The 57,671-nt window shown below is 36.6% G+C and carries 35 protein-coding genes (1 of these 35 running past the window's edge); 34 read left to right on the plus strand and 1 reads right to left on the minus strand.

Features of this window, described 5'->3' with window-relative positions; all coding sequences use genetic code 11:
- The 10 genes from AC07N0_RS19660 to AC07N0_RS19705 form a co-directional block, all read left to right on the plus strand.
- Positions 1 to 487: RagB/SusD family nutrient uptake outer membrane protein (locus AC07N0_RS19660; protein WP_494590631.1), on the plus strand; the 487-nt coding region annotated here is incomplete at its 5' end.
- Positions 488 to 802: 315 nt separating this feature from the next.
- Complete coding sequence (galB, locus tag AC07N0_RS19665; RefSeq protein WP_494590632.1) at positions 803 to 3,502, plus strand: beta-galactosidase GalB; 2,700 nt, start codon at positions 803 to 805, stop codon at positions 3,500 to 3,502.
- 62 nt (positions 3,503 to 3,564) lie between these two features.
- Positions 3,565 to 6,120 (plus strand): glycosyl hydrolase 115 family protein, encoded by a 2,556-nt coding sequence (locus AC07N0_RS19670; RefSeq protein WP_494590633.1) that lies wholly within the window; start codon positions 3,565 to 3,567, stop codon positions 6,118 to 6,120.
- 67 nt (positions 6,121 to 6,187) lie between these two features.
- On the plus strand, positions 6,188 to 8,116 hold the full coding sequence (locus AC07N0_RS19675; RefSeq protein WP_494590634.1) for a sialate O-acetylesterase: 1,929 nt from the start codon (positions 6,188 to 6,190) through the stop codon (positions 8,114 to 8,116).
- Between the two features lie 25 nt (positions 8,117 to 8,141).
- On the plus strand, positions 8,142 to 9,686 hold the full coding sequence (locus AC07N0_RS19680; RefSeq protein ID WP_494590635.1) for a glucuronyl esterase domain-containing protein: 1,545 nt from the start codon (positions 8,142 to 8,144) through the stop codon (positions 9,684 to 9,686).
- 135 nt (positions 9,687 to 9,821) lie between these two features.
- A complete protein-coding gene (locus tag AC07N0_RS19685; RefSeq protein ID WP_494590636.1) occupies positions 9,822 to 11,120 on the plus strand; it encodes a glycoside hydrolase in 1,299 nt (432 codons plus the stop codon).
- Positions 11,121 to 11,849: 729 nt separating this feature from the next.
- On the plus strand, positions 11,850 to 12,725 hold the full coding sequence (locus AC07N0_RS19690) for a non-reducing end alpha-L-arabinofuranosidase family hydrolase (protein ID WP_494590637.1): 876 nt from the start codon (positions 11,850 to 11,852) through the stop codon (positions 12,723 to 12,725).
- 152 nt (positions 12,726 to 12,877) lie between these two features.
- Positions 12,878 to 13,888 (plus strand): glycoside hydrolase family 43 protein, encoded by a 1,011-nt coding sequence (locus AC07N0_RS19695; protein WP_494590638.1) that lies wholly within the window; start codon positions 12,878 to 12,880, stop codon positions 13,886 to 13,888.
- A 108-nt stretch (positions 13,889 to 13,996) separates the two neighbouring features.
- Positions 13,997 to 15,076, plus strand: a complete 1,080-nt coding sequence (locus tag AC07N0_RS19700; protein WP_492804218.1) for an endo-1,4-beta-xylanase — start codon at positions 13,997 to 13,999, stop codon at positions 15,074 to 15,076.
- Positions 15,077 to 15,391: 315 nt separating this feature from the next.
- Positions 15,392 to 17,332, plus strand: a complete 1,941-nt coding sequence (locus AC07N0_RS19705) for a family 43 glycosylhydrolase (protein ID WP_494590639.1) — start codon at positions 15,392 to 15,394, stop codon at positions 17,330 to 17,332.
- Between the two features lie 66 nt (positions 17,333 to 17,398).
- Here the strand turns inward: AC07N0_RS19705 and AC07N0_RS19710 are convergent, their stop codons facing one another.
- A complete protein-coding gene (locus AC07N0_RS19710; protein WP_494590640.1) occupies positions 17,399 to 18,715 on the minus strand; it encodes an ATP-binding protein in 1,317 nt (438 codons plus the stop codon).
- Between the two features lie 273 nt (positions 18,716 to 18,988).
- On the opposite strand from AC07N0_RS19710, the gene AC07N0_RS19715 reads away from it, so the two are divergent.
- The 24 genes from AC07N0_RS19715 to AC07N0_RS19830 form a co-directional block, all read left to right on the plus strand.
- Complete coding sequence (locus tag AC07N0_RS19715) at positions 18,989 to 19,618, plus strand: RNA polymerase sigma factor (RefSeq protein WP_492804177.1); 630 nt, start codon at positions 18,989 to 18,991, stop codon at positions 19,616 to 19,618.
- Between the two features lie 65 nt (positions 19,619 to 19,683).
- Complete coding sequence (locus AC07N0_RS19720) at positions 19,684 to 20,658, plus strand: FecR family protein (RefSeq protein ID WP_494590641.1); 975 nt, start codon at positions 19,684 to 19,686, stop codon at positions 20,656 to 20,658.
- A gap of 112 nt (positions 20,659 to 20,770) precedes the next feature.
- Complete coding sequence (locus AC07N0_RS19725) at positions 20,771 to 24,271, plus strand: SusC/RagA family TonB-linked outer membrane protein (protein ID WP_494590642.1); 3,501 nt, start codon at positions 20,771 to 20,773, stop codon at positions 24,269 to 24,271.
- Positions 24,272 to 24,282: 11 nt separating this feature from the next.
- The gene (locus AC07N0_RS19730) at positions 24,283 to 26,082 is read left to right on the plus strand and encodes a RagB/SusD family nutrient uptake outer membrane protein (protein WP_494590643.1); all 1,800 of its coding nucleotides are present in this window, start codon (positions 24,283 to 24,285) and stop codon (positions 26,080 to 26,082) included.
- A 90-nt stretch (positions 26,083 to 26,172) separates the two neighbouring features.
- Complete coding sequence (locus AC07N0_RS19735) at positions 26,173 to 29,085, plus strand: SusC/RagA family TonB-linked outer membrane protein (RefSeq protein ID WP_494590644.1); 2,913 nt, start codon at positions 26,173 to 26,175, stop codon at positions 29,083 to 29,085.
- A gap of 23 nt (positions 29,086 to 29,108) precedes the next feature.
- Complete coding sequence (locus AC07N0_RS19740; RefSeq protein WP_494590645.1) at positions 29,109 to 30,839, plus strand: RagB/SusD family nutrient uptake outer membrane protein; 1,731 nt, start codon at positions 29,109 to 29,111, stop codon at positions 30,837 to 30,839.
- A 177-nt stretch (positions 30,840 to 31,016) separates the two neighbouring features.
- On the plus strand, positions 31,017 to 32,396 hold the full coding sequence (locus AC07N0_RS19745) for a right-handed parallel beta-helix repeat-containing protein (RefSeq protein ID WP_494590646.1): 1,380 nt from the start codon (positions 31,017 to 31,019) through the stop codon (positions 32,394 to 32,396).
- Between the two features lie 183 nt (positions 32,397 to 32,579).
- A complete protein-coding gene (locus tag AC07N0_RS19750; RefSeq protein WP_494590647.1) occupies positions 32,580 to 33,809 on the plus strand; it encodes a cellulase-like family protein in 1,230 nt (409 codons plus the stop codon).
- Positions 33,810 to 33,925: 116 nt separating this feature from the next.
- Positions 33,926 to 35,245, plus strand: a complete 1,320-nt coding sequence (locus tag AC07N0_RS19755; protein ID WP_494590648.1) for a Gfo/Idh/MocA family protein — start codon at positions 33,926 to 33,928, stop codon at positions 35,243 to 35,245.
- A 350-nt stretch (positions 35,246 to 35,595) separates the two neighbouring features.
- Positions 35,596 to 37,209: an FAD-dependent oxidoreductase gene (locus tag AC07N0_RS19760; RefSeq protein ID WP_494590649.1), complete on the plus strand. Its 1,614-nt coding sequence runs from the start codon at positions 35,596 to 35,598 to the stop codon at positions 37,207 to 37,209.
- 117 nt (positions 37,210 to 37,326) lie between these two features.
- Positions 37,327 to 38,703 (plus strand): right-handed parallel beta-helix repeat-containing protein, encoded by a 1,377-nt coding sequence (locus tag AC07N0_RS19765; RefSeq protein WP_494590650.1) that lies wholly within the window; start codon positions 37,327 to 37,329, stop codon positions 38,701 to 38,703.
- 53 nt (positions 38,704 to 38,756) lie between these two features.
- Entirely contained in the window at positions 38,757 to 40,040 is a 1,284-nt protein-coding gene (locus tag AC07N0_RS19770) for a polysaccharide pyruvyl transferase family protein (protein WP_494590651.1), read from the plus strand.
- A 26-nt stretch (positions 40,041 to 40,066) separates the two neighbouring features.
- The gene (locus tag AC07N0_RS19775; RefSeq protein WP_494590652.1) at positions 40,067 to 40,990 is read left to right on the plus strand and encodes an ROK family protein; all 924 of its coding nucleotides are present in this window, start codon (positions 40,067 to 40,069) and stop codon (positions 40,988 to 40,990) included.
- On the plus strand, positions 40,987 to 41,904 hold the full coding sequence (locus tag AC07N0_RS19780) for an EamA family transporter (RefSeq protein WP_494590653.1): 918 nt from the start codon (positions 40,987 to 40,989) through the stop codon (positions 41,902 to 41,904). Before AC07N0_RS19775 ends, AC07N0_RS19780 begins: the two co-directional genes overlap by 4 nt.
- Positions 41,901 to 42,824 (plus strand): SIS domain-containing protein, encoded by a 924-nt coding sequence (locus AC07N0_RS19785; RefSeq protein WP_494590654.1) that lies wholly within the window; start codon positions 41,901 to 41,903, stop codon positions 42,822 to 42,824. Before AC07N0_RS19780 ends, AC07N0_RS19785 begins: the two co-directional genes overlap by 4 nt.
- 75 nt (positions 42,825 to 42,899) lie before the next feature.
- A complete protein-coding gene (locus AC07N0_RS19790) occupies positions 42,900 to 45,494 on the plus strand; it encodes a glycosyl hydrolase-related protein (RefSeq protein WP_494590655.1) in 2,595 nt (864 codons plus the stop codon).
- An 86-nt stretch (positions 45,495 to 45,580) separates the two neighbouring features.
- Positions 45,581 to 47,077, plus strand: coding sequence for a glycoside hydrolase family 28 protein (locus tag AC07N0_RS19795; RefSeq protein WP_494590656.1), 1,497 nt, complete (start codon positions 45,581 to 45,583; stop codon positions 47,075 to 47,077).
- A 75-nt stretch (positions 47,078 to 47,152) separates the two neighbouring features.
- Entirely contained in the window at positions 47,153 to 48,634 is a 1,482-nt protein-coding gene (locus tag AC07N0_RS19800) for a glycoside hydrolase family protein (RefSeq protein WP_494590657.1), read from the plus strand.
- 230 nt (positions 48,635 to 48,864) lie between these two features.
- Positions 48,865 to 50,748, plus strand: coding sequence for a heparinase II/III domain-containing protein (locus AC07N0_RS19805; RefSeq protein ID WP_494590658.1), 1,884 nt, complete (start codon positions 48,865 to 48,867; stop codon positions 50,746 to 50,748).
- Between the two features lie 11 nt (positions 50,749 to 50,759).
- Complete coding sequence (locus AC07N0_RS19810) at positions 50,760 to 51,707, plus strand: nucleoside hydrolase (RefSeq protein ID WP_494590659.1); 948 nt, start codon at positions 50,760 to 50,762, stop codon at positions 51,705 to 51,707.
- A 74-nt stretch (positions 51,708 to 51,781) separates the two neighbouring features.
- Positions 51,782 to 52,639, plus strand: coding sequence for a sugar phosphate isomerase/epimerase family protein (locus AC07N0_RS19815; protein ID WP_494590660.1), 858 nt, complete (start codon positions 51,782 to 51,784; stop codon positions 52,637 to 52,639).
- Positions 52,640 to 52,750: 111 nt separating this feature from the next.
- The gene (locus tag AC07N0_RS19820) at positions 52,751 to 54,550 is read left to right on the plus strand and encodes an endo-1,4-beta-xylanase (protein WP_494590661.1); all 1,800 of its coding nucleotides are present in this window, start codon (positions 52,751 to 52,753) and stop codon (positions 54,548 to 54,550) included.
- A gap of 5 nt (positions 54,551 to 54,555) precedes the next feature.
- On the plus strand, positions 54,556 to 55,659 hold the full coding sequence (locus AC07N0_RS19825; RefSeq protein ID WP_494590662.1) for a right-handed parallel beta-helix repeat-containing protein: 1,104 nt from the start codon (positions 54,556 to 54,558) through the stop codon (positions 55,657 to 55,659).
- Between the two features lie 11 nt (positions 55,660 to 55,670).
- Positions 55,671 to 57,671, plus strand: partial view of an alpha-galactosidase gene (locus AC07N0_RS19830; RefSeq protein ID WP_494590663.1) — the 5' portion only. Its footprint extends 66 nt past the window's final position; only the first 2,001 of its 2,067 coding nucleotides appear in the window; it begins with the start codon at positions 55,671 to 55,673; the stop codon falls past the right edge of the window.

The following is a 57,671-nucleotide window of genomic DNA, read 5'->3' on the forward strand; positions in this document are numbered from 1 at the left end:
TGCTTATCAGTCAAAAGCAACAACCCCGTTTAATCACCCTGCGGGCTTATATGTGAATCCAGGTTCATCAGACCCAATCAAGAAATATGAGTTGAAAGCATCAGCTGGAGGTACTTATACAGACCAGTATATGTTTAGACTTGCTGAAACATATTTGCTTAGAGCAGAAGCTAATCTTGGCTTAGGCAATCAGGCAGCCGCAGCTACAGATATTAATGTGGTACGTTCAAGAGCGAAAGCATCTCCTGTGTTGGCAAGCAATGTAACGCTAGACTATATTCTTGATGAAAGATTGCGTGAGCTTGGTGTAGAAGAAAAGCGTATGCTTACTTTAATGCGTATGGGTAAACTATATGAAAGAGTAACCAAATATAATACGTTTTATGGCGTAAATATGAAACCTAATTTCAATCTTTGGGCCATTCCACAAAGCGAAATAGAAAGAAATAGAAGTGCCGTACTTGAACAAAACCCAGGGTATAATTAATTTTTATGGAAGATTGATTGTCAATAATTTATTGATAACTTGACAAAATAGGTTAGGGAGAGATGAACACTTCTCTCCCTAACCTATTTGATTGCATTCAAAATTTATACTTTGAATAATAACAATAAAATAGCTTATCAGCGTATATTTAAACCTACTAAAATAGAAGCCCGTCCATCTTAATTGATTGATTTTGGGAATATCTAACAAAGATTGATAAACATAGAATCCATGCAATTTTACAACTGTATAATGCCTGCTCGGCGAGTATCATATATTCATCTATTGGTGACAACAGTATTCATCTTCATTTTGATGAATATTGCTATTTTAAAGTCTTTTGCCAATACTACACAGAGCGTTCGTCAAGAAGCTCCTAATCGTGAGCGAATAAATATTAATAACGACTGGCGTTTTATGCGCTATACCTCAAATCCTGATAAACTTGTTTATGATCTTCGCCCCGAGGTGACAGACCGTAATGATAATATCGTAGCAGATGCTAAACCAACCGAATCGCAAAGTGTAAAAGCCTCAGATGATGTCTTAAAAAAGTGGATTTTGCCCACTGGAAATGCGTTTATCAAAGACCCAAGTAAACATCATAAAAGACCTGATGGTAATCCTGGTAAGGATTTTCCTTTTGTACAAACAACCTTTGATGATAAGCAATGGGAAAAAATTGATGTACCTCACGACTGGGCTATCAAGGGTCCTTTTTATACAGAAGACAATGCAATAGTCGGCGGTGGAATGGGGCGACTACCTGTTCAAGGAGTAGCATGGTATCGTAAAAAAATTAATATTCCTGTAGTAGATAAAGGTAAAATGATATACCTAGATATCGATGGGGCAATGTCATACGCTATGGTTTGGCTTAATGGAAATTTGGTGGGTGGTTGGCCTTATGGGTATAATTCTTTCCGACTAGATTTAACACCTTATATAAAAATGGGGCAAGATAATCAGATAGCGATACGATTAGATAATCCTACCAATTCTGCCCGTTGGTATCCAGGAGGGGGCATTTATCGGAATATATGGCTAACCAAGGTAAAGCCAGTTCATGTAGCACAATGGGGTACTTTTGTTACCACCAAAGATGTTTCTGTAGCATCCGCTACGGTAAATATGGTAGTACAAATTGATAATCAATTAAAATCCACTCAGCGTGTCGAGGTGGTTACAGATATATATGCGCTAGATAGTACGCTCAAAAGACTTCCTGCTAAAATTGCAACATTTACTAAATCTGTCGCACAAGTAGGGGCTGAAAGTAATCAGAAAATAGAAGGCTCAGTCACCATACAAAAACCTAGACTTTGGGGGCCAGTACCTGCTCAAAAACCCAATTTATACATCGCTATTACTCGTTTATATACGAATGGAAAAGTTATTGATGAATATAAAACGCAGTTTGGTATACGTTCACTGAATTTTGACCCCATTAAAGGTCTGTTAGTGAATAATATTCCAGTGCGCATACAGGGTGTAAATCAACACCATGATTTAGGGGCTTTGGGTGCAGCCTTCAATACTAGAGCCGCAGAAAGGCAACTCGAAATATTGCGTGAGCTTGGTTGTAATGCTATTCGTTTATCCCATAATCCGCCTGCTGTTGAGTTGTTAGATTTGACAGACAGCATGGGTTTCTTGGTTATTGACGAAATATTTGATGGATGGGAACGAAAAAAAACACCCTTGGATTTCCACTTGATTTTTCCAGATTGGTTTGAGCCTGATACACGAGCTTTTATTAGAAGAGATAAAAACCACCCTTCTATCATTGCTTGGAGTGTAGGCAACGAAGTAGGAGAGCAGTATACGGGAGAAGAGGGTGCTAAAATTGGCAAAAAATTATATGATATAGCAAAGGATGAAGATTTTTCAAGACCCATTACGGCGTCAATGAATTATGCGAAACCAGATATGCCATTCCCTAAAGAAATGGATATACTTAGTCTGAACTATCAAGGAGAAGGTATCCGTGATGGCTTGGCCTATCAACACCTCAAAGGAATTAGAACCTCACCGCTTTATCCAGCCTTTCAAAAACAATTTCCTAATAAGTTAATTGTTAGTAGTGAGACTTCCTCTGCCCTTAGCACCCGAGGAACTTATCTGTTTCCTGTATTCGAAGGTAACAGTGCTCCCGTGAGTGAAGGAGTAGGAGGAAACGGGAAATTACAGCAAGTAAGTGCCTATGAACTTTATACCGCAGCATTTGGGGCATCGCCCGATAAGGTATTCTCTTCACAAGACCAACACCCCTATGTAGCAGGTGAATTTGTATGGTCGGGTTGGGATTATATCGGAGAGCCAACGCCCTATTATTCTGCCAGAAGCTCTTATTCAGGTATTATAGATTTGGCAGGTTTCAAGAAAGACCGTTTTTACTTATATCAATCGCGTTGGCGACCAGATTACAAAATGGCGCATATCTTACCCCATTGGAACTGGCCGAATAGGATAGGACAAATTACGCCTGTGCATGTATTTTCTGCGGCTGATGAAGCAGAATTGTTTTTAAACAATCAATCATTAGGTAGAAAAAAGAAAGGAACATTGGAATATCGTTTCCGCTGGGATAGTGTTGCATATCAACCTGGTGAACTTCGTGTAGTAACTTATAAAAAGGGGCAATTGTGGGCAACCGATACAGTAAAAACCACAGGAAAGGCATCAAAACTAGCCCTTGTGGCAGATAGGAATATCATAAAGGCGGACGGAAAAGACCTTTCATTTATAACCCTTCGTGTATTAGATGAGAACGGTTTACCCATTCCTAATGCTGATAATCTGGTTGAGTTTGAAGTTGCTGGCTCAGGCGAGTTAGTGGCTACAGACAACGGAGACCCAGCTGATTTAGTTTCGTTTAATTCCCCAAAGCGGAAAGTATTCAGCGGTTTAGCATTAGTGATTGTTCGAGCAAAACCAAATCAATCGGGTGAAATGATTATTACTGCTAAATCAGAAGGATTAACCAGTGCACAAATAATCATAAAAATGCCATAATTATCTGAATGTCTTACTATTAATTACAAATCAATCTCTATTTAATTATTTCAAAAAGATAAATGAAAATAAAATTATTCATTGCCTTATTTTTCCTTGTTTCCATATCAGGACTATCTCAAAGTATTACTGTTGATAAATCTTCTTTTGCCATTTCTACAGCAGCCATCTATGTTGATAATGCTGAAGTAGCGCTTGTAAAAAAATCAGCAGAACTTTTGCAACAAGACATCGCATTAGTAATAGGCAAAAAAATTCCTATTATTAATACGGTTGATAAAATGCAGAAAAATGTCATTGTAATCGGTACGATACAGCAATCATCATTTATCAAGGAACTGATTTTACAGAGGAAAATAGACGCTAATGCGCTTAAAAACCAATGGGAAGCGTCACTAATACAGTCAGTCAATCATCCAGCATTAGGGACCAATATGCTTGTTATTGCAGGAAACGACCGCCGTGGAGTGGCTTATGGCGTATTTGAACTATCTAAACAAATAGGCGTTTCGCCTTGGTATTGGTGGGCAGACGTACCTGTCAAAAAACAAAAAGATGTTTATATCAAAACAGGTATCAGGATTATTGATGCTCCAAAGGTAAAATACAGAGGTATTTTTATCAACGACGAAGCTCCTGCTTTATCAAGCTGGACTAAAGAAAAATTTGGAGGCTTTAATCATGCATTTTATGAAAAAGTATTTGAATTGTTACTTCGTTCAAAAGCAAACTACTTATGGCCAGCCATGTGGGGCAATGCCTTTTATGCCGATGATTCACTGAATATAAAAATGGCGGATCAATATGGGATTGTTATTGGTACTTCACATCATGAACCATTGATGCGTGCGCATGACGAATGGCGAAGAGTTGGAAAGGGAGCTTGGAACTATGAAACCAATAAAGATAAGCTACAGCAGTTTTGGCGAGAAGGAATACAAAGGGCATCAAATGAGAAAATAGTAAGTATCGGCATGAGAGGTGATGGCGATGAGCCAATGTCTCGTGAAACTGCTACAGCCTTGTTGGAACGGATAGTGAAAGACCAAAGGAATATCATCAGCGAAGAAACTGGCAAGCCCGCTAGCGAAACCCCACAACTATGGGCATTATACAAAGAAGTTCAAGAGTATTATGAAAAAGGCATGAGCGTCCCAGACGACGTAACCCTTTTACTTTGTGATGATAACTGGGGTAATATACGTAGACTACCAAAATTAGCAGATAAATCTAGAAAAGGAGGCTATGGTATTTATTATCATTTTGATTATGTAGGTGGTCCTCGAAATTATAAATGGTTGAATACTAACCCACTTCCACGTATTTGGGAACAGATGCACTTAGCTTGGGAACATAACGTAAAGGATATATGGATTGTAAATGTGGGAGATATAAAACCTATGGAATTTCCGATTTCGTTCTTTTTAGATTATGCGTGGAATCCAGAAAAGATTAATGCGAACGACCTACAAAAGTATAGTTCAACATGGGCTGAAGCACAATTTGGAAAAAAACAAGCGCAAGAAATTGCCTATTTAATGAATCAATATGCCAAGTATAACAGCAGAAGAAAGCCAGAGCTACTTGATGCTGATACGTATAGTCTGAATAATAATGAGTGGAAAAAGGTTGTAACGGAATATAATGACTTGCTAAAAAAAGCTGAAACCATCAACAAACAATTGCCTTCTGAATATCATGATGCTTATTTTCAACTAGTATTGCACCCTATAAAAGCTTGTGCCAATCTCAATGAAATGTATTATAATGTGGCATTGAACAAAAGAGCAGCTAGCAACAAATGGAACATAGCGAATACTTATGCTGATAAAGTAAAGCAACTGTATGCAAATGATTCATTAATTACGCTAGCATACCATCAATTGAATAATGGTAAGTGGAACCACATGATGAGTCAGACGCACATTGGATATACATACTGGCAACAACCAGTTAAACAGAAAATACCAACAGTGAAGTATGTATTAGCGGATTCAGTGGCAGAACAAAAGGACTTGGGGGTTAAAACCGTAAAAAAAGCCCAGATTCCTACAGGACTGAAAGGCAATGTTTTTTACCAAGATGAGCAAAGAGGGGTGTCTATTGATGCTAATCATTATTCAAAAACAATCAATACAAATGGCATAAAATGGACGATTCTTCCTGACCACGGCAGAACAGGGTCGGCTATTACTGCTTTCCCAGTGGTTGGGAAAGAACAAAAGCCAGAAGGCAATGCCCCTCGTTTGGAATACGAAATCTATACTTATAGCAAGGGAGATTTTGCGATAGATGCCTATTTTTCTCCTAGTCTAAATTTTAATGGAGATGAGAATGGGTTACAATACGCAGTTTCTGTAGATGACGAGGTTCCTCAAATCATTAGTTTAAACAAAGAAGATAAAACAAGTGATAAGGGAATATGGAATAAATGGGTATCAGAAAATATTATTATTAAAACCAGTAAGCATAATATCGCTAGTGCAGGAAAGCATACCTTGAAATTCTGGTTGGTAACGCCAGGGGTAGTATTACAAAAGTTAGTGGCTGATTTTGGAGGTATAGCACAAAGTTACCTTGGCCCTGAAGAAACATTAAATAATAACACTAAAAAATAACCTACAGATTCTCTGATTTAAAAGTTTGAGAACCTTTTATGCTAGACACTAGCATCGAAATTTTATTATGAAAAAAACAATTCTCTTTTGTTTAATGGCTGTGATGAGCTTGGTAGCTCAGGCACAACTCCGATTGCCGAAATTAATTAGCAACGGAATGATACTTCAAAGAAATACCAACCTGAAAATATGGGGATGGGCATCTCCTAACGAGAAAATTACCGTAAAGTTTAAAAACAAAAATTACAAAGCTACCACTGATACTAAGGGAAATTGGCAAATTGTTTTACCTGCCATGGAGGCTGGAGGGCCATTTACGATGGATATTGTAGGACAGACACAAATCCAAATACAAGATATTCTTATTGGAGATGTGTGGTTTTGTAGCGGACAAAGTAATATGGTTCATCAGTTGAATATCCATGATGTAACCTATGCAAAAGAGATTGCTGAAGCCAACTATCCACAAATCAGACAGTTTTGGATACCTACTCTTACTAATCTTCAAGGCGCTCAACATGACCTTCCAGATGGTCAATGGAAATCCGCAGTTGGTGAAGATGTAAGACCCTTTTCAGGAGTTGCCTATTTTTTTGCTAAGAAAATACATGAAAAATATAAAGTGCCCGTGGGAATTATCAATGCTAGTGTAGGTGGTACACCTATAGAAGCATGGATGAGTGAAGAAGGCTTTAAAGATTTTGGGGCTATCAAAGGGATTATTGAGAAAAATAAGGATACTTCCTATGTCAACAGTTTGAACCGAAGACCAACTGTAAGCATCAATAAACCAATACAAGTAGTGGACGAAGGGCTATCAGGCTCTTCAAAATGGTATGAACCTACTTATACACCTAAGCATTGGCGAAATATCAACATTCCTGGATATTGGGAAGACCAAGGATTAAAAGACCTTAATGGCGTAGTATGGTATAGAAGAGAAATAGATATTCCTGCTACTATGACAGGCAAGCAAGCGCAAGTATTTTTAGGCAGAATCGTAGATGCCGACGAGCTGTATATTAATGGTAAGAGGATAGGCAGTACTTCCTATCTCTATCCACAACGTAGGTATAAAGTCTCTAAAGATGTATTAAAATCAGGCAAAAATCTTTTTGTAATCCGTGTAACCAATACGGCTGGCAAAGGAGGATTTGTACCAGACAAACCATATTGTATTTTTTCAGGGTCAGATACCGTTGATATCAAAGGTAATTGGCAATACAAGGTGGGATTAGTCTATAAACCTGCTACTGGCGGTAATTGGGGCGGTGGAATCAATGCTCAAAATCAACCAACGGCTTTGTTTAATGCCATGGTTGCGCCAACTATCAATTATGCTATCAAAGGTTTTTGTTGGTATCAAGGAGAAAGCAATGCGGGTCAGCCACAAGCATACCAAAAGTTATTGCCTGCCTTAATTCACGACTGGCGTACTAAATGGATGCAGGATTCCCTACCATTTTTGTATGTGCAACTGCCTAATTTTATGGAATATAGCTATTTGCCTACAGAAAGTAGTTGGGCTTTATTGAGGGAGTCTCAGCTAAAAGCATTATCAATTCCTAATACTGCGATGACCGTTGCCATTGACCTTGGCGAATGGAATGATATTCATCCAGATAATAAAAAAGATGTAGGCGAACGCTTATCTCTAACAGCCATGAAATTGGGCTATCATGAAAATTTAGTTAGCTCAGGGCCTTTGTTTGAGTCTGCTGTAATAGAAGGCAATAAAATTGTTATCAGCTTTACGAATATAGGAACGGGCTTAACAACCAATGATGGCGAACAACTGGGAGATTTTGCCATTGCAGGGGAAGATAAAAAATTTGTTTGGGCAAAAGCAACAATTGAAGGAGATAAAGTAATTGTGTGGAGTGACGAAGTAACAAAGCCATTATATGTACGATACGCATGGGCTGATAATCCTGTGAATCCTAATTTATATAACAAAGAAGGTCTGCCAGCCTCTCCATTCAGAACCGATAAATAATCATTACGTTTAACATTCCTATACTATGAAAAAATACTTAATATTTATTGGAGCTATGAGCCTAAGCTATTTAGGCTTATCGCAACAGACTATCATTGATAGTAACAAATACCCGCCCCTTACCACATTTACTGCACAGCAAGACCAAGCTAATATGATGCAGCAATTGGGTATTAAAAAACTAAGACCAGGGCCAAGTGCTAGCGAGGCTGACCCAAATCATGCTAATTACGATGAGCAGTTGGCCAACCCTTGCCCTTTGTTACCAGATATTCTTACTGCCAAAAATGGCAAAAAAATAACTACTCCCACAGAATGGTGGAATCAACGTCGCCCAGAAATAGCTGAAGACTTTGAAAAAGAAATGTATGGGCGAATCCCTAAGAATGTGCCAAAAGTAACTTGGACAGTAAAAGTTACTGATAACGAATTTGTAGGACGTGTTCCCGTAGTAGCTAAACACCTGATTGGTCATGTAGATAATACCGACTATCCTTTGATTGATGTAAATATCAATATGGTAGTGGTGTTACCGACTAATGTAAAAGGACCAGTGCCAGTACTTATCATGTTTGGTTTTCCTACTTTACCAGCACCCGCTCAGCCTATCCCGAGCGATATGGAGAAAATAAATCTGGCTTTTAAGGAAATGATGATAAAGGCCAACCCAGATTTAAAGCAGATTTTTGATAAATATCCTGCTTATTCGCCTATTACTAGATTGCCCGCAGCTAGCTTCTTTGCACCGCCAGTCACGGGTGATTCTCCACCTACCGAGCAATTATTAGCGGCTGGTTGGGGATATTGTACATTAGAAACGGGTAGTATACAAGCTGATAATGGCGCAGGACTAACCCGCGGAATTATTGGTTTAGTAAATAAAGGACAACCAAGAAAGCCAGAGGATTGGGGAGCGTTAAGAGCATGGGGTTGGGGTGCATCCAGAGCTCTAGACTACCTCGAAACAGAACCTTTGGTCAATGCCAAACAAGTAGGAATCGAAGGTGTTTCAAGATATGGGAAAGCAGCTTTAGTAGCAATGGCTTTTGACCAACGTTTCGGCTTAGGATTAATTGGCTCATCGGGTAAAGGAGGTGTAACACTACAAAGACGAGTTTTTGGTGAAGCAGTTGAAAGTCTGGCTAATTCAGGAGGATATCATTGGTTGGCTGGTAATTACTTGAAATATGCTACGGCTGAATCTTCTTTTGGGAGTAAAACAGGTTGTGATATTCCTGTAGATTCGCACGAGCTTCTGGCACTTTGTGCACCACGTCCTACTTTTGTGAGTTATGGTATCCCAGAAAAAGGAGATGCTAAATGGCTCGACCAAGTTGGGAGTTATAAAGCTACCATAGCGGCGGGAACAGTATTTAAGTTGTTAGGGGCAAGGGATTTAGGGGTAAGTAATGATTACAATACTGAAAATATGCCTCCAGTACTTTCTGGCTTACTCGACGGTGAATTAGCTTGGCGCCAACACAATGGCGGTCATACGGATGCTCCTAACTTTCAGTTTTTTATTCCTTGGGCAAGTAAACTGTTAAAATACGAACGAGTTACTAAATAATATATCCCAATCGTAACCACTATTTTTTATGAATAGTGGTTATATTATTCTTTGGCGTTTAAGAATTATCAAGCTGATTTCAGACGGCTTGGTGAGAATCTTTATTGTCGTATATTAAATAAACCTACTATAACTATGCAAAATTTGTTCAAATCTTTTTTCTATTTATTCACGTTAATAGTTAGCTGTTCCTCTTGTGAAAAAGCTGTTGATGCCAATCCTGTAGTGGTTAAGCCCACACCCTTTAAAATTAATATAAATCCTCAGACAACCTATCAGACAATCACAGGGTTTGGTGCAGCAAACAGAATGTGGGGGACGCAATCGTTGAAACCTACGGAAGCCACAAAAGCATTTGGGATGGATGAAAACCAATTGGGGCTTAGCATTTTCAGGGTAAGATTATCTTCTAATAAAAATGAATGGCCTATTATTGTGGAAGCTGTAAAAGAGGCAAAAAAATATGGAGCAAAAGTATTGGCTTGTCCTTGGTCGCCTCCCGCTGCACTCAAGAGTAATAAAAGCGATATAGGAGGGCGGCTATTACCTGAAAACTACAAAGCATTTAAAGATTATATCAATGAATTTGTCGTTTTTATGACTCAAAACGGCGCTCCTGTAGATGTGGTTTCTATTCAAAATGAACCTGATTGGAAAGCTACTTATGAATCATGTGATTGGACTGCCGACGACATGATTAATTTCTTGAAGGCACCAGGTGAGATTGTTGGAGCTAAAGTTGCCGCACCAGAATCTTTGAATTTCAACCAGAACATGACCAATGCTTTGTTATCAAATGAAGAGGCTTCTCAAAAATTTGACATCGTGGCGGGTCACCTTTATGGTGGTGGTTTAGCGAAGTTTCCTTTGGCAGAGCAAAAGAAAAAAGAAATCTGGATGACAGAATTTTTACTGAATCTGGATACAGGAAATACTGGCGCTGCTAAATGGAATACCTATTCAGAAGCTGCCAAATGGGCTGAAAGCATGAAAATGCTTACTTCTGTGCATGACGCAATGACGAATAATTGGAATGCCTATATTTGGTGGTATTTACAACGCTATTATTCATTTATTGGAGATGGAGAAGAAGGTACTACCAATGGAGAGGTACTTAAGCGTGGATATGGCTTTTCGCATTTCTCAAAATTTGTTCGCCCAGGGTTTGTTCGCATTGGTACTGATTTCAGTACGAATACTTATTTAAAAATAACAGCCTATAAAAAAGGGACACAGACGGTTGTGGTAATACTAAACCCTGAAAGTTTTTCAGTTAAAAACGTTCAGCTAAATGGATTATCTGCTACTACTGCGATTGCTTATACTACTAATGAAAAAGAAAATTTAACAAAGCGAAATTTGACCGTTACAAGCAGTATTGTTGAATTAGACGTAGCTCCAAGTAGTATAACTACAATAGTAATCAATAATTAGGATAGCGTTATTTAAAATGTAAAAGGCTAATCAAAATAACAAAACAGCTAGGTTACGTATATTGTTAATGGTTAGTAATATTGTCTATTTTTATAGTATTTAATATAGGATAAATATAAAAATCAATCACAAAAAACTAATAGTAGGGTCTCGGCATTTCTATTTTATATCATTTGAAATTTTCAGATTTTTCAAATGATATGAACTAGAAATAATTTTATAGGGTGACGAATTTTTATCAGCATACAGTCGAAAAATATTATCACTAACACACAATATTCAATCTCAAAAATATGCATTTTAGTAATTAAAAAACTAATTGAATAATTAGATAATACAGACAATTACCCAAGCCATAAAGCTCATTACTTTATGGCTTATTTATTATTAATTCTTCATTTATCATTTTTAAAAACTTATTTTATTACAAAAAAGACTTGATTTTATCATTTTATATTTTCCTTTGAACATTTGGAATACAGATATATTAATTTGTGCTACATGTTTTTTTACTTATTATTTTACTTTGCGATGTCTAAAATTTGGAGACAATCTATTGACTTCGGTTATCAACTTAAATATCCAAAACAATTAAATATCCAATCTTAAATGATAAGCGTAGTGAATAAATACAGTCTTAAAACAGTTCTATGGTTATTTGTTTTTTCAACGCTTGTGTGTTGTAAAAAAACAGAAGTAGCCCCTACGATAATAAGCCCTCCTTATACGATGAAATCAAATCCTATTTGGAGAACTGGAGATAGGATTTTCTTGGAAGGCATTACTGGAACTTTTGACGACGTCTCGGTAAAAGACCCAACCATTGTAAATGTTGACGGAAAATGGCATGTATTCTATACAGGAAGAGACGCTACTAAATGGCGCATGGGTTATATTGCTGGCAAAGAACTAACAGACTTGAAAAAAGCCGATAGAAATTATATGACTTCCTTAAATGGAGGATCTTATTTTTGTGCGCCACAGGTTTTTCAACTTAAATCAAAAAAAACTTGGTATTTAATCTACCAAAGTGGTTTAGGAGCAACTTTTTCAACCAATACAGATATCAATAACCCTCAAGGTTGGTCAGGGGGCAAAGCCATGGGTTTTACCGATGGAATTGATTTCTGGTGTATCTCAGATGGCACGAAAATACATTGTTTTTATTCAGCTCAGGATGGCTCTTTTACCATTAAAAAACGAAGTACGCTGATTACAGATTTCCCTTATAAATGGTCTAACCCTGTGGTAGTTGCTACAGATACTTTTGAAGCACCCCATGTATATAAAAATAAGGCAGATGGAAAATACTATATGATGGTAGAAGATATAAGACGCTATTTTGAAATATGGCAAGCATCAAGTCTTGATGGCACTTGGACAAAACTCAATGAAAAGTGGGCTGATTACGCTAATTTAATTGAAACGAATGAGCATTGGACAGACCAAGTATCACATGGTGAGATTTTACGTTCAGGTGTAGATGAAATGTGTGAAATAGAAGATATCAATCATTGTCAAGTAATATTTCAGGGCGTAGTAAATGGCAATTATGCTGACTATGGAATAATTCCCTATGATTTAGGCATCATGAAAAACTATTAACCTTCATTATAGAGGGATGTATTAGTTTATGATGATAATTAAATAGTGTACAAATGATTTTTGTAGTAAATATTAAACAAGTAGGTCGCAAAAATGACCAAAACTAATTTTAAGCAATGAAAAACAAGTCTATTTTTTTGATGATTGTTTCAATGACAATGATCACATTATCGGTAGTAGCGCAAGATTCAAAAAAGCAACCAATTTCACAACCCTTAATAAAGGACATCTATACAGCAGACCCTTCTGCACATGTTTTCAATGGAAAAATCTATGTTTATCCTTCGCATGACATTGAATCTGGTGTACCTCAAGACGATGAAGGAGGACATTTTGATATGAAAGACTTTCACATTTTATCGATGGATAAAATTGGAGGGAAAGTGACAGATAATGGTGTAGGGCTTTCTATTAAAGATATTCCTTGGGCGGGTCGCCAGCTTTGGGCCCCTGATGCAGCCTTCAAAAACGGCACATATTATTTGTACTTTCCCGTGAAAGATAAAAAAGACGTATTCCGAATGGGCGTAGCAACTAGTAAAAGTCCAGTAGGGCCATTTAAAGCAGAAAAAGAACCCATCAAAGGTAGTTATAGCATAGACCCTTGCGTTTTTAAAGATACTGACGGTAGCTTTTATATGTATTTTGGGGGCATTTGGGGCGGTCAGTTACAACGTTATGACAAAAATACGTACTTAGGAGTAACAGATAATCCAAAGAAAGGCGAAGTTGCTCGTTTGCCAAGAATGGCAAAGTTGACGGCTGATATGAAGCAATTTGCTGGTGAAGTAACAGAAATAAAAATTTTGGATGAAAATGGGAAACTGTTTTTAGAAGATAATAATGACAAACGCTTCTTTGAAGCTTCATGGATGCACAAATACAAAGGCAAATATTACTTCTCGTACTCAACAGGTGATACTCATAATCTTTGTTATGCCGTTGGCGATACTCCTTATGGTCCTTTTACCTACAAAGGCGTAATATTAAATCCTGTTGACGGTTGGACAAGCCACCACTCAATTGTTGAGTTCAAAGGAAAATGGTACTTGTTTTATCATGATATTCAGCTTTCTGGAAAAACACATTTACGCAATGTAAAAGTGACTGAATTGCACTATAATCCAGATGGAACTATACAAACGATTACTGCTTATAAATAGCAAAAAAACGTATTATTTGTTTGATTACTAGATAGTTCAATAAATTATATAAATAGACATTATCCAATGATAAATAGCAAAACATTATTAGCACTTTTACTGTGTGGCATGGTAGAAGTATCGGCAAAACCTCCGATAAAACATACGAAATCTGTTAAAGAAATACCTTCCCTGAAAAAGGTGTTTAAAAAAGATTTTGTGATTGGCACCGCCTTAAGTATTTATCAAATAGACGATAAAGACCCACAGGCGACAAGCTTAATTGCTCAGCAATTTAATACAGCAACGCCCGAAAACATTATGAAGGCTCAGATTATACATCCAAAATGGGATGTATACAACTTTGAGCCTGCCGATAAGTTAATTGCCTACTGCAAGAACTTAAATCTTGAAGTCAATGCTCATGCGTTAATTTGGCATAGCCAACTACCAAATTTTGTTCGTCAGATAAAAGATGCTGATTCTGTGAAGACTTTCTTTGAGAATCATATTACAACAGTTGCTAAAAGATATGACGGGAAAGTAAAAACATGGGATGTTGTCAATGAAGCACTCAATGAAGATGGAACAATGCGCAGATCTATTTTTTTGAATAAGCTTGGAGAAAACTTTGTTACAGAAGCTTTTAGACTAGCACAGCTTGCCTCACCAAAGTCAGAACTTTATTACAACGATTATAATAACGAGCAACCTGCCAAAAGAGCGGGATGTATTGCATTGATTAAAAAAATCCAAGCAGCAGGTGTGAAAATTGATGGAGTAGGCATACAAGGACACTGGCATTTGGGTAAAATACCGCTGAAACAGATTGAAGAAAGTATTTTGCAATATGCTGCATTGGGTGTTAAAGTAGCTTTTACAGAACTGGATATTGAGGTACTGAAACGTGATTTTCAAGGAGCGGATGTGAATCAACGCATGCAAAATTCTCCATCATTAAATCCTTATGCAAATGGATTGCCCGATAGCCTTCAAAATCAATTAGCGATGGATTATGAAGCTCTTTTCAACCTGTTTTTGAAACATAAAGACAAGATTTCAAGAGTAACTTTTTGGGGAGTGCATGATGGACAAAGTTGGTTGAATGGATGGCCCGTGCGTGGTAGAACAAACTATCCATTATTGTTCGACCGTAACTATCAACCTAAGCCTGCTTTTTACTCAGTGATAAGTACAAAGGGTAAATAAGATAGATAAACAAGTTGCCGATAAGATTTACCAGTGTTGTCATAAACTAGGAAATGAGAAAAATAATTTTATTTTTCTTAGCTATTCTTTGTATAGTATTTGTAAGTAAAAGCTTTGCCCAAAAAATGAAAGGAGATACCTATTAGTGATGGTTAACCATGCTACTCAGTCATTGAGAGGTTATGTAGATATTGACTGGTTTAGAGTTGACCCTACCATTGGCTATCTTCCTGATACAGGTACATTAACGATTAAATAACTTCTGAACCGATTTTAACTAATATCCTCTTGATTATTCACTAAAGAAAACTTTATATGAAATATAAAATAAATCAATACATTATATTAATAGGCTTATTATGCTTTACTAGCTCAGTATCTGTAATTGCACAAGATTTTTTCAATGAAGTAAAAACATACGTAAATCCTGTTTTGCCAGGCGACCATCCAGACCCAACGATGTTAAAAGTAGGGGATGATTTTTATCACTGTGGCTCAAGCTTTCATTTCACTCCTTATTTACCAATTTATCACTCAAAAGATATGGTACATTGGAAAGTTATCAGCCGTGTTGTACCGCCAACTATAGGTAGCTTTGTATCAGATAATCCATCGGCAGGAATTTGGCAGGGTGCTATCACGTATTTTTATGGCTCATATTGGATATATTTCTCTTCTAACGGACAATGGTTTAGCAAGGCAGATTCTCCAGCAGGACCTTGGTCTACGCCAGTACAGGTAAAATCAAATCCGAAAACAGGTCCATTGGGATATGACAATGCCATTTTTGTAGATGATGATGGCAAACCTTATATGGTTATCAAGAACGGACAAAAAACAAACCGTTTGCAAGAGTTAGGCAAGGATGGTCAACTGACATCATCAGTGATTGATATGGACTGGGTAAATGCAAAATTACAATATAGTTGGGCAGAAGGACCTGTTATGTGCAAGCGAAATGGTTATTATTATTACTTCCCTGCAGGGGATGTATCAGGTGGACAATATGTAATGAGAGGTACTGCTTTGACAGGCGATTCAACAAAATGGGAGCGATTAGGAGAGTTTTTCAAACCTATTACTGACCCCAAAGTAGGTTTCCGTCGTCCTAACCATATTTCAGCCCCTATTCAATTGGCGGATGGAAGCTGGTGGACCATTGGACAAAGTTATGAAAAGTATGATGGTGATGATTGGTCAGGTACGGGTCGTCAAACATCACTTTATCCTGTTATTTGGGAAGGCGACCGTCCTTGGGGAATGGCTCCCACTACTTCTCCTATCGAAAGCCCCAATCTTCCTAAAGGTGATATTCATTGGAGAAGTGTTGCGACTGATTATTTTGATAAAGAAACCCTTGCGTTAGACTGGCATTTTTTGAGCAAAAAATATGCAGATAAATATTCACTTTCAAGCAGAAAAGGCTGGCTACATCTTGTTTCAGATAGTACCAGAACTAGTGTTGTTCAAAAGGAAACAGACCACTATTATTCAGCCGTTACAAAAGTAGATTTTAACGCGACCGATTCTCTAACCAAAGCAGGACTTTATCTGAGTAGTGGTAATCAAAAAGTGACTGTACGCTTGTATAGTGGTTTTGAAAAGGGCAAAAAAATCTTTTTTAGTTTTGAAAAACACACTCAGTCTGTTCCAAATACCTTTGGGAATATCGTATGGCTAAAAGTTGTAAGAAATCTACACAACTTGGTAGCGTATTGTAGTGGAGATGGCAAAAACTGGAAACAGGTAGGGGAGAGTCTCAATTTGAAAAACCTTGATAGAACCCAACCAAATTATAATTCATGGGTAGGGACAAGCGTAGGGCTATTTACTGAAAAAAAACCTGCTGATTTTGATTTCTTCGTGTGTAAAGATGGCTTTACTGAACTGCCTGCGGTAGGTTATAGTAATTACTATGGCGTTGAAAAATTAAAGGTTGGTACAGAAGACGTCGTTACGAATAATTCAGATTTAGGTGGATGGTTTATGCTGTCTGGGGTAGAATTGGGCGACAAAAAAACCAAAGAAGTACAAGTACAAATTTCTGCAAGTGTGACAGGTAAAATAGAAATTTGGTTGGATGATTTAAAAACGGGGAAATTGATAGCAACTATTCCTTTTTCTCCAACGGGTGCCAACAGCTGGAAAAACATTAGCCAGAAAATAAAAGGCGTTTCAGGACAGCACGATGTGTTTGTGAAATTCCCAACTGGCAATAGTAAAGCATTAAATGTAAAAAACCTTCTATTCAAATAATAATTACGAAAAATAACAGTTAGTTTTTAAAGCAGTAAACGGATATAGTTTACTGCTTTTTTGATTTTAATCTACTCTAATCGTAGAAATAGCATAGATTGGATATACCTCGATTGGCGGGTATGTAGCAAAATTTTCCAAAGAAAGACGAATACCTAAATCTCGTTTTTTTTCTTTTAGAAACATAAACATACTTTGCATCGCTCCTTTGTTAGAGGCTTTTATCTCCAACGGTATTATCTGCTCTCCTTGTTGAATCACATAATCTATTTCTGCATTGCTATTAGCACTTTCTCGGTGCCAGTAATAAAGGTTTTCATGTCGGAAAGGATTGCCATATTTTAAATATTCCAAACCCACAAACATTTCAGCAATGGCTCCCTTATTAATCGCATCAAAATCGTTTTGTGCTAGTAATTTCCCTGCATCTAGTCCTAAAACCCTTTGATAAAGCCCTGTATCTAAAAAAATAAGCTTTCGTTTTTTTTCATCTATTTCTGCCCCTAATGGAATACCATTTGCAGAACTATGTGTGACAGGTATCACCAAACCTGCCATCATTAATAATTGAACAGCTTCTTTAATTTGCACCAAACTTGTTTGAGTAGCCGCTTTTGTATAGATAAATTTGCCTCCTGTTTGTTGAATGACAGCATCAAAGACTTCTGAGATTCTCGTGGGCGGTACTCTTTTCTTGTATTTTGCAAAATCAGCTTTAATGGAAATAATTAAATCATCTAAAACGGCCTGTACTTCTAATAAACTACTCCCATTAGCATATAATGCAACGGCTTCTGGCATCCCTCCCACAATAAGAAATTTTTTGAAATATTCTGTTAACTTTTGATGAAAAGGTAAGGATAATGGCTTCGTTGGGCTTGCTTGCTTTTTCAAATCAATGAGTTTTTGCTCTCCTAAGCTCCCTAAAAATTCATCAAAAGAAAGGGGATACAGAAAAATAGAACGCACCCGACCCACTCCAAAGGAAGGCAATTCTTCTAAGGCAAATTCTAACAAAGAACCCGCAGAGATTAAATGGAGTTCAGGCATCTTTTCATAAAAAAACCGAAGGGATGATAGCGCAGGAACACACCCTTGAATTTCATCAAAGAACAGTAATGTTTTATCAGGAATGATTGGCGTATTGAAGTATAAAGATAAATTTTCACAAATGGTTTTAGGGTCAAGGTTTCCACTAAAAAAAGTTTGTATATCTATCTGAGCTTCAAAATTTATTTCAATGTAATATTCAAAATGTTTTGATAATTCCTGAACGGCTGTAGACTTACCCACTTGCCTTGCTCCGCGAAGCATCAGGGGTTTTCTATTTTTTTGATTCTTCCAATCAAGCAAAACATTGTCTATTTCTCTCTTTATATGCATTTTATAAATTTTAGTATCCGTAAATTTGCCATAAAAATGAAAAATAGTAGGCATAAAAACAACTTAAAAGTAATTTATAGGCATCTAAAATATTTTATAATGGGTTTGGTATTTTATGAAATTGACAAACAATAGTTGTATTTCAAATAGAAATAACGGTTGCTTAGCGTAGGAAATAAGTAGAAATGATTTAATCAAATTGATAGAATTTCAGTAAAAATATTGGATTAGTTTCTTTTTAAATTAAATTCGTAATATTTTCCAGTTAATTTAATGAGCAAAGATAAATTGAAGCCTCTTGAGCATGCTACTTTGTGGGATAGTTTTCGTGGTGGGAGCGATGAAGCATTCTCTCGTCTTTACGAACTGTTTGCTGCTGACTTGTATCGATATGGTTACAATTTGGTAAGGAATAAACAAGTCGTTGAAGATTGCCTACACGAACTTTTCCTGCATTTGCATAGCCACAGAAGTCGGCTAGGACCAACTGATAATATTCAGTTCTATTTGTATAGGGCTTTGAGAAGGCGTCTGACAGATACCATCTCTAAACTTAATAAATTAGATTCTGAGGAATATGTATTTGATAGAGCTGAGTTTTTGATTCAGCCTTATGAAAGTCAATTGATTGAGGAACAAGTAGTTGAAAGACAGCGGGAAATTGTAATTGCAGAATTAAATAAACTTCCAAAACGGCAGAAGGAAATTTTGTATTTAGTCTATATGAAAGGACTGACCTATCAGCAAGCTTCAGAAGTGATGGATATAACTATGAAAAGTGTTTATAATAGTGTTAATGTGGCTTTGGCTACATTAAGAAAATATCTACAAGAAAGTTTTAAGAGAGAAGGGTTATTATTATTCCTGTTTATTATCTCAAGTATTTTTATAGTATTTGCTTGATTTTGAGCATAAAAACGGGAAAAATATACACATACACTGTTTAACAATAAACAACAATAATTGAAATGAACTATTCTGTTTTCGATGTACAAGAATTTTGTGAAGATGCTGATTTTATTCGCTGGGTAATTTCACCTACAGACGAATTGAATCAGTTTTGGAATACTTTCTTAATCGCCAATCCAAGTAAATCCAAAGACATACAGATTGCTAGAGAATACATAAAAACACTTCATTTTCAAGAAGTTGAAGTAGAACAAGAAGACCTTACAAGGTTGAGAAACCGTATTTGGGGTGATATTGAAAAGCCTGTCGTTAAAATAAATTGGTGGAAGAACCCTCGCTATTGGTCAGCCGCCGCTGCAATTTTTGTAATAACATCTGTTGGAATATATTGGAGAAATAATCAACCAACCATGTATGAAACAGCCTTTGGACAAATCAAGAAAATATCTTTGGAGGATGGCTCAGTAGTTACCCTCAATGCGCATTCGTCGCTGAGAGTTGCTGAAAATCTTGATGAACTGCAAGTCAGGGAAGTGTGGTTGGATGGAGAGGCATATTTTGATATTGCCAAACTGAAAGGAGCAAAGTTTATTGTACATACTACGGAAGCTGAAATAGAAGTATTAGGAACAGAGTTTAATGTAAATACGCGTCGTAAAAAGACAAAAGTTATTTTGCATGAAGGAAAAGTAAAATTGTCTGTCGATAGTATTCGAGCAGTAGTAATGAAGCCGGGCGATATGGCAACGGTAGTAGATAGAAGAAAGGCAATAGAACTAAAAATTGTTCAACCAGAGCAGTATGAATATTGGAAACAATCGATCATTGTGTTAAATGATAAATCAGTTTCTGAAGTATTGGAGATATTGGAAGATAATTATGGCATAAGTATTCAATTTGAAAACCCCATTATTTTAAATAAAAAATTGAGCGGGAAATTGAGTATAAAGTCATCAGAAGAATTTATTCAAAACTTTGCAACCATCCTTGATGCTGAATATGAAAAGACAGAAAAAGGGTATTTTTTTAGATAACATTTAGAAAAGATAAAAAAATCAAAAAAAAATTATAGAAAAACGGGAAAAAGCTTGAATAGGTTGTTTAACAGTTAGATGAGTCGTTGATATCTTAATTCTTGTTTTGACTATGAAAAAACTTTTTCTCTTTTATTTTACCATAACGCTGTTTGCATTTTGTGGAGCCCAACAGTCTTATTCTCAGCTGATATATGCTTCCAGTAATAATGAAAGCTTACAGCCAAAAACTTCGCAAGAAAATGCGAACAGTGTCATTTCCCTACTTCATAAATTGGAGTTGATTCACAAAGTTAGCTTTGTATATCAACAAGAATTGGTAGCAGGCAAGCTAGTACTTATCCCGATTAATGAAAACGATAGGGTAGAAAGTATCTTAAAACGTATACTTCCACCGTTAAATCTTAAATTCAAAAAATTAAAAGGAGGGGGCTACACTATCTTGCCTATCAAGCCCTTGAAAACTAATTCTTCTCAGAATGATTATCAAAAATCAGCTACTGAATTAAAAGCTGCTGTTAGTTTCTTAGAAGAAAAAGACCTACATCCGATTACTACAAGCTTATCAAATGTTATTTCAATGGACTTTACGATAAAAGGTAAAGTAACGGATGCTGAAACAGGCGAAGCATTACCGGGAGTAAATATTCTGGTAAAAGGAAGGCAGTCAGGCGTAATTACAGACCCTAATGGTAATTTTTCGATTGTTGTGCCAGACAAAAATTCAGTATTGTTGTTTAGTTATGTGGGCTATTTAAGTCAGGAGATTCCCGTAGCAAATAGGATGCAAATCAATATTTTGTTAAAGCAAGATAACAAAGCCTTGGATGAAGTAGTAGTAGTAGGTTTTGGTACGCAGAAAAAAATAAACGCAACAGGTGCCATTTCGACAATAGGGACAAAAGAACTAGTACAATCACCAGTAGCGAACATCAGTAATTCATTAGTTGGGCGAATGCCTGGGCTTTTTGCAACGCAGTCAGGCGGTGAGCCTGGTAACGATGGGTCAAAAATCAGGATTAGAGGTGTAGGAACTTTTTCGGGGAACACAGACCCTCTAGCATTGGTAGATGGCATTCAGGTAGACAACTATAATAACATAGACCCAAATGAAATTGAATCTGTTACTATTTTAAAAGATGCCTCTTCAACAGCGGTTTATGGTATCAGAGGGGCTAACGGTGTATTGATTATTACTACGAAAAGAGGAAAGGCAGGACCGCCCAAAATTAGCTATACTTTTAACCAAGGTTTCAATACGTTTACAGGTATGCGTGAGCAGATGAATAGTGCAGATTATGCTACACATTTCAATGATGCGCTCCAAGCGGATGCCTATGTGACGGGTTCTGTTTATGTACCAAAATATAGTGATCAGGACATTGAATTATATAAAAATGGACAAGACCCTATTTTTCACCCTAACGTGAATTGGGCTGATGTAATGTTTAAAAAGGTTTCTAAACAATCACAGCACAATGTAAGTATTAGTGGTGGGCAAAATAAGGTAAGATACTTTGTGTCAGCAGGATATTTCAGTCAGGAAGGGCAGTTTAAAGACACCAAAGATATTACCAATGCATTCTCGCCACAATCAGTCTTCAATCGATATAATATACGTTCAAACTTTAATTTTGAATTAACTAGTCGCTTGAAAATGGCCTTAGATTTGTCTTCTCAGACAGAGATAAGAAGTGGTAATAATGGCTCTAATACTGAAAGAGTAATAGGGGATGTGTTCAGGGCGAGTCCGTTATCTACCCCAGGAATCGTAGATGGCAAAGTAGTAAATATCTTTACAGGCTCTCAAAACAACCCTTATATCTCATTATTATATCCAAATTTAGCAGGAGGTCTCAAGCGTTCTTATCGTAATTATTTGAATGGTTCGTTACGCCTTGATTTCGATTTAGGTTTTCTAACAGAAGGGTTGTCTACGCACGCAAATATTGCGCTTCAAACGTATAATGACCAGCAAATTGTAAATACTAAAACATTGATTACGTATTTAGCGGTAAGACTTCCAGACGGTACGATTAATTACGTTCCATCTACCACAGAGGCGCAATTTGGATTCAGTCAAACGGGGACTTACAACAGAAGAATTACAGGAGAGTTTGGAATTGACTATAAAAGAAGCTTTGCCAATAAGCATAATGTAACAGGATTATTACTGTATAACCAACAAAAGACTTATGACCCATCGTTAGCTTTCTTAGTGCCAAAAGGGTATCAGAGTTTTGTAGGGCGTGCTACTTATGATTATGATGGACGTTATTTAGCAGAAGTGAATGTTGGCTATAATGGAACAGAGAATTTTGCACCAGGCAAAAGATTCGGATTTTTCCCTGCATGTTCTTTGGGTTGGGTAGCATCAAATGAAGCATTTTTTCCAAAAAATGGATTTGTTTCTTTACTAAAAGTAAGAGGTTCGTACGGCGTAGTTGGTAATGATAACATTGGGGGAACGCGTTTCCTTTACCGACCAACTAGTTATTCGTCGGTCGGTAGTATATATTATTTCGGTAATGTGGGTAGTACTTTTGCTGGTTTCACTGGTATTCGTGAAGGAGCTACTGGTAACCCAGATGTTACTTGGGAAAGGGCTATCAAACAGAATATTGGGTTAGAGATGTCGATGTTGAGAGATAAAATAAAATTTACAGCAGATGTTTTTAATGAGAAACGTAGTGACATTCTGGCTACTCCACAAACCATTTCTGCTATCGTAGGATTATCTCAACCAGCTACCAACCTTGGTAAAATGGAGAACAAAGGCTTTGAAGCAGATATTACTTATACAAACAAAGTAGGAGAAGTAGGGTATCGAATTTCAGCTAACTACAGCTTTGCCCGTAACAAAGTGATTTTCAGAGATGAAGTGCCGAATAAATATGCTTATCAAAATAGAACTGGGCAACGATTAGGACAAAATTTCGGATTGATTGCCGATGGATTATATAATACTTGGGAAGAAGTAAACGACCCTAAGCGACCTGTATATTCTTATTCAAAAAACAAAATACAGCCAGGGGATATTAGGTACATAGACATTAACGGAGACGGTATCATTGACGATTTTGATGCAGTGCCAATGGGTTATTCTAACTTACCAGAAAAAACATTTGGAGCTTCATTAGGTCTTAATTACAAAGGTTTTGATATTTCAATATTGTTTCAAGGCGTAGGAAATGTATCACATTACTATACTCGTTTTCAAAGAGGAACAGGATATGGGCAAGCTCCTCCAGAAGGCTCTGCAAGTTACATGAACGAAAGCTGGACGCAACAGAGATATGACGCTGGTTTACCCATTAATTTCCCTCGTTTCTCAGTAAGTAGTAATCCAAATGAGGTAGGGTCATCATTTTGGTTAGCTGATGCAAGTTATGTTCGTCTTAAAAATGCAGAAATAGGCTATAGATTTAGTGAAGGCATTCTCAAAAAATTAGGCATCAGCTCTTGTCGTATTTACGTAAATGCTAATAACCTATTTACTTGGAAAAAAACATTGCCAGGTATTGACCCTGAAAATACATCTACGGGAGATACCAATACAGAACCTTATCCTCTTGTTCGAACAATGAACGCAGGTCTTAACATTAATTTTTAAGGAACCCTAACATGAAAAAAATATATTACTTAGCTACGTTAGTTTTTTGTTTAATTTCTTCATCGTGTGATAAATCCTTTTTAGACAAAGCACCTGGTGTTGATTTAACAGAAGATAATGCCTTTATTAATAAAGCAAGTTTAGAAATTTTTATGGCAACTGTTTATAAGTACAGTATGCACTCAAACTTTCGCTACCGAACTCAAGGAGATTTACCTTTCTCACAAGTAAACAATACAGACTGTATCCATCCTAGCTCAAGCATAAGTGATGAAGGAGATGCTTCTGAGGCGTCTTTTGTTCACTCAAATAGATGGAATGAAGGGGTTGTTTTACCAAGCAATATCGTCAATCTTGAGGACTTCAGGTACTATATTCGTTGGATAGCCTTACGACAAATTAACCTTGTATTGAAAAGAGGTAAAGAAGTGCCAGATGCCGACGAAACATACAAAAAGCAAGTACTAGCTGAAGTTAAGTTTTTAAGAGCCTTAAACTACATGGAAATGGTGAAGCGATATGGCGGTGTTCCTATTGTAGATAAGGTTTTTGAGGCAGGTGTTAAAGTAGATATTCCAAGAAGCTCTTTTGACGACTGTATCAAATTTATCTTAAAAGATTTGCAAGAAGCCATCCCAGATTTACCTGTATCCTATTCTGCCTCACAGGTAGGAAGAGCAACATCTGTAGCGGCCTTGGCTTTAAAGTCGGAAGTATTATTATATGCTGCTAGTCCACAATATAATACTGCGACACCCGTCCTTCCAATGGTTAACGCTAGTGATAACAAGCTGATTTGTTATGGAAATTATGATGCAAACCGTTGGAAATTAGCGGCTGATGCCGCCAAAGTTGCTTTAGATTTTGCATTAGAAAATGGTTATGGATTGATTGATGAAATTGCTAATAGAAATCCTAAGGAATTAGATAATGGTACAGTAGGTCCTTTGGGAAATTATCGCGTATCGTGGGAGACTACTAATAACAAGGAACTGATAATGACATATCAGGGAGGGGGTACACAGGCTGGCGGTATTACAAATATCGGAAACCCACCTTTGACGTTCTGGAATGCATCTTGTTACGGTTCATTTTGGAGTGGTATCACAATGCCGTTGAATTTTATAAAGAAATATGAAAAAATTGATGGTACTCCACAAACATGGGATGCTACAGGAGGAACAGATTTAATCGCTAAATATGGTGAGTTAGACCCACGCTTCAAGCAGTCTGTAGCTTATACTAATTCATATTATACCGCAAGAGACCCAATCTCTTTAATTTATAATGGTGGAAAAGATTACGTTAACTGCAAAGGAGGAGTATGGTTGCGTAAATATATACCAAGAAATGCGACAAGTGCCAACTTTGTCATGAACGATGTAATTTTCAGAGTAAATGAGTTGTACTTAAATTATGCAGAAGCACTAAACGAAGCCTCTGGTCCTGTTCAGGCAGCCTATGATGCCGTAAATGCCATCAGAAATCGCTCAGGGATGCCCAATTTACCAACAGGACTTACGCAAGAACAATTCAGACAAAGAGTAAGAAATGAAATAGCGATTGAGATGCTTAATGACGACCATCGTTTTTGGGATGTAAAACGCTGGTTGATTGCTGAAGACGAAGGGGTAATGAACGGGAAGTTTGAAGGCTTACAAATCAATAGAACGGGTACATCTCCGAATTTCAAATATAGCTGGGTGCCGTATACGTTTGAAACAAGAAGCTTTAAGAAAGCGATGTATTTGCATCCATTTCCACAAACGGAAGTGTTAAAAGGAAACCTGATACAAAACCCTGGATGGTAGAAGAATAATCGTGGTTATTAATCTTTTATCATCAATGAATAATTGTTAAATGTTTATTCGATTAACAATTTAACCAGTTGACAAAACATCATGAAAATACAAAATACAAAAAAGCTTTATTACATATTGCTCTTCAGCTTGCTTGTAAATAATCTTTTACTTGCACAACAAGGGAAGTATGGGCTGGCATTGCCAACCGATACCGTAAAAGTGTTTAACCAACAAAACATAAAAAATATTGGTTATGGGAAACAATCAGCCAATCATATCACGAGTGCTATTTCAACAGTAAATGGTGAAGAGATAGAGAAAAACTTCTCGCTTAATTTAGGAAATACGCTTTATGGTAGATTGGCTGGCTTAACAGTTACGCAAGGTGGAGCTGAACCAGGAGCAGCATCGCCCAATATATATGTCAGAGGTATAAATACTCTTGGAGGGGCTAATAACTCACCACTTTACGTAATTGATGGCTACATCAGCAATGGCACAGGAACCGCCAATGCTTTTATGCAATTATTACCCGAAGAAATCGCATCTATTTCAGTTTTAAAAGATGCGTCAGCTACGGCAATTTATGGCGCACGTGGAGCGAATGGTGTTATTTTAGTGACTACCAAAACAGGTAAAGAAGGTCCTTTGAGAATATCATTTACCACCAAACAGGGCTTTAATCAGGCTCAGTATATCCCAAAATTTTTGAATTCATATAACTATGCAGCTTTGTACAATGAAGCATTAACAAACGACGGTTTAGCACCAAGATACACTTCGGCTGATTTAGAAGCCTATCAGAATGGCTCAGACCCTTATTTCCATCCGAATGTAAATTGGTATAATGAAGTATTAAGACCTACCGCCGCAATTTCTAGCTATGATTTAACATTTAATGGAGGTGATAAATTTGTTAGGTATTTTGTAATGCTGAATGCTATTAACAGCCAAGGGTTATTCAAAAAATATGGAGATATGAACGAGGAGAGTTCAAATTCTTCTTATTCAAAATATAATTTCAGAACTAATTTGGATATTACATTATCGAATAGACTCTCTGCTGAATTTAGAATAGCTGGAGCTATTGAAGAAAGCAGTAATCCTAATAATTATACTACTGGTGGTACTTTTAGCTTATTGAATTCTTTACCACCTAATGCTTTTCCTGTATATAATCCGAATGGAACATTTGGAGGAAATGCGTTGTATTCAAACCCTGTGGCTAATTTACTAAGTACAGGTCTTTACAAAAATAATACACGTACTATTTTGTCTTCTTTAAAACTTACGGAAGAACTTGATATGATTACTAAAGGTTTTAGTATTTCAGCCTCTGCTTCAATTAATAATTACTTTGAATCGGGGTCTAGAAAAACGAAACAATATCCTCGGTACTCAATATCAAAAGGCGTTGCAGGCGATACCTTGTATAGCCCAGCGATTGGTCAATTGACAACCTTGAGCGGAGCAGAAGAAACGTTGGATCAGTATAGAAGTATTGTCGTTCAAGCATTTTTGAATTATAAAAGAACATTCGGCAAAAGTGATATTGCTAGTATGTTAATGCTTAATTCTGACAATATTACGCTGTTTGGACCAACAGGTGATGTATCTACCCCAACGGCCAACTCAACAGACGCTTATAAGCACAATAGTGCGGCTGGACGTTTTACTTACGCATTTGATAATAGATATATAGCCGAGTTTTCATTTGGATACATGGGTACCGATATTTTTGCTCCAGGAAATAGATATGGGTTTTTCCCAGCAGGTTCTATTGGTTGGGTACTTTCAAATGAGAAATTCTTAAAAACTAATGCAAATATTAATTACCTAAAACTGCGTGCATCTTATGGTTTATCTGGCAATGATATTATTGCAGGACAAGGTTTATCGACAAGATATGCTTATACTGGTACGTTTGGTGGGGGTGGATATTTCTTTGGAACTGGTAATACTGCAGTAGGAGGTTATGCCGAAAACGTTATTGCTAATTCAAACATTACTTGGGAAAAAGAAAAAACACAGAACATTGGAATAGATGCTAGTATATTTAAAAACTTAGACCTTTCGTTTGACGTTTTTAACCGTGACCGTTATGATATTCTAGTAGCTTCAAACAGTACTACTCCGCTGTTTCTGGGAATAAGTACCCAAAACCTAAATCAGGGTAAAGCCAACAACAAAGGTTTTGATTTTTCATTGCGCTATCATAATAGCACCAAGAAAGATTTACAGTTTTTTGTAGAAACGAACTTCTCTTATTCAAAAAGCAAAGTGATTTTCAATGCTGAAGCACTACAATTAAACACGCAATTATATAGTACAGGACAAGCAATTGGTCAGCCAATAGGCTTAAAAGCTATCGGTTTTTATACCCAAGATGATATTGCTAAAAGGCTAGTAGACCCTAAAAGCGTTCCTGGAGTATTAACAGAGGTTATCAAGGCTGGTGATATTAAATACCAAGATATAGGTGGTCCCGAAGGAAAACCAGATGGCGTTATTGACGGAAATGATAGATTGCCTATTGGTAATACAGGCTTGCCTTACTTAACAGCGGGTTTGCATACAGGATTGAAATACAAAAATTTTGATGTTGATATAGTTTTTCAAGGCTCTACGGGCAGTACTGTGTATCTAGGTGGTAATACTTTTCAAGCATTTCAGTCTAACGGACAAGTTGCCCCAATTGCCTTGAATCGATGGACTCCTGAAACCGCAGAAACGGCTGATTATCCGAGATTATCTTCAAAAGATAACCTTAATAACTATCAGTTTTCTACTTTCTGGCAACGCGATGGCAGTTTCATAAAAGTGAGAAGTGCCGAGATTGGCTATGTACTTCCTGCTAAAATATCAAATAAGGTTGGGTTAAGTAAAACTAGGTTTTTTGTGAATGGTACAAATCTTTTTTCATGGGATAAAATCCAATATGGCGATCCAGAATCTTTAACGGGTTATCCAGTAACCAGAACACTGACACTAGGTTTTAAAATACAATTGTAATTCTTTAAAATACAATGCTGAAAATGAAAAAATATTTATACTCGTTAATAGTTTGTGTAGCACTTGCCTTAAGTGCTTGCCAAGACCTTGACCGTGAATTTGTAACGACTATCGGACGAAATGAAATAGAACAATCTTTTGGTAATGTCCAATCCCTATTAAATGCCATTTATGCTGATATTCCAGATGGTACTTTATACATTGGAGGTTCAGCAATGATGGCTTCGGCTACGGATGAATCTGAATTTACTAGCGAAACGAATGCCATCCAAAGCTTTAATACGGGTAGCTGGAATGCTATTAATAACCCAGATTTAGTATGGGGTAATTATTATAGAGGTATTCGTAAAGTAAATCAGTTTTTATTATCAACCGATAAAATAAACCTTGACCCTTGGAAACTAGACCCCTCGGCATCTGCTCAGGCTGTTTATACTACCAATCTTGCGGCTATTAAGCGTTGGACTTATGAAGCTAGATTCTTGCGTGCTTATTTTTATTTCGAATTGGTAAAGCGTTATGGAGGAGTACCTATTTTAAATAATGCCCTTGATTTGGATGCAGACTTTTCTAAAATAAAGCGTAATAGTTTAAATGAATGTATCCAGTTTATTGTATCGGAATGTGATTCTGCGGCGTCTAAATTACCTTTAAATGCTTCTACTTTACCTTATGTAGCAGCTAATGATTTGGGAAGAGTAACAAAATTAACTGCCTTGGCATTAAAGAGTAGGGTGTTATTATATGCAGCCAGCGATTTATTCAATAATCCTTCATGGGCAGGCGGTTATCCAAACCCTGAATTAATTTCACTCCCTGCTGGCGACCGTGCTGCTCGTTGGAAAACCGCTTCGGATGCTGCCAAAGCTGTAATTGATGCAGGTTCATTGCCTACTTTAGGGGCTTATAAGTCTCTGTTCAATACATTTAATAATGGGGAAATTATTTTTACCAGAAGTACGGCGGCAGGGAATCAATTTGAAAAAAATAATTCCCCTATTGGTTATAACTTGGGGCAGAGTGGCAACACGCCTTCTCAAGACTTAGTGGATGCTTATGAAGTAAAAGTAAATGCGACAACAGCAGTTAAATTCAACTGGAACGACCCTGCTATGGCTGCAAATCCATATGCTAACCGTGACCCACGTTTAGGCTTTTCGATAGTGACAAACAATACTGCCTTTGGTACGCCGAGTAGAAACGTACAATTATGGCCAGGTGGGCTAGATGCCAAACCCATTGTTAATGCGTCTAAAACAGGGTATTATTTACGTAAGTATCAGATAGAAAGTTTGAACTTACTGAATGGTAATACAGGGGTACATAGCTGGATTATTTTCCGTTATCCAGAGATTTACCTGAATTATGCCGAGGCCTTAAATGAATGGAGTCCGGGGAATGCTGACATTAAAAAATATATAGATATCGTTCGGACTAGAACGGGAGTAGCCATGCCTCCAGTACCTGCTAATTTATCACAAGTAGACATGAGAGAGAAAATTCGTAATGAAAAAAGAGTGGAATTCGCTTTTGAAGACCACCGTTTTTGGGATGTTCGCAGATGGTTACAAGGACCTGAGTATTTTGGTAAACCATTAATGGGAGTGAATGTAAAACGTAATGCTGACAATACATTTTCATATACGCCCGTAAAGGTTGAAGATAGGGTTTTTACTCCAAAAATGTATTTGTATCCTATTCCTCAAAGCGACTTGAATATTTCTAAAGAATTGATTCAGAATCCTCTTTGGTAAATATAACGCAATCATAATAAACCCTCCTGCAATAACCCTACCACTATCATAAAGAAAAATTGCGAGAGTTATTAAATTAATAAACTCGCAATTTTATCTATTTTATTGGGAAAGTTTTTTAGAAACATTAAAATCAGAGAATTATAAAAATAACATTAAAAGTATTGAAGTAAGCCGATGAAAAAATTAGTATTAACTATTGTATTACTACTTTCTGTAGGTATAACGATGTATGCGCAAGTTTGGCATGTGTCGGGGGATGGGAATGATTCCAATGATGGGAAGTCGCCCGAAACGGCTTTTCGTTCTTTACAAAAAGTAGCAAATTTAGTCCAACCAGGCGATGTTGTTTTGATTGGAAATGGTATTTATTCCAATGCTGATAAGTCTAATGGAAGTGCCGTGCTCTCCATCACAAAATCTGGCAAACCCAATGCTTGGATTACTTGGAAAGCCCGAACAGGACATAAACCTGAAATCCGTCCTATGGGTTGGGCGGGAATCCAAGTGTCAGGGTCTTATCATATTATTGAAGGTATCACGGTAAAAGGAAGTAATGATTCAATCGTATTAGCACATGCACAGGAAGATGCTAAGAAAGTAACGCCTAATCCCTCTTTCAATACGAACGGCATTTTTGTAAATGGTAGAAATAATGGCCCAGACCAAAAACCACACCATGTTATCATTCGTAATTCAGAGGTTAGTAAATGTCCGGGAGGTGGAATTACTGCGATAGAAGCAGACTATATTACTATTGAAGACTGTAAAGTATTTGATAATGCATGGTTTATGCGATATGGAGGTTCGGGCATTACAACTTTAAATAACTGGGCTTATGATGATGCTCCGGGTTATCATATCATTATTCAACGAAACTATGTATGGAATAATAAAACGATGGTGCCTTGGGAGAAAATTGGAAAGCTAAGTGATGGAAATGGAATATTGCTAGATGTTACCGATCAGTCGGACGGACAAGGAGCAACAAATCCGAATGCTGATGCCGTTATTAAAACGAATAATACTCAAAATACGATAACAGAGAACAAAACACCAGAGAAACCAAAACGCCCCGAATGGAAAGGAAGAGCACTGATTGCGAATAATTTAAGTGCCTATAATGGAGGTTCGGGGATTCATACTTTCAGGACAAAGCATGTAGATATTATCAATAATACCACCTATTGGAATGGACAAACAGTGGGCTATCAGGAATTATTTCCTAATCGTTCAGAAGATGTCGTTATTCTTAATAATATTATTGTTCCTAGACCAGCAGGTAAAGTAACGTCAAATAACAGAAATACGAATATACGTTGGGATTATAATTTGTATCCGCTAGAACAAAATGCTATTGCTGGTCCGAATGATATTGTAGCTGACCCGAAATTTATTAATGTACAATTGAACCCAACCCAAGGAAATTTTAATATTCTTAAGAATAGTCCTGCTGTAACATCAGGCACTACAGAACTTATTCAAGCGAAAGATATTACGGGCAAAACTCGCAAAATTGGCAAAGGTATTACTAGAGGAGCCTTTGAAATAAAATAGGATTATTAATCAAGCAAAAATATAGTGCATTATGGTATTTTATGTGCGATGTTCACTCTCAAGATTTTACCTTAAAACTGAATAGACAATAAGCAATTATCAGATTAAAGATGTTTAATTGCTATTAGTTTAATCACCTGTATTTACGATCATAAATTTTGGATATTACCGAAAACGTGTAAAATGAACAGAAAAGAATTTATCAAATTAGGTTCATTAACCTCTGTTGCTTTTTTTGCAACTTATTCGGGTGTTAACGCTACAATAGATATTCTTCCTTCTAAAGCTGCTCATCCTCTTGCAATTACCATGTGGGATTTTAGTTGGCTCGAAAGAAGATGGGCAGGCGGTGGATATGAAGATTGGGACAAAATATTAGATGAACTAGTTGAAAGAGGATACAATGCGGTTAGGATAGATGCTTACCCACATCTTCTTGGGGCTAGTCCTGATAAAGAATGGCTATTAAAGCCAGTTTGGGATCAAAATGATTGGGGAAGTCCGGGGCTGATAAAAGTTAAAATACGACCCGCATTAATAGAATTTATTGCAAAATGCGCTAAAAGAAATATTAAAGTCGCTTTATCTACATGGTACCGAGAGGATAAGGATAATACACGAATGCAAATAGATTCACCAGAGAAAATGGCTGCAAACTGGTTAAAAGTATTGGATATAATTGATGCTGAAAAATTGCTGGATGCTATTCTTTATGTGGATATGTGCAACGAATGGCCTGCAAAAATATGGACACCCTATTTTAAAGCTGAGCGAAAAAATCATGATTGGAGTATTCCTAGCTCTGTAGCGTGGATGAAAACTTCACTATCTATTATGCGCAAAAATTATCCGCAGTTGCCTTTTACTTTTTCATTTGACCATTATGAGAAAGGTATTTTAAAGAATAATCCAATCCCTTATCTTGATTTTATTGAGCAACATCTCTGGATGGCGAGTTTGCAAAATGGAGAGTTTAATAACAAATTGGGTATAGACTGGGATGGTTTTTCTACTGGAGATTATAAAAAGCTAGTTGCAAAGGCAGAAGCCATATATACCCAAGATAAAGCATACTGGGATGATATTTTGGTAAGTAGTATTAAACAACTTGCTGATGATGCCAAGGCTGCGGGTCAACCGCTTATCACTACCGAAAGCTGGGCTTTGGTGAATTATAAAGACTATCCAATGTTAAACTGGCATTGGATAAAAGAACTATGTGAATTAGGTGTACGTAAAGCTGCCGAAACGCAGCAATGGGTCGCAATTGCCACGAGTAATTTCTGTGGACCTCAGTTTAAAGGGATGTGGAATGATATAGCGTGGCACCAAAGATTGACATCTATGATTAAAAAATCTAAAATTTCCGATGATTTGAAAGATAAAAAAATAGTCCTTCGATTAAACAATTGATGAATTTCCCATAGTTTATTGTTCGGGTATCTCATAAAATAGAAACCCATTTTTTTGACGTTCTGCACCTATTTTTATTAAATAATATTTCCAACAAATTTTAAAATATCACTATTATGTCAAACAGACGAGACTTTATAAAACAATCAACTTTGGCTACGGCTGGGGTACTTACTTCTTCAAGCCTTTTTGCTTATCATGGAAAGCCGAATGATAAAGTAGTAATAGGTGTGATGGGCACAAACAGTCGTGGGCTTTTCTTAGCTAAAACGTTTGCGAACTTACCAAATGTTGAAGTTGGATATATCTGTGATACAGATGCGAATGTTTTAGCAAAAACAATCGCTGAAATAGAGAAAATCTCTGGTAAAAAACCGCAAGGGTTTACAGATATTCGTAAAATGCTTGAGAAAAAAGACTTTGACGGCTTGGCAATCGCTGCACCAGACCACTGGCATACGCCAGCAGCCATCATGGGTTTGCAGGCTGGAAAAAATATCTATGTTGAAAAGCCATGTAGCCATAATCCAAGAGAAGGAGAATTATTGGTTGAGGCCACAAACAAATATAAAAAATTTGTTCAGATGGGTAGCCAAAGACGTACCTTTAGTAATGTGAAAGACATGATTGCTAAATTGCATGGAGGTGCTATTGGTAGGGTGTATTTTGCTCGTGGTTGGTATGTAAATAGTCGTAAATCAATAGGGAAGGGCGTAGTGGCAAAAGTACCAGACCATTTAAACTATGATTTATGGCAAGGACCTGCTCCACGTAGAGCATACAAGGATAATTTAATACATTATAACTGGCATTGGTTTTGGAACTGGGGAACAGGCGAGGCCCTTAATAATGGCACACATGAATTAGATGTAATTCGTTGGGGCTTAGGAGTTGACTATCCAACCAAAGTTATTTCTAGTGGTGGAAGATTCCATTTTGCAGATGATTGGGAAACACCAGATACTCAAACAATTACTTTTAATTTTGGCAATAATACCGCCTGTACTTGGGAAGGACGTAGCTCTAATGGATACAATTCTGAAGGCAGTGGAAGAGGCGTAATTTTTTATGGAGACAATGGCACAATCGTCTATCCAGGAAGTAATAGCTACAAAATATTTGATGCCGCTAATAAATTAGTATCTGAAGTAAAAGATGATACTCCTTTTGACCCTAAAAACGCAGTCAGTCCGACAGAATTATTAGATGGTTTGCACCTTCAAAATTTCTGCGAAACTATTCGGGGGAAAGAGCAATTGAATGCTCCAATCTTAGAAGGACACAAATCTACGTTGTTGCCACAATTGGGAAATATTGCTTATCGAGTAGGCAGAACACTCAATTGTGACCCTACGAATGGTCATATTTTGAATGATAAAGATGCTAATAAACTTTGGGCTAGAGAATACGAAAAGGGCTGGGAAGTAAAGGTATAATTAAATTAAGTTTTCAAGAAGAAACTACCCCAAGAGCAGATAGTTGTTCTTCTATTTCAAGCTAACTTGAAATAGAAGATTTCATTAATCGTAATTATTCCATAAAATATAATACGCTATTTTTGAATATTTCAGAGATAGCGTATTTTTATTATAAGGCTTTGATGAAGTAGCACTTAACAATTATTGAAGAATGTACTTATACAAACTTCATACACATTGCCATCTTTTAGTCTTTTAATGAATCATAGCTTCTTTATTTACGCTAAACCAACAATATTAAAATAAATATTAAGCAGATTCAAACTATGAAAAAAAACATATTTTTTGTTGTATCATTGGTTCTTCTCATGTCCATTCCGAAGACGTTCATTGCTAGAACACCCATAATTAGGCAAGCCGATGTAATTATTTATGGAGGTACTTCTGCTGCAATAATTGCTGCGGTGCAGGTCAAGAAAATGGGTAAATCGGTTATCGTTGTGTCGCCTGATATACATTTAGGAGGTTTGTCGTCTGGAGGTTTAGGGTTTACAGATACAGGTAACAAGGAAGTAATAGCTGGTTTAGCACGTGAATTTTACCAACGTTTGTATCAACATTATCAAGATAATAGTGCTTGGAAATGGCAAAAGAGAGAAGAATATGGCAATAAAGGGCAAGGAACACCCGCTATTGATGGTGCTAACCGAACTATGTGGATATTTGAGCCACATGCTGCCGAGAAAATATTTGAAGATTTAGTAAAAGAAAACAAACTGATTGTTTATCGGAATGAATGGTTAAATCGTTCACCAACAAGTATAATAAAAAGCTCTGGAGGTATTCGTTCTTTTCGTACCCTAAGTGGAAAAGTTTATCAGGGAAAAATGTTTATTGATGCTACTTACGAAGGCGACCTAATGGCTGCGGCAGGAGTAAAGTATCATATTGGTCGTGAAGCTAACAGTGTTTACGGTGAAAAATGGAATGGTGTTCAACCAGAAGTTTTTCAGCACGGTCATCATTTTAAAACGAAGATTAGTGCCTATAAAGTCGCAAATGACCCAAATAGTGGGCTTTTACCAGAAATTTCTTCTGAACCAATAGCGGAATATGGTTCTGGTGATAGTAAGATTCAGGCTTATTGTTTCAGAATGTGTTTGAGCAGTAATCCCGAGAATAGAATCCCTTTTACAAAACCAGAGGGGTATAACCCTGCACGATATGAATTATTGGCAAGAGTTTTTGCTACAGGTTGGCGTGAAACCTTTGATAAATTTGACCTGATTCCTAATCGCAAAACGGATACTAATAATCATGGACCTTTTAGTACGGATTACATCGGCAAAAATTATGATTATCCAGAAGCAACTTATGAACGACGCAGACAAATAATCAAGGAACATGAATTATATCAAAAAGGCTTAATGTATTTTTTGCAAAATGATGAAAGTGTACCTACTGATGTACGACAAAGCATGCAAGAATGGGGTTTACCCAAGGATGAATTTAAAGATAATGGCAATTGGCCTCATCAGCTCTATATCCGTGAGGCAAGAAGGATGATTGGGGAATTTGTGATGAAAGAAGCGGATGCCTTAGGAAAAACACAAGTGCCTAATCCAATCGGAATGGGCTCGTATGCCTTGGATGCTCATAATGCCCAACGCTATATAACAAAAGATGGCTTTGTACAAAACGAAGGAGACATAGGCGTACATCCCGACAAGCCTTACGCTATTGCTTATGGTTCTATCTTACCAAAAGAACAAGAATGCAACAATTTATTAGTGCCTGTTTGTTTATCAAGTAGCCATATTGCTTACGGTTCAATCAGGATGGAACCTGTTTTTATGATTTTGGGTCAATCAGCAGCAACGGCAGCAGTGCTTGCTATCATTGATAAAACGTCTCCTCAACAGTTATCCTATCATAAACTAAAAGCCGTTCTGCTAAAGGATAAACAAAGATTAGAATGGTAAAACCTGATTAAGTTATCGTAAAGCTAATTTAGAAATATAGTTAAAAAATAAACGGGAAAAATCATATACACCAGTGTTTCATAGTCAGATTAAGATAAACAATATCAAAATTGAAATATGAAATATACATTTAAACTAATGCTATGGAGTATGTTGTTATTCAGTACTTCGCTTTTTGGCTGTGATCAAAAAGAGGTTACTGATGTAGTTGTAAAACCTACTGGGCCAGTAGTATCTTCTTTTAAAGGCTATTATGTTTCTGATGAATTAGGGTCAGATGCTAACAGTGGCTTATCTATTTCTGCTCCGTTGAAAACAATTGGAGCGGGACAAAATTTAGCTTCTCCTGGCGATACCGTTTTTATCATGAATGGTAATTATATTCCTGCTGCTACTATCCAATTGAATAAATCTGGAACGGCTGATAAATATATTACTTACAAAGCTTATGCTAATCATAAACCTAAGTTTTTCTTTTCTGGGAGTATCTGGAACGCCATTACCATCAACGGTTCTTATATTGTATTAGAAGGAATTGAGCTTCAAGGAAATAATCAAAACCTTACTTATGCTGATGCTTTAGCATCGTATAATGATAAATTGGCGGGGGGTACTAATAATAATTTATATGCTATCTATAATACGAATGGAATAAGTATAGGAGGTCCCAATACTGATACTAAATTTCCTCATCATGTTATTATACGCAACTGCAAAATTCATGATTTTCCGGGGGGTGGACTTAGCTCTATTCAAGCAGATTATACAACGTTTGAAGGCAATACTGTGTATAATAATGCATGGTATATGATGTATGGAGGTAGTGGTATCAGTATTCTAACGCCTTTTGACAGCGATGCTAACACAGGGTATAAAAACATTATACGCAACAATATTTGTTACAACAACCGAACAACTATTCCTTGGATTAGTCAACAACGATTAAGCGATGGGAATGGTATCATTATCGACGTAAACCTACGTCCTTATAATTCAACTGCTACAGACAAACCTTATAAAGGGCGCACTCTGGTTGAAAATAATATAAGCTATAATAACGGTGGTTCGGGAATTCATGCTTTTGATGCGGCTCATATTGATATTATCAATAACACGGCCTACAACAATGCTCAAATTATGGAGACGTATGCTGATATTTATGCAAATACCTGTAATGATGTAAAAATTATGAATAATATTATTTATACAAAGCCCAACGGAAACTGCAATTCGAACAATAAAAACACCAATGTTACTTACGACTACAATGTATATTTTGTAGGTAAAGTAGCTGTAAAAGGACCTAACGATAAGGTGATGGATCCAATGTTTGTCAACCTTTCTACCAATCCAAGTATTGCAAACTTTTCTTTGAAAAGTGGAAGCCCAGCCATTGATGGGGGAACTCAAAGCATTTTTGCACCCAAAGATATTAAAGGAGTAAGCCGTCCAAAAGGTGGAACTGTTGATTGTGGTGCTTATGAAGTGCAATAGTACAAAATGTAAATAAGCATATAATTTGTTAATATGCTTTAAGGATAATTTTTATGAAACGCAGAAAATTTATCGAGCAAGCGGGGCTATTTTCAACAGGGTTGTTCTTTACCTCTTTTATTTCGACGGTAATAAAAAAGGCTAATCCAACCATATTATTGGTTTCGGGCTGGCAAGATGTAAATATTGGAGACATTGGACATACACCGGGACTTCTACATATTTTAGAAACCTTTATTCCAAAGGCAACAGTTATTTTATGGAAAAGAAGCAATAGTGAACAGGTGAAGGAGTTGCTCAACAAGAACTTTCCGAAAGTAAAAATTATCTATGGGGATGTAAATAACGATAAAGGTGTAGATAATCCTGAAATTATAGAGGCTTTCAAAAAAGCTGATTTAATGATTCACGGTTCGGGGCCACTTTTAGTAGGAGCAGATAACTTGGCAAGTTGGATGAAAAATACGACCAAACCTTTTGGAGTATTTGGTACAACACTTGAAAATCTGAGCCAATATCACCAAAGTATTTTACAGAAAGCATCATTCATTTATACGAGAGAAACTAAGTCAATCGAGCAATTGAAAAAAGTTGGTATCACTGGAAATCACGTACAATTTGCTCCTGATGCTACTTTCTTTATCAATATTCGTGATGATAAAAAGGGTTTTACTTTCTTAAAAGCAAATGGATTAGAAGCTAAAAAGTTTATCTGTGCCGTTCCACGATTACGATATACACCCTATCATAAACTTAACCCCAACAACAACGGTTGGAGTACTGAAAAAATAAAAGAAGTAGAAAGTATCAACGAAAAATATAAAGAAGTTGATCATGCAAAGCTTCGAGAAGCAATGATTGCTTGGGTAAGGGAAACAGGAAACAAAGTGCTTGTATGTCCTGAAATGACTTATGCAGTAGAACTGATGGATGAATTGCTCATTAATCCATTACCCGAAGATGTAAAACCATTTATCGTAAAAAGGGGTTATTGGCTTCCGGATGAAGCTGCCTCAATTTATGAAAAAGCGCATAGCGTTTTGAGTTTGGAATGTCATTCACCTATTATAGCTGCTGCCAACGGAACACCATGCTTTTATTTGCGTCAGCCCGAAGATACCATCAAGGGTCAAATGTATTACGATTTAGGTTTCAACGATTGGGTTTTTGAAATAGATAATACAACAGGTAAACAAATTGCCGACCGCCTGCGAGAAGTTTGGCAAGATTATGAAAGAGCCAAAATAAAACTAAAAACAAGTATGGATAAAGTTGCTATAATTTATGAAAGCCGTACAGATGATTTGAAAACAATACTTAATGAAAAGTATAAATAGCAAAATGTTTTTTAGCTTAAAACGCCATGAATAAACTCGCTATTGGTATAGATGTAGGAGGTACTCGAACTAAAATTGGCTTGGTTGATTTGACACTAGGGCAGGTAATAGAAAAAACGATTTTCCGTACTGAAACTAAAGATGCAGGACGATTTGAACAAATGCTTGCTGAGGCAATTGATAGGTGTAAATCAAGAGCAAGTGATATGAATGCACAATTAGTTGGTATTGGTATTGGCGTTTCGAGTTTTGTGTTTGATAATGGTATAGTGGACTCTACCTATGGTTTTATGGACTTTATGGAAAACTATCCACTAGCAAACAATATTGAAGAAAGACATCATTTACCTTGTAAGGTAGATAACGATGCTCGACTAGTAACTTTAGGAGAAGCTTTATTTGGAAAAGGGAAAGACTTTGAAAGAGTGTTGGTACTTACTTTAGGTACAGGCTTAGGTTTAGGATTTACTATCAACGGAAAATTGGATGGTAAACTGCCTTATAGCCACATGGGAGGGCACATTAGTATTATTCAAAACGAGGTAACTTGTTATTGTGGCAAAATTGGTTGTCTGGAATCATTGGTGTCGGCTACGGGAATAATTAATACTGCTAAGCGATTGAATTGGCATCAAAAATACCCTGATGCTGTTTTTACGGTAGAAAGTATTTTTAAAGCTAGTCAAAGGGATAATGTAGAAGCCAAGCAAATAGTCGACGCTTTTCTTTTTCATTTAAAAACGGGCATTTCAAATTATATCAACTTGTATGCACCCGATACCATTATTCTAGGAGGTGGCGTAGCTAAAGGACTAAAGCCTTATTTATCACTTTTGCAAAACGAAGTATTATTAGGACCTTATAAAAAATACAAAACTAATATTCAGATTTCTGAACTTGAAGAGCATTCGGGAATTCTAGGAAGTGCGGCTCTATTTTACGGAATATGAAAAACAAAAATTGGATTTACTACTCAATGGCAGCAGCTCTTTTTTGGGGAGTATGGGGTGTGGTGGCAAAGCTTATTTCAGAAGATGTAAATCCTTTTGCAAATCATGTGTTGTTTACCACCGGTATGCTTTTGACGCTTCCTTTAGTGGTGAATAAAATCCGAAAAGAAAAGCCTAATACCAAAGGCATTATTTGGGGGCTTGTCTCGGGAATATTGGCAGTAATTGGTAATGTAGCTGTTTTTCAAGCCTTTTCAGAAGGAGGTTTAGCAGCTATTGTCATACCCCTCACTAATTTATACCCGCTCGTTACGATTCTGATACCCCTTTTGATTTTCAAAGAAAAACTGAACATAATCAATGGTATAGGTATTCTATTGGCTATTCCTGCGGTAATTATGCTTTCTGGACAAACCTTAATCTTCGAGGATCCTGCTACTTTTTTTAAAAATTTAGGATTGAATACTTGGATATTATTTTCGTTAATCGCCCTCTTTTTCTGGGGTGTTTTTAGTGCATCACAAAAACTAACTACTAATTATATATCTGCTGAATGGGCATACACCGCTTTTATATGGTCAAGTATTATTTTATCACTATTATTTATTGTTTCGGGAAAGGTGTATTTCACATTTTCTCGAAACACTTTTTTGTTAGGGTCGTTCTCAGGGATGTTGAACGGACTAGGCGTTTTATGCAGTTTTGCTGCTTATAAAGCTGAAGGCAAAGCCTCGCAAGTAACTACGATAGCAGGGGCTTTACAACCCGTTTTTACCATTGTCTTAGCAATCGCTTTTTTGGCAGAGCGTATTTCTTATATAGAAATTATTGGTATTGCTATCGCCATTGTAGCAGCGTTGGCATTATCTCAAGAAAATAAAAATAGCCCTGATGGCTCAACCTTGCTTGTATGAATAAAATGTACGCTGAAATACTTGAAATTCCTGAAAGAGCTTTAGCATTATTAGCAAGCCCAACTCAGCCTTTGCCTCTAAAAGTACCTTATTTGGGCATGGGGTCTTCTTATTTTGCACCACTGGCTTTTAAATATATGGGGATTGATATTTATCCTGAAATTGCTTCAGAGTATTTTAATTATTTATCCCCTCAGACAAAGAAGCCCTTAGCAGTAATCCTCTCACAGTCAGGAAAAAGTAGTGAAGCGATTTGGTGTACACATCTTTTTGAAAAATACATTGCTATTTCTAACTATCCCGAAAACGAATTAAGTAATGCAAAAAATGTAGCAGAAGTAGTATTGATGCAAGCTGGAGAAGAGCATTATTCTTCTTCCAAAACATTTGTTAATACACTGTTGGTCTTGTTCAAAGGCTTTGGCTATCATCCTAAAGATGCTGTGACATTACTATTTGGCAAAATGAAAAGGTATGAGGAGCTTGGACAAAGCTTGGCAGAGAAGGTTTTTGAGATATTACAACAACATACAATCCATGGAATATATATCACAGGCAGTGGCCCTAATATAGCCACGGCTTTAGAAGCAGCACTGATTTTGAGTGAGAGTACCAAGCTAAATTTTCATGGTTTACCAATGGCTCAATACGACCATGGCCCTAAAGAAACGGCTCAAAATAGTATTGTCATTCAAATTTTAGCCAGAGGAAAATCTTATGATAGAGCCTTAGCTTTAACCGAAAAAATAGAAAATGCTGGTGGTATCGTCTTTAAGGTAGAAGAACCAGCAGTGGAAGAACATTTTTCGATTTTACACAATATTATTCCTTTCAATTTTATGGCATATTATCTATCGCAAAAGTTGGGGATTGAGGAGATTTTTGCAGTGGGAGGAAAAATTACGGAAGTAATAGATTAGTTGAGATTGGAATAAGCAATTACACATTTTTGACAATTGACTGCAAAATAAAGCTTAATGTTTATTGATACTTACATGAAATATATAGTGTTAGTTTTTATCATTATTGGCTCTTTTTATAACATTGAGGCACAAACAGCCGTCAAGCGATTGTACATTGCCAATGACGACCACACTGACTATATGTGGACGGCAGATGAAGCTAAATATGATTCCGCTTTTGTGAAAATGTTAGATTTTTACCTAAATCAGGTAGATTCTACTAAAAATAACGCACCCGATTTTCAGGCAAGATTCAATTGTGATGGTAGTTATTGGTTAAGAGCCTATCAAAAATTTCGTTCACCTGCTCAGTTTAATCGTTTGATAGATGCTATTAAATCAGGACATATCAGTAGCCCTTATAATAGTCTAGTAAGTACTTATGGTGCCCAACCAACCGAAGCTGTGCTGAGAGGAATGTACTATGCAGGTAGTTTAGAACGAGCTTATAACCTGCGATTTACGTTGGCACAAGCCATGGAAAATAATACTATTCCACTGGGGTTGAGTTCCCTTTGGGCAGGGTCGGGAGTAAAATATAGTTATAAAGGCATTGGTGGATACGGTAGCCAAATGACGTACGAATACCGAGCCAACAGAAGAAAACAGTTGTATCATTACACTGGATTGGATGGCACAAGTGTTTTGACAAAATGGTATGATTATAACGAAAAAAAGTATGCTCCTTTTGGAGGATATGCTGAATGTCGAATGTATCCCAATAAAAGACTTGTTAGTCAGACAGTCGAGATTGAACAGGTGATTGATAAATTGGATAAGTATACTAATAATCCTCACTATCCTTTTAGCATTGCAGCCGCTTTTGGCTATGGTTGGGACGACCTTGCCAATTTTATCTCACAACCTTTTATAGAAGCCGCACAACATAAAACTACAGATACACGTAAAGTAAGGGTATCTAATGAAACTGATTTTTTTGAAGATGTAGCCAAAACCTATCCTAATTTACCATCAGAATCGCTGAGTTATGGGAATGAATGGGACATTTATTGTGCTTCTATGAATGAGACAACGGCGAAGGTACGTCGCTCGGTTGAGAAATTACGTACTGCCGAAGCATTAGCGTCTATTGTTTCTTTAAAGGACAAACACTTTGCAATGTCTTTAGAGAATGCAAAAAAACAAGCTTGGGAAGCATTGGGTTTTTATTGGGAACATAACTGGACGGCTGATGGCCCAGTTAAACGTAATATTCGAGCAGAGTGGCAAACTAAATTACAAACTCACGTGAGTAGTTATGTTGATTCATTGTTTCAATTAGCTTCTGATGCACTGGGCAAGCAAATTAAGCAATCGACCAACGTTAGATATTATGTTTTTAATCCTTTGAGCTGGACAAGAAATGATGTAGCCGACTTTGAATATAATGGCAAATACCCTGTGAAAGTGGTAGATTTAACCACGAATCAAGAGGTTGCTAATCAGTTGATTCATAAAAACGGAAAACAATATCTCCGCATTCAAACAGATAATGTACCTTCAGTAGGTTATAAAGTATTTGAAATCAGACCTGAGAAAGGTAAAAGCTTTCCAAACAAAGTAAAAACTTCTGGTAATTATATTAGTAATGCATTTTATAAGGTAAAAGTAAGCCCGTCGGGTGATATTACTGAACTGTATGATATTGTTGCTAAAAGCAAGCAAGTTGTTTTAGATGGAAAACATTTAAATAGTTTAGGAAATAATATTTCAGCACAAGAGGGAACAATAACCATAGAAAATGCTGGTCCTGTTTCTGTTACCTTAAAAGCTGTTGCTCAAAAACCTATTCTACATACCGTAAGCATTACACTTTTTGCAAACAATTCGAGAATACAAATTGAAGATAGTATTCAGGCAAATTTTGGTGATGTAAAAACTTGGGACTTTGCCTTTAACTTAAAAAAACAAACTACTCGTCACGAAGAACTAGGAGCCATCATCACCGCTAAAAAAGAAACGAGAGGTGGACATTATGCTGCCCAAAACGCTCGTTTAGATTGGCAAACCTTCAATCACTTTGTTGACCTGAGTGAATCTAATTATGGTATCACATTATCTAATCAAGATTGTAGTTTTTTTAAATTAGGAGAAAGTACTGTTGACTCGCTTTGGGAAGATTCTTCGGAATTACATGCCTTAGCAGGCGGACAAGTAGATAAAAAAAGAGAAGATGGAGGGATGATGGGTATTTTTAAACAAAATGGTCAGCAATCATTTTACTATAATTTTGCATTGACTACCCATCAAAATGCTTTTAACCCAACCACTGCGATGAAGTTTGCTTTGGAACACCAAAACCCATTAGTTGCTGGAAAGATTGAAGGAAATGATGTTGAAAAAAGTGCGAATATATTTTCCCTTCTATCCATTAATGACCCTAATGTATTGCTCTGGTCTTTAAAGCCATCTGAAGAGGGTATTGAAAATGGCTTGATAACTCGTTTTTGGAATTTCAATAGTAAGTCTGTTAATCCAGTGGTGAAACTTTTTAAACCAATTCGTACTGCGTGGCAAACTACACATGTAGAAACCAATGAACAACAGTTGACACCCATCGACGGAAGGCTGAAAGCGAATTTTAATCAATATCAGTTAAAGACGTATAGACTAGTATTGAATGAATAAGATAGTTTTTAAACAGTAAGCGTATATTATATACCGTTATATAAAATTAAAGAATATTACGAAATTTAAAATTGATCATAAATAAAATGAATAAGTATAAATGGTTTTTTTGTTTAATCACTTTATTGCTAAGTAGAACAAGCTTTGCACAAAACTATAATATCTTAGATTTTGGTGCAAAAACTGATACTACTTTCCTCAATACTCAAGCGATTCAATCGGCCATAAATAAATGCCATAGTCAGGGTGGCGGAGAAGTAGTTGTTCCAGCAGGCAAGTATATTACAGGGACTATTTTTCTGAAATCTAATGTATATCTAAAGCTTTCGGCAGGAGCAATCTTACAGGGAAGTTATCATCCTACAGATTATCCAGCACATAATATTTTATCTGCTAAAAAGTTTGGGACTATCACGCATGATGGTATTTATGTAGAATCGATGAAAGCCCTCGTGATAGCCGATAATGCACAGCATGTAGGAATAATAGGAGAAGGAACCCTAAAAGGAGCAGGAGATGGGGCGGCTTTTCAATTAGGATTAAACAAAGATGGAAAACCTAAAAATATCTTTTTTATCTCTTGCAAAGATGTGGTATTGAAAGACGTTGACATTCTTAATTCAGCTCAGGTAACTATTTCAATTTCTGGTTGTGAAAGGGTTTTAGTGGATGGGATTTATGTAAGAAGTTTAGTAAACTGGAATTGCGATGGTATTGATATTGATGCAAAAGATGTAGTAGTTAATAATGTTATTATTGATTCAGAAGATGATGCGCTGTGTTTTAAAAGTGAGTACTTAGATAAATTCTGTGAGAATATTACTGTTAGCAATTGCGTACTTGCTTCATTGTGTAATGGACTTAAACTAGGAACAGGTTCTCGTACAGGCTTTAGAAATATCACTGTAAATAATTGTGTTATTAAAAAGAGCTCGTTCAATGGCTATAGGCATTGGAAAATGACCCCAGAAATTGTGCATAACCCCGATATCCAGAGTGTCAATACGGGTATTGTTATTTTGGTTGTTGATGGAGGAGTGATGGAAAATATCCATTTTTCAAGTATCGTAATGACGGATGTCCTTTCTCCTTTTTTCATCAGGGTAGGCAAGCGATTTATGAATCCTGAAAATAAGCCGTCATTCATGAAAAACATCAGTATCAGTAATGTAAGAGCCGAAACCAGAAGTGTGATACCATCAATTATTGCAGGATTAGAAGACAGTCCTGTTGAAGTTATCAAGCTATCTAATATACATATTACTGTCCCGATAGGTGTTGAAAACGATTTGCTAAGAACTTTTCCGACAAGCCCTACTGAAGACTTAAAAGGTTATCCTGAAAACAGACTTACGTTTGGGACTAAGCTACCAGCTAGTGCATTTTACATAAAACATGCTAGAGGTATAACAATGACTGACGTTTCTGTTACTTACCTTTCCAATGATGCTCGTCCAGCTTTTTACCTTGATGATGTGGAGAATATAAAATTAAGGAGTGTTTTCATCAATGAAAAAAAGCTAGTGGACAATAAAAAGATAGTGGTAAAAGACAAAAGTCAGGACGTCGGAGTAATTGATTGAAAATCCTAAACTGATATGTTCACTAATTGTCGATAATTCAAATACCAATAAATAAACTGTTTAACCTGAATGAAAATGAATATCAAACTTTTACTTTCTTCTTTTTTAATAATGCTGTTTGTTAGCACGAATAGTTTGTTGGCTCAGACAAAAGCTAACAAAAATAGTCTTCCAAATATAGCATCTAATAAAGGTTTTTTAGACTTGGTAGATTTAGGGTTTTCGCCAACAGCAACAGGAATAAACAATGTAAAGGTATTACAAGCGGCTTTGGATAAGGGCGGAACAATCATTGTAAGCAAACCAGGGAAATACAAAGTTTCGGGTACTGCTTATATTGGCGATAATACATCTCTTGTATTTGGCAATGGAGTAATCTTAGAAAAGTCAGATGAAAATGGTCGTTTTACACACGTTTTTCTAAATAAAGGAGCTCTTACCAGAACCTATAATTACAACATTACGATTACAGGACTTAACTTAAATGTAAATGGTGTTGATAAACCAATCGACATGATTTATGGCTTGAGAGGACACGTCGCTTTCTTTTATGTAAAAGATTTGAAAATAGAACGCTTCCGTATCTCAGGACTTATCAACGGGCAGTTTGCTGTACATGTATGTACTTTTGAGGATTTGTTAATTGATGATGGTATCATAAAAGGTAAAAAAGACGGCATCCATTTAGGTGGGGGTAAGCGATTTAAAATTAGTAATTGTGTTTTTCAAACAGGTGATGATGCTATCGCCTTAGTGCCAGGCGACTGGGTAAGTGCCAATCCAGAATTTGGTAATTTAGAAGATGGTATCATCGAAAACTGTTCTGATATTCCAGATGATTATCTGGAAGGTGGATTCGCTAAAATTGTAGCCTCTGCTTGGATAGATTGGCATCCTAATATTGAGGTAAAGCATGGAGATGCCGTCGTATCAAATGGGAAAATTTATCGGGTTGTGGCCAATCTTGATAATAAAGTCTATAAATCTGTAACGCAACCGACCTTTGATAAAGGCATGGCGGTATTAGATAGCATTAACTGGTTAATGTTTCAAACTGATACTATTCATACGGCTGTGGTGCGCAATGTAATATTCAGAGATATTAATCTGCATAGTGTCCGTGTTCCTTTTCAGTTAATGAGCTACAGTAATAAATGGGCACATTCGTATTATCCAGGAGCTAGGCTTCCCATTCAAGGAGATATAACACTTGACAACGTGAATGTATTGTCTCCTCATAAAAGGGCTCTTATTTCTATTACTACACCCTGTGATATAATAACGATTAAAAATAGTACTTTAAAAGCCAATAGCATAGATTTTGGTCATGCCAAAGACTACGACAAATATCCTGATACACATATTAATATCTCTAATTGCGTATTCAAAAGTGCGGGTAATCTAACGTTGATAAACAATAATAGTCCAAGGAAGGAAATATATTTAAAAACGTCTGGAAATATAGCCATTGAAAAAGATTTTTCAGCTAGTGTGAATCAAGGTGCTGGAAAAATTTATGTTGATTCCGACTTAAAAGGACTAAAAAATAACCCTTAATGAAAAAGATACTTTCTTTCCTACTTAGCTTTTTATTATTAGCTAATAGCTTTGCTCAAACACTTGTCCCACATTCCGTTCCTGAAGAATTTGCTTCAGATTAAGTACTTATCAGACAAATAAGCATAGTACATAATAAAAAGGTGAAGAAATTATTGAAAATTACACAAACTTAGCCTTAAAAACATTAAGACGCTATTGATACCAAAAACCATCATCAGAAAAATATTATGACAATTTGCAAACACATATTTACCTTAATACTAATAGCGATATGTTTTGCGGTGACCGCTCAGCAAACCCAATTGGATAATAGGACAAAATTTCCTAATCATCCAAGGTTATTGTGCTTGAATGGACAAGAAAAAAGAATAGCTTCTTATATTAAATCAGATGTAGTTTGGGAAAAATTGCATCAAACAATCATTAAAGAATGCGATAGAATAATAGATCAACCAACAGTTCAACCCATAAAAATAGGCAAACGATTACTCGATAAATCTAGGACTTGTTTACAAAGAGTTTTTTATTTGTCGTATTCCTACAGACTTACACATGAAGATAAATATTTGAAAAGAGCTGAAGCTGAGATGTTAGCCGCCGCCACTTTCCCCGATTGGAATCCCTCACATTTCTTGGATGTTGGCGAAATGACCATGGCTTTAGCAATAGGGTATGATTGGTTACATAACGATTTATCCGAAAACTCACGTACCATTATCAAAGATGCCATTCTGAAAAAAGGTATAGAGCCTTCGTTGGATAGTCGTTATAATGGTTGGTTAAAAGTAACAAACAATTGGAACCAAGTTTGTAATGCAGGCATTGCTTATGGTGCTATCGCTACTTACGAAGACCATCCTGAGTTAAGTGTACAAATCATTAATAGAGCCATTGCATCAATGGCTTTACCGATGCAACAATACGCACCAGACGGTGGGTATCCAGAAGGTTATATGTATTGGGAATACGGCACCTCTTTCAATGTAATGTTTATCAGTGCTTTACAAGAGGCTTTTGGAAGTGATTTCGGACTAGCCTCTAAGGCTGGTTTTTCGCAAACAGCCACATTTTTAGAACATCTTTCTGGTACTACGGGAAAACCATTTAACTATGGAGATTGTGTGAATAGTGCTCAGTTTAGTCCTGCTGTCTTCTGGTTTGCTAATTATAGTAAAGATGCCACAGTATTATGGGAACAAAAATCATTTTTAACGGCTAGCAATATTCCAAAAAGCAGGTTATTACCAGCCACTTTTATTTGGAGTAAAGGAGTTGATTTAAATAAAGTACAAGCTCCTACACAAAATGTATGGGTTGGGAAAGGCGTAAATCAAGTGGCTTTGTTGCGTACATCATGGACAAATCCAAAAGGTATTTTTGTAGGATTTAAAGCAGGTTCTCCTTCGGCTAGTCACGGACACATGGATGTAGGCTCTTTTGTAATGGATGCCGACGGTGAAAGATGGGCAATGGACTTTGGTATGCAAGACTATGAATCACTCGAATCAAAAGGAATTGATTTATGGAATATGCAACAAAATTCACAACGGTGGCAGGTATTTCGTTATAATAACCTTGCTCATAATACGATTACTATTAATGGTAAATATCAAGAGGTAAAGGGAAATGCTACCATAAAACAGCATAGTGCAAAACCTAATAACCTAAATGCCATTACAGATTTAACGCCTGTATATGCAAGTAGTGTTAAGCAATTAATACGAGGTGTATCTATTGTCAATCAAAACTATGTAGTAGTCAGAGATGAAATAGAAACACTGGCAGATAGCACCACTTTTCGATGGAGCATGGTAACGCCCGCAAAAGTTAAAATTATCGATGATAGCACAGCCGAGCTAAGTTTGAACAACAAGAAAATGATGTTAAAAATTCAAGTGTCCGTTGTTGGAAAACTTAGCACTTGGAGTACTGTTCCCACTACCTCATACGATGCCTCAAATCCCAATACTGTTATTGTTGGCTTTGAAATAAAGCTTTCTCCTAATACTAAAAATGCCTTAAATGTTTTCCTTATTCCTGAAAATGCACAAAATGAGAAGATACCAAACGTAGCAGATTTAGCCTTATGGCCCAAACAGAAAATAAATTAGATTTTAACATAATGAATATACTCAAAATCAAATACCTACTTATTGTTACGCTCATCCTTAGCTTTGACAGTAATATATTTAGCCAAAAACAAAAGGTTTGGCTAGATGCAGATACGGGTAATGAAACAGATGATGTGTATGCTATTGTACAGTTGCTTATGGATAACTCTATTGATTTGGTTGGATTAAGTGCTGCCCATTTTAACAATCCAGATTTAATTGCCTTCGAAAAGTGGAATCAATATCAAACCAAAGGAATCAATACAGTAAATATTTCTCAGCAATTAAACATAGAAATACTACAATTGATGGGCAAAACGAATATTGCTCATCCAATAGGGGCAGATAGGCAGATGGGAAGAGCTTGGGGCAATCAAGAACCACGACCTTCAGAAGCTTCAGCACAAATTATTGCTACAGTAAAACAACTAGAACCTAACGAAAAACTCCATGTCATTTGTTTAGGGGCTTTGACCAATATTGCATCAGCCATCGCCTTGGATAGTTCTATCGCTAAACATATTGAATGTTATCTATTGGGAGCAAAATACAATTATCAGAAAAAATATTGGGATAAAAGTGAATTTAACATCCGAAACGACCTGAATGCATTCGACTATTTATTGAACAATCCCAACGTAGAACTTATCATTATGCCTATTAGCACGGCTCAACCTTTTAGGTTTGAACGAGATGCTTTATATGCAGTATTGACCGATAAAAATCCTGTTTTGAATCACTTAAAACAAAGATGGGAGGAAACAAATCCTGAAAGTATTATCAGAACTTTATGGGATGTAGCGTTAGTATTGGCCTATCAGAAGCCAAAGTTCGTAACCGTTAAAAAAGTATTAACACCCCCAGAAAACACACAACGATTTGTCAAAGTATATACTGAAATGGACGAAAGTAACCTGATACAATATTATTGGGACTCACTTAAAAGTTTAAAAAAGTAGTATCAATTAAGCATCTAGCTTTTAACTAAACATACATTAAATTAATCCGTAGACTCATTTAAATCACAATAATTATGTTCAAGATTAAACATTTATTGGTATTCATTTTATTGATGAATACTGCTGTTTTTTTCGGGCAAAAGAGCAAAGCATTACTTCCTCAAAAACCAGGAATGGTATCTTATACTTTCAGAAATAGCTTTGCCAAAGATGTAGCGGCTACTTTAGATACGTTGAAAAGTTTAGGGATTACTGATATAGAATTTTCTAATCTTTTTGGTAGAAAAGCCAGTGAAATTCGCCAATTGCTAGATGAGCGTGGACAAAAATGTTCTTCTTTCGGAGTGAGCTATAATGACGCTCAAAACAAAATTGCTGAGGTAGGACAAAATGCAAAAACACTCGGAGCAAGCTTCGTCAGAGTAGCATGGATTATGCAGAAGCCTCCTTTTACGTTGGCTGATGCTGAAAAAGCGGTAGAAAGTTTTAATAAAATAGGGAAGCAATTACATGATGAGTTCGGACTAACATTTTGCTATCATAATCATGGCTATGAGTTTGAAAAATATGAAGATGGTACTTTGATGGATTATATTATCCAAAAAACAGACCCTAAATATGTAAGCTTTGAGATAGATATTCTTTGGACTTTCTTTCCAGGAGCAGACCCAGCAGCGTTGATTGCTAAATATCCAAAACGTTTCAAATTGATGCATTTAAAGGATTTAAGAAAAGGTATCGTTGGTAATCTTTCGGGAGGAACGCCAGTAGTTAATGATGTGGCACTAGGTACAGGGCAAATTGATATTCCATCAGTGCTGAAAGCCGCTCAGAAATCAAGCATTCAACATTTTTATATTGAAGACGAAAGTCCAAGTTATGCTACTCAAGTACCTATCACGATAGCCTACTTAAAAAGCTTAAAGAAGTAAGTAATTAGTAACCCGTTCAAGTGCTTATGGATAGCTAAAGAGACAATTAAACCTCTTTGGCTATCCTGTCTGGCTGTGCATTGTGTCTAATCTATTAAATAATTGATAATCATGAAAAAAATATTAACCGCCGTGTTAAATAAAGTCAAGTTGCTGATATTAGTACTAGTGAGTATCATCGCAAATAATACGCATGGACAAAGTAAACAAGGGGTATCGTTATTACCGAACGATAATACATTAATTTTTAGTCCAACTAGCAAAGGGGGAGCTATCCTTGAATTGACAACAGTGAAAGAGCAGTCTTTTAATAAGGCTTATCACATTTCTACCGTTAATCAAAATAGCAATGAACGCTTTGTATTGCGTTATAAAATAGATTCTTTAGTGCATAAAGGAGACGTTATTTTATTTTCCTTTTATACGCGTTCTCTACAAAGTAAAAAAGAAACGGGTGAATCATTCATAGAAATATCTCTTGACCGCATGGTTGAAGGCAAGTACTCATGGCCACCATTGTTGGAAAGAGGAATTTCATTTGGTTCAAAATGGGCACTTACGCAAATTCCTTTTGTTGCAGGAAAAGACGTTGCTAAAGGAGAATTAGCCTTGGTAATAAAGTGTGGCAATTTTCCGCAAATATTTGAAATCGGAAATATTTCATTAGTCAATTATAAACAAGGTGTAAAGGTACAAGACTTGCCAAAAACTATCGTACACTATGATGGCGATGAAGCAAATGCTCCATGGCGAAAAGCTGCTAATGAGCGAATCGAGCGCTACAGAAAGGGCGATTTAAGCGTACAGGTTTTAGACAAAAAAGGCAAACCTATTCCTCGTGTAAAAGTTAGTATTAGCCAAACAAAAAGTGATTTTGCTTGGGGTACAGCTACTGATTCAGCCATTATTCTGGATACCCTTAGTCCCGACGCTCAGAAATACCGTGATACGCTTTTGAGGTACTTTAATAAAGTAGTCCTTGAAAACGAAATGAAGTCCAAAAATTGGACTAGGGTTAACTTATCCAAGACACAAAAAGGAGTAAAATGGTTTAAAGACCATCACATTCCTGTAAGAGGACACGTAATGGTGTGGCCATCTTGGCAACACTCACCTCATTTAGCTCATTTGAAAAATGATAAAGAAGCGTTAAGCAGTACTATCTTCAAACAAATTGAGGAGCAAACTACTGCTATGAAGGGGCAATTTACAGAGTGGGACGTCGTCAATGAACCTTATGCTCATCATAATATCATGGATTCCTTAGGAGGAAAAAATCTAATGATAGAATGGTTTAAAGCAGCTAGGAAAAACACCCAAGGTGTAAAACTGTTTTTGAATGATTATACGATGTTCCATAGCGAAGGAGCAGGAAGTGAAAGTTTTTATAATTATGTAAAATTCTTAAAAGAAAATGGCGCGCCTATTGATGCCATTGGCGAGCAAGGACATATTGGAGGAACACCGCCCGGTATTGAATTTATCATCGCCAAGCTAGACCATTTTGCTGAGTTGGGGCTACCCATTCAAATTTCTGAATTTGATATTACTAGCGATGATGATGACTTTAAAGCACGTTACCTAAAAGATTTTATGACAGCCATTTTTAGCCATCCTTCCACTATTGGAGTAGTACAATGGGGTTTCTGGGAAAAGGCCCACTGGATACCCGCAGGGGCATTATGGGACAAAGATTGGAATGTCCGTCCACACGGGAAAGTATTCACCGAACTGGTAAGCAAAACTTGGCATACAAATAAAAACGGGAAAACTGACAAAAATGGTGTTTACACTATTAGAGGCTTCAATGGCACTTATAATATCACAGTTGAATATAAAGGACGGAAGGTTCAACAGCAATATTCTCTGGGGAGAAAAGGAGGGGCATTGATAGTTAAAATAGATAAATAGTAACTATGAAAAAATCGCTCATTTATGTTGGACTAACACTCTTTTTTGCTTTTCAAATAGCAGGTAATCAGGCGATAGCCAAACAGTATTTTGTCAATAGTGTCAAAGGGAATGATACTAATAAAGGGACTCATAGAAATACCCCTTGGCAATCGCTTGCGCCTGTTCATGCGATGAAGTTTATGCCTGGCGATACTATCAATTTTGAATGTGGTTCTGCTTGGCAAACAGGTCTTGAAATAAATAATGGTGGAACGTCCTCTAAACCAATTGTTTACAAAGCTATTGGAGAAGGCGCAAAACCTATTTTTAGTAATTCAGGAAAAATGTCAAAAGCCATTAATATTACAGCAAAGTGGATAATTATTGATGGGTTTTTCGCAAAAAATGCCAGTTTAGCAGGAATATTTTTGGCAAAGGGTGCCGACCACAATATTATTAGAAATTGTGAAATTGAAAATTGTGGTGGTGGAGTGATGGCACATGGAAGTTATAATTTAATTACGCAAAATTATGCTCATGATCTTATTATGATAAAAAATACTCCTGGGGGTGATGATGATTACGGGGCAGTGGCGTATTGGGTATTTGCTCCCCATAATGAAATTGCCTATAACCGAGCCGTACGATGTGGCGCACCAAGCTATGACTACGGAGCTGATGGTGGTTTTTTTGAAGTATATACCAATGGCGATAGTACTTATGTGCATCATAATTATGCAGAAGATTGTCTGGGGTTTTTAGAGATAGGAGGTGGCTTGGCTCGAAGTATTACTGTAACAGACAACGTTTCCGTGAATAGCGGGGGTTTTTGCTTTCATTTAGGTAGTAAGTTCAAAGCTGACGTCCAAAATTTCAGGCTTGAAAACAACACCGTGATGGTTCCTAAAGGAACAAAATGGAAAACTTTGATAGATTGGGCTGGAGGAACACCTCAAAAAAACACGCTCGTTTTTCGAGGTAACACCATATTATTAGGAGGTGAACCAAGGGACAAAATTTCAAGCAATGGGTTGTTTACTCATGAAAACAATACATATTTTTTATTGGATGGGGCGCAAGCTGGCTTCTCGTTGGATATTACCGAACACATACAGCAATCTAACTAGGTTATTTTATTATGAAAAACACATTCCTTATTCTTACTTTTCTTTCGCTAAGTATTTCAGGCTTTACACAAGGTATAGAGAGCTGTCGTGCTAGTTTGAAAAATGATACCCTGACCATCGAAAACACAAAAATAGCGAGAACATACAAATGGAATAATGGTAATATCATTACGCAATCTTTAACAGATAAAACTAGTGGTAATATGTGGAAAATGAATAGCAGTAAGCCTGATTTGACTTTTCCTGAGCAAACTGAAAAAGCCGAAGATGCTACTTTTACAGTGAAAAATATTCCAGAGAACGAAGTTACTCCAGCACATTTAGCCATAGAGATTAGTTATCGCCTAGAGCAATTATTGATTAAAAGAGTGTTTCGTTTATATCCAGAGTGCGCCGTAATTGCTTGTGATTTGTATTTTAAAGGAACTTCTAAAAGTATTTGGTTACAACAAGGAATCAATCTTGCTGATATGGTAAACCTTGAAAAGGTTAGTGCCAGTAATGCAGGAAGTAATACTCCAGTCATTGAAAAATTAGAACTCTCAGGAAAACATTGGCAGATAGAAGCGGTAGAGTTTTTTGATATTACAGACCGTTTTAACAATTTGGTGAACAAGGTAGAAGCCTTGTCGTACAGACCGAATTTTTATCGGGGCAATCTGCTTTTTGCTCACGATAATATAAATAATAACGGCGTTTTTATATTGAAAGAAGCACCTACCTCTAATGTGCAATTGGCTTATCCAAGCAGTGATTTTATCACAGAGTATGGCGCTTTTAGGGTAATTGGAGCAGGGTTGAATCCTAGTGATTTACACCCAACAGAATGGCGTAGAGGGTATGGTTTTGTAACGGGGGTATATACGGGAGATGAGGAAAATAGATATAAAGTCTTAAGAAATTATCAAGAACGCATCAGAATTCACCAAACGGGCAGAGACGAAATGATTTTGATGAATACTTGGGGAGATAGAGGACAGGATGCGCGTATTCAAGAAAAATTTGCGTTGGCAGAATTAGAGGCAGGTGCTAAATTAGGAATTACTCATTTTCAGCTAGATGATGGCTGGCAATTGGGACGTTCTTCAAACTCTGCTTTTAAGGGTGGCTCACTGAGTAATATTTGGGATAATAAAAATTATTGGGAGCCACATCCTGAGAAATTTCCGAATGGACTAGCACCTATCGTAAAAAAAGGAAAAGAACTTGGTATAGAAATTTGTTTATGGTTTAACCCAAGCAAAGACAACAGTAATGAACATTGGGAAAAAGATGCTGATGCTTTAATTGATATTTATAAAAAATATGGTATCCGCACTTTTAAGATAGACGGCGTAAACTTACCCGATAAATTAGCAGAAGTAAATTTTAGGAAGTTTTTGGATAAAGTCAGTAACGAGACAAATCATAAAGTAGTTTTCAACCTCGATGTAACAGCCCACCGAAGGGGAGGTTATCATTATCTGAATGAATACGGGAATATTTTCTTAGAAAATCGTTATACCGACTGGACAAATTATTACCCTTATACCACCCTACGAAACTTATGGATGTTATCGAAATATGTGCCTGCTCAAAACCTACAAATTGAATTTTTGAACAAATGGAGGAATCAAGAAAAATATCAAGCTAACGATATTTTTGCACCAAAGAACTACTCATTTGATTATCTTTTTGCCATTACGATGTTTGCTCAGCCTTTAGCTTGGTTTGAAGGTACAGGTTTGCCTTCAGAAGCTTTCGCAACCAGCAAATTGATTAAAACTTATTTACAGCACAATACTAACATTCATGCAGGGCAAATATTCCCAATAGGTGATGAGCCAAATGGCAAGTCATGGACGGGTTTACAATCAATTACAAATGAACAGAAGGGATATTTGCTAGTATTCCGAGAAAATACGATAGATACTAAGAAAGCAGTAAAAACTTGGTTGCCCACAGGAAAAAAAGTGAAGCTAGAATTGATAGCAGGGCAAGGTAAATCATTTGAAAGTCAGGTACTTGAAGAA

The organism is Arcicella sp. GW821-FHT09D11, from assembly GCF_059416265.1.

Bases quoted from the DNA above. Each gene is read 5' to 3' on its own strand.
- AC07N0_RS19735 (WP_494590644.1), top strand. From the start codon at position 26,173: ATGAAAATACAAAATACAAAAAAGCTTTATTACATATTGCTCTTCAGC.
- AC07N0_RS19690 (WP_494590637.1), top strand. From the start codon at position 11,850: ATGAAATCAAATCCTATTTGGAGAACTGGAGATAGGATTTTCTTGGAA.
- AC07N0_RS19795 (WP_494590656.1), top strand. From the start codon at position 45,581: ATGAATAAGTATAAATGGTTTTTTTGTTTAATCACTTTATTGCTAAGT.
- AC07N0_RS19825 (WP_494590662.1), top strand. From the start codon at position 54,556: ATGAAAAAATCGCTCATTTATGTTGGACTAACACTCTTTTTTGCTTTT.
- AC07N0_RS19775 (WP_494590652.1), top strand. From the start codon at position 40,067: ATGAATAAACTCGCTATTGGTATAGATGTAGGAGGTACTCGAACTAAA.
- AC07N0_RS19740 (WP_494590645.1), top strand. From the start codon at position 29,109: ATGAAAAAATATTTATACTCGTTAATAGTTTGTGTAGCACTTGCCTTA.
- AC07N0_RS19680 (WP_494590635.1), top strand. From the start codon at position 8,142: ATGAAAAAATACTTAATATTTATTGGAGCTATGAGCCTAAGCTATTTA.
- AC07N0_RS19695 (WP_494590638.1), top strand. From the start codon at position 12,878: ATGACAATGATCACATTATCGGTAGTAGCGCAAGATTCAAAAAAGCAA.
- AC07N0_RS19815 (WP_494590660.1), top strand. From the start codon at position 51,782: ATGTTCAAGATTAAACATTTATTGGTATTCATTTTATTGATGAATACT.
- AC07N0_RS19765 (WP_494590650.1), top strand. From the start codon at position 37,327: ATGAAATATACATTTAAACTAATGCTATGGAGTATGTTGTTATTCAGT.
- AC07N0_RS19790 (WP_494590655.1), top strand. From the start codon at position 42,900: ATGAAATATATAGTGTTAGTTTTTATCATTATTGGCTCTTTTTATAAC.
- AC07N0_RS19670 (WP_494590633.1), top strand. From the start codon at position 3,565: ATGAAAATAAAATTATTCATTGCCTTATTTTTCCTTGTTTCCATATCA.
- AC07N0_RS19730 (WP_494590643.1), top strand. From the start codon at position 24,283: ATGAAAAAAATATATTACTTAGCTACGTTAGTTTTTTGTTTAATTTCT.
- AC07N0_RS19745 (WP_494590646.1), top strand. From the start codon at position 31,017: ATGAAAAAATTAGTATTAACTATTGTATTACTACTTTCTGTAGGTATA.
- AC07N0_RS19725 (WP_494590642.1), top strand. From the start codon at position 20,771: ATGAAAAAACTTTTTCTCTTTTATTTTACCATAACGCTGTTTGCATTT.
- AC07N0_RS19810 (WP_494590659.1), top strand. From the start codon at position 50,760: ATGAATATACTCAAAATCAAATACCTACTTATTGTTACGCTCATCCTT.
- AC07N0_RS19675 (WP_494590634.1), top strand. From the start codon at position 6,188: ATGAAAAAAACAATTCTCTTTTGTTTAATGGCTGTGATGAGCTTGGTA.
- AC07N0_RS19715 (WP_492804177.1), top strand. From the start codon at position 18,989: ATGAGCAAAGATAAATTGAAGCCTCTTGAGCATGCTACTTTGTGGGAT.
- AC07N0_RS19685 (WP_494590636.1), top strand. From the start codon at position 9,822: ATGCAAAATTTGTTCAAATCTTTTTTCTATTTATTCACGTTAATAGTT.
- AC07N0_RS19820 (WP_494590661.1), top strand. From the start codon at position 52,751: ATGAAAAAAATATTAACCGCCGTGTTAAATAAAGTCAAGTTGCTGATA.
- AC07N0_RS19760 (WP_494590649.1), top strand. From the start codon at position 35,596: ATGTCCATTCCGAAGACGTTCATTGCTAGAACACCCATAATTAGGCAA.
- galB (WP_494590632.1), top strand. From the start codon at position 803: ATGAATATTGCTATTTTAAAGTCTTTTGCCAATACTACACAGAGCGTT.
- AC07N0_RS19720 (WP_494590641.1), top strand. From the start codon at position 19,684: ATGAACTATTCTGTTTTCGATGTACAAGAATTTTGTGAAGATGCTGAT.
- AC07N0_RS19800 (WP_494590657.1), top strand. From the start codon at position 47,153: ATGAATATCAAACTTTTACTTTCTTCTTTTTTAATAATGCTGTTTGTT.
- AC07N0_RS19750 (WP_494590647.1), top strand. From the start codon at position 32,580: ATGAACAGAAAAGAATTTATCAAATTAGGTTCATTAACCTCTGTTGCT.
- AC07N0_RS19700 (WP_492804218.1), top strand. From the start codon at position 13,997: ATGGTAGAAGTATCGGCAAAACCTCCGATAAAACATACGAAATCTGTT.
- AC07N0_RS19705 (WP_494590639.1), top strand. From the start codon at position 15,392: ATGAAATATAAAATAAATCAATACATTATATTAATAGGCTTATTATGC.
- AC07N0_RS19710 (WP_494590640.1), bottom strand. From the start codon at position 18,715: ATGCATATAAAGAGAGAAATAGACAATGTTTTGCTTGATTGGAAGAAT.
- AC07N0_RS19785 (WP_494590654.1), top strand. From the start codon at position 41,901: ATGAATAAAATGTACGCTGAAATACTTGAAATTCCTGAAAGAGCTTTA.
- AC07N0_RS19755 (WP_494590648.1), top strand. From the start codon at position 33,926: ATGTCAAACAGACGAGACTTTATAAAACAATCAACTTTGGCTACGGCT.
- AC07N0_RS19770 (WP_494590651.1), top strand. From the start codon at position 38,757: ATGAAACGCAGAAAATTTATCGAGCAAGCGGGGCTATTTTCAACAGGG.
- AC07N0_RS19780 (WP_494590653.1), top strand. From the start codon at position 40,987: ATGAAAAACAAAAATTGGATTTACTACTCAATGGCAGCAGCTCTTTTT.
- AC07N0_RS19805 (WP_494590658.1), top strand. From the start codon at position 48,865: ATGACAATTTGCAAACACATATTTACCTTAATACTAATAGCGATATGT.